The following is a 56,385-nucleotide window of genomic DNA, read 5'->3' as shown; positions in this document are numbered from 1 at the left end:
AAGGTGTACGAGGCCCTCAACGAATAGTTACGACCCTCACACTCTCGTAACTCCTGTTGCCAAGCGCCCCTGCCGGACCCTCCGGCAGGGGCGCTGCCGCGTCCGGGCGCGGCGGTCCACACCGTCATTGTTCCAGGAAATACCAGCGCTTGGGGCGCAGCCAGGCAAAGGAGCGCATGCCGTGGACCATCTCGGCCAGCCGGGTGGACCCGGAATTGACGAACAGGCCCAGAGAGCGCGGCCCGGCCAGCTTGACGGCTCGGAAGAGCATCCAGCGCAGCCTGTCGGACCAGCGCAGCTCGGGGTGGATGTCGCGGCGCAGCCTGTGGTTGTAGAGCGGTCCGGCAGCCTGGCCCGTGTCCATGGCCTTGGCCACCGCCTGTCCCGCATAGAGGCCGGTGCACAGGGCATAGAAGATGCCCTCGCCAAAGAGCGGCTCCACAAAACCGCCCGCGTCGCCAGCCAGCAGGGCGCGGCCCCAGGCCGGGTCGTCCAGGGCGTTGCCATAGGGCAAGGGATGCCCGCGCAGGGGCGGCACGGCCGCCGGATCGATCTCGAGATAGTCGATAAAATCTCTAAATACACTGGAAAAATTGACGTTTCCGCGCCGAAGGCCGCAGATGCCCACCTGCACGCGGTCTCCGGCGGGAAAGACCCAGCCGTATCCGGCCTCAAGCAACCCCACGTGCAACTGCGGGCAATCCACGGGCCCGGACAGGGCGGCCGGGTCCAGGGCCACCTCGATGGCCGGGGCCATGAACCGGTTGAAGCGGGCCTTGTCCAGCCCGGGGAAGCTGTTGCGGACCACGGAGTTGGCCCCGTCCGCGCCGATGAGCCGGTCCGCCTCAAGGGCGGTGCCGTCGGCCAGGGTGACACGGGCGGGTCGGCTCTGGCCCGCTCCCTCGGCGCCCGGGTCGCAGGCGGCCACGCGCATTCCGGTCCGTATCTCGGCCCCGGCCCGGGCGGCGTGCTCCAGCAGCCGGGCGTCGAAGCGGGCGCGGTCCGTGAAGTGGAAGGGATAGGGCAACCCGCCCTGGGCCAGCACGGCACGGGGCGAGCGGATGGCGTAGCGCTCGGACACGTGGGTGACGATTCCGGCATCGGTCAGGGCGGCCATGGTCTCGCCGAACACGGTTTCCAGCAGCCGGACCGCCTTCCAGGTCAGCAGTCCGCCGCACAGCTTGGGGCGCGGGAAGTGGGCCTTGTCGAGCATGAGCACCGAGCGCCCCTGCCGGGCCAGGGTCAGCCCGGCCGCCGCCCCGGCCGGACCGCAGCCGCAGATGATGATGTCGTGTCGCATGGTCGTGAATCTCCGGGATTTTGCCCTGTGTCGTACACCGGGCGGCGCGTGTCGCGCAAGGGGTGCCGGGCCGCTTTGCTAAACAACGAAATCATAGTATGGGTCTGGTTCCCCATTCGGGAAACACCGCCAACTGACCGGAGAAGTCATGCAAAGCAGCCACAGCAGGGAAAAGAGCAGGGAGAGGACGAGGAATTTCCTCCTCGTGCTTCTGGCCGGCATTGTTGTGGCCATCTTCTTCAACCTGGACATGCTGCCCGAGGGCGAGACCGTGTTCGAGCGCTCGGCCGACCGCAAGCTCACCTTTGCCGGTGATCTCGGCCGCAAGGATTTCACGCCCGAGGAGCGCGCGCAGATCATGGAGTTCATCAGGCGGCACGACTCCCGGCTGGCCAACGTGACCATCGAGATCACGCTTCAGGACCCGTACAGGGCGGTGACCGACACCACCGAGGTGATCTTTTCCGTGCGCATGGCCATGGCCGACGGCGGCTCTGTCTCGGCCCCCACCCGGCGGGCCCGGCGCAGCAACCTCGTCCCGGCCGTGCTGGACAAGCTCGACAAGGACATCAAGGCCTACGGCATCATCGACGATGGCGACGGCAAGGGCCGCTCGCTGATCAATACCATGTGACCTGCGCCACGCAGCGCACTCCCGCCCGTCTTCCTTCGTCCCGTTTTCCCTCGCCATTATCGCGGCCCGCCCGGCATGTGCCCGCCGGGCTTTTTCGCGCTTTTCCCAAGGATCGTTTTCTTGGTCGGTTCACTGGCCTCGGCCGGGCGGCCAGGGCGCGGCCAGGATGTCCTCGACGATCAGGGAGGTATCCCTGGGCAGCAGGCGCAGCAGGTAGTCCGCGCACTCGGCATAGCGGCGCGAGATCAGGGTCACGGGATGGTCGTGCAGGAACTGCGGCAGGGCTCCCGCCTTCAGGGTGGCGGTGCGGTTGGCATTGTTTTCCCAGGTGTGCAGGGTGCGCCAGTGCGCCTTTGGAAAGCGTTGGCTCAGGGCAGTCAGCAGCGCGTCGCGCTCGTCCGGGTGGCAGAGCAGGGGCAGGGTCTTGCCCCGGTCGGCCCAGTCGGCCAGCCGGAACCCTGTGATGCGCTGGCGCAGGATGTCGCGGTAGCGCCGGATGAGTTCAAGAGCAATGTGTACCCGGGTGGCGGTGTCGGCCACGGGATGCAGGTGGGTCAGCAGCTTGGTGGCCGAGAGCAGGGGGCTGTCGGCCAGGTCCTCGGGTCTGGCTTCCGCAACCAGGGCCTCGGCCTGACGGGTCAGGGTCTCGGCCATGCTCAGCCGCTCGTAGAGCATGCGCTTGGCCCCGGCCACCTTGGGCAGGCCCACTCGCGAGGCGCGCTCCATGCCCTTGCGGAACAAGGCCCGGTCAATGGTCGGGGCTGTCAGGAAAGCGTCCGGTGCCGCGTGTTCAAACACGTCTGGGTCGAGCAGGCCGGTGCGCGAGAGGTTGTAGCAGACAGTGCCGCCCTTGATCAGTAGCTCGGCGGCGATGGTCTCGGCCTCGTAGGCCGTGGCCATGAACTGCATGGTGGTGGTCCCTGTCCGGCCGTTGCCCAGGCGCGCGGCAAAGGTGCCCGGGCCCACCGCTGTCAGGTTCCGGGCGTTAGAGAGCGGCTGGTCTTCATCCGTGCACGGGCCGTCCGCCCGGCAGCCAAAGGCGAGGTCTGCCCCGGCCACCAGCTGGCTGGCCGGGCGCAGCAGTTCGGCGACGCCGAGCATGGGGATGAAGGAGCTGAGCCAGGAGTTGCGGATTTCATAGCCGTTGTCGAACAGGCAGGGGTCAAAGGTGTCGATCCAGAAGATTCCGGCAAAGCGGTGGAGATAGCGGCTGGCCGGGATGCAGGACAGGGCCAGGAGCCAGCTGTCCGAGAGGTCCATGTCATCGGGATAGAAGTTGGCCTGCTCGCCATGGGTGTCTAGCTGGACCACGATGTCCGGCGTGATGCCCGCGTCGCGGCAAAAGGCCAGGGTCTTGGACAGGCAGAGGACCAGGAATCGTTCTGCCAGGGCGGGAAGATGGGGCGCGAGATCGTTCAGCGAGTCGCCGGGCAGCAGCAGGAGCACGGGCATGGGCGGGAGCGATCCCGCGAGGCTCTTGGCGCGCGGCCACGACAGGAGATGGGGCAGGTTCTCCATGGCGTTGATCTGATAGAGCAGATCGGCCAGCGGTCCCTTGTCGCCGCCCAGGCCCAGGGGGTCCGGGGTGGCGGTATCCTGGCAGGGGAACCACACGTATTTGATCAGGCAGAAGACGAGGTGCTTCTGGATGCGGCGCACCGCCGGGTAGTCGGACTCGGCCAGGGATGACGAAACCACCAGGACCGCGCCATCGCGAAACTCGGCCAGGGGGATGCGGCCAATGGCCGACATGGAGTCCGGGCCTGCGTCCGGCAGGGGCAGCGCCCTGGCGGGCGAGACCCCTGCTTCCACTTGGCACGCGCCAAGCGTGATGACCAGGGGATTGCCCTGGATGTGGTCCTTGGTCAGCAGGTCGAGACAGGTGGTCAGCATGTGGTGTCCGTGTGTTTGGACCGCGATGGGCCGTGGGTCATATCTCGCGGCGGCAGGCCAGGGGCATGCGCCAGCCCGTGCCGAATGAGCGCGGGGTCAACTTGATGCCCGGCGCGGCCTGACGGCGCTTGAACTCGGCCGAGCGGACCAGCCGCAGCACGCGATCCACGGTGGTCGGGTCGAATCCGGCCTCCACTATCTGGCGCGCCGAGCGGTGGTGCTCGATGTGCAGGGCCAGGATGGCGTCGAGCACGTCGTAGGGCGGCAGGGAGTCCTGGTCCTTCTGGTCGGGCCGCAGTTCTGCCGAGGGGGGCTTGGTGATGGTGGCTTCCGGGATGGCCTCGCGCACATGGGCGTTGTGCCAGCGGGCCAGGGCAAAGACCCCGGTCTTGTCCACGTCCGAGATGACCGCGAAGCCGCCGGACATGTCGCCGTAGATGGTGCAGTAGCCCACGGCCAGCTCGCTCTTGTTGCCCGTGGTCAGGAGCATGGCCCCGCGCTTGTTGGACAGGGCCATGAGCAGGTTGCCCCGGATGCGCGACTGGATGTTCTCCTCGGTGGTGTCCTCGGGCAATCCGGCAAAGGGTACGGCCAGGGCCCGGGTGAAGGCGTCCATGATGGGCGCGATGGGCAGGGTCAGGGTGCTTATGCCCAGGTTGGCGGCCAGGGCCAGGGAATCGTCCACGCTGCCCTGGCTGGAATAGGGCGAGGGCATGAGCACGCCGGTGACGTTCTCCGGCCCCAGGGCCTCGGCGGCCACGGCCGCGGTCACGGCCGAGTCGATGCCCCCGGACAGGCCGATCAGGGCCGAGGAAAAGCCGCTCTTGCGCACATAGTCGCGGGTGCCCATGACCAGGGCGCGCCAGGTCTCGGCCTCGCGGCCGAAATCGTCGTCGGCGATGGCACCGGGCCGGGGCGCGTCAAGGTCGAACACGGCCACTGCGGGCGCAAAGCCCGGGGCGCGGCCCGTGAGCCTGCCGTCCGGGCCAAAGGCGCAGGAGCGGCCGTCAAAGATCAGGTCGTCGTTGCCGCCGGTCTGGTTGGCATAGACCAGGGGCACGCGGTACTTGTGGGCCACGGCCCCGAGCATGTCCTCGCGAAGCCGCTGCTTGCCCAGGAAGAGCGGCGAGGCCGAGAGGTTGACGATCAGGTCCGGCCCGTGGGCCGCAGCCTCTTCCAGCGGATCGCGCGGGTAGACGCGGGTCTCCCAGTAGTCCTTGTCGTTCCAGGCGTCTTCGCAGATGGTCACGGCGATGGTCCGGCCCTGGTGCTTGATGATGTTGGCCTGCTCGCCGCAGGCGTTGTGTTCGGCTGGCGCTGGCTCGAAGTAGCGGGCCTCGTCAAAGACATCATAGGTGGGCAGCAGGGTCTTGCGGAAGGTGCGGCGGATGGCCCCGCCCTCGCACCAGAAGGCGGCGTTGAAGACGGGCTTGCCCAGCGTGCAGGGATTCGGCTCCACCCCGCCCAGGAGCAGGGGCGGCCCGCCGGGCGCGTCGTCCTCAAGCTCGCGGGCCAGTGCATCGACTGCGGCCCTGGCCCTGGCCACAAACCTGTCGTAGAGCAGCAGGTCGCGCGGCGGGTAGCCGGTCACGGCCAGCTCCGGGGTCAGGCACAGGTCCGCGCCCATGGCTCGGGCCTCGGCCATGCCCTGCCTGATGGCCGCGCAGTTGCCGTCGATGTCGCCCACCATGGCATTGAGTTGCAGCACGCCGACTTTCATGGAATCTGGATACGCCAAAGGCCGGACAGGGGCAACCGCCAAGGCGGCCGACCCACGCCTATGGCCCCTCGACGATCTCCGCGCTGAGGTACACCCCCTCCTCCACCCACAGACCGTGGTAGGGCCGCCAGTCGGCCACCTGGTCCGCCGGGATGCGGTGGCGGATGTTCACGGTAAAGGGGAGGGGATGGGCTGCCCGCACCTCGCGGGCCAGGGCGTCGATGCCCGCTTTTTCGAGATGCTCCACCCCATGCACGAAGTCGAAGTGGTTGGTCTGCCGCATCAGCGGCGGCCGCGACCGGATGTCGCGGTTGTTGCGCATTTGTTCTTCGCGCCGCACCAGGAAGTTGCACCGGTCATGGACCCGGTAGTGATACAGGGGTTCGTCCACAAAGGCGATCTTCTCCGGCCCGGCCAGCTCGGCCATGGGCAGGAGCAGGGAGAGGTCTCCGGCCGAGCGGAAATAGTTGCCGTCGCGGTCGCGGAAGGTCTCGTCGGGCAGGAGGCCGAAGAGGTAGCCCTTGAAGGAGCGGGGATGGGAAAAGCACCACGCCTGCGCCCTGGGCGGGGCCGTGACCAGATAAGGACGGCCCACCGAATGGCCGCCGCCCTCGACCGCGTCGTCGGCGTAGACCAGGTCGTATCCTGCCCGGTGGCGCTCCCAGAGCCGCTCCAGGCAGGTCGGGGCCAGCCAGTCGTCGCCGTCCACCACGGCCGCCACGTCCGAGGGGCACAGATCAAGGGAGCGTAGCGCGGCCACCTTGTTGCCCACGAGCCAGGCGCGCTCGGCCCCGGTGCGCAGCCGGATTCGCGGATCGTCCAGATAGGGGCGCACCCGCTCGGCCGTGTCGTCGTCGGAGCAGTCGTCAGCCACCAGGGCGGTCCAGCCGGTGAAGGTCTGGGCCAGCAGGGAATCCAGGCACTGGCCGATGTACTCCCCGCAGTTGTGGCAGGGGATGACCACGAGGAATCGTTTTGGCGCGAGCAGGCTTGTCTGGGTCATGTCAATTCACCAACTCCTCGGGGATGGCGTAAAGTACTGTCTCATGCAGGCCGTGGCTATAGTGGCCGAGCCGGTACACGTACCCGTCAAGGCGGTCCCTGAGGATCAGGGGCAGCCGAAAGAAGTCTTCCTTGAGATGATAGATGCACACGGCCAGCTGGGGCCGGTGGGCCTCGATGGTGCGGCGCGCGCCGTCCAGGGCGGGCAGTTCCGCGCCCTCCACGTCCAGGCACAGGTAGTCCACCCGCCCGATGTTGTTTCGGGCCACGAACCCGTCCACGGAGACGGTGTCCACATTGCCTGCGGCCTCGTGCGGCGAAACAGCGGAGGTCAGGGTGGCGCAGCCGCCCGAGCCGGTCAGGGGCAGGGAGCAGGTGTCGCTCCACAGGCCCAGGGGGTGGATGCGCACCCGGCCCGATTCCCTGATGGCGGAGAGGGTGTCGGCCTTGATCCGCGCCGTGCCTTGCGGCTCGAACCCGTGGATCATGGCCACATCGGGAAACGCCTCCAGAAAGCGCAGGCAGTCCCTGCCGTCATAGGCCCCGGCGTGGAGCACGGTGTGGATGCGGTCGCGGACCACGAAATCGAGATACTGCCCGCCAAGGTGGGCGCACAGGGTGGCGCGGACCCCGGCGGCATCGGCCAGTCGCGGCGAAATGGCGTCCATGTCCACCAGGGGCGAGTTTTCGCGGCGGCACTCGGTCAGGAAGCGGTACAGCTCGCGGTCGCGGTCGGTGGCGAGCATGGCCTCCACCGCGTCGAGCATGGGTCTGGCCCGCAGCAGCTCCTCGTTCGAGAAGACGTACTTGTGCCAGAGCACGGGCGCGGCCACGCCCCAGGCCGTGACGCCTTCCCGCTCCAGAGCGGCGGCGATGTCACGCCACCAGGCCGAGGCGATGAGGATATGATCGAAACCGCCCGCGAGGCCGGGCAGGTCCGCCCGGGTGATCACCGGCAGACCAAAGGCCTCGCCCGCCTTGAACGAGTCCATCAGGCAGGGCACGGTCACGTCCGGCCGCCCGGCCCGGATGCGGGCGAGCACCGTCCCGGCCGCAGCCCCGCAGCCATAGATCAGGACACGCCCGTGGCGCGGCAGATCGGTCAGGGTCTGAAAGGGATGGTCAGGCATGGCGTGTTCCTTCTGGAGTGATCGGCGGGACGGGCGGCATGGGCGGCTTCCCGGTTTTCAGGCAGCGTTGCAGTTCAGCAAGGACCATGTCCACGGTCATGTCGGCCAGACAGGGATAGCCGAGGTCGCAGCGAGAGTCGCCCGGGGCCAGCCGCCCCGGGCCGCTGGTGGCCCCTTGGCAGGGCTGGCAGCCGAGGCCGAGGCTCAGGGTGCGCGCATTTGCCCCCAGGGGGCGGTTCTTGCCCAGGGAGGACGGGCCGAACAGGACCAGGGTCGGCGCGCCCGTGGCTGCGGCCATGTGCGCCAGGCCGCAGTCGTTGGCCACCACGGCGGCCGCGTGGCGCAGGATGGCGGCCGCCTCGGGCAGGCTCGCCTCCGTGACCAGCGTGGCCCCGTTGCCCCGGATGGGGGCGAGAAAATCAAGGGTGGCATAGGCTTTAAGATCTTGCTGCCGACACAGGACCACCGGATTCTCGAGCCGCCGGACAAGCGCCCCGAAGTGCGGCCAGCGCTTGGAATCCCAACCCGGCTTGCTGCCCGGGCACAGGACCACGCGACCCCTGAGGGCGGCCTCGGGCACCGCTTCGTGGCCGCCGACGGCTGATTCGTCCGGGCTGGCCGGAAGGCCGGTGACATTGGCGAAGAACTGGGCATAGGCCTCGGCCTCGTGCCGGGTCACGGGGTCGCGATACGGGGAATGGAAGAAATCGCCCGGCCGCAGCAGGGCGCGGCACTCGATGTTCAGGCGCAGGTCCGCCTCGAAGCCATGGGCCTGCTCCGGGGTGAGCACGGTCAGGCCCGGGAGCGCGGTGCGGAAAAGGGGCGCCAGGGAGCCGCCAGCGTCGGACACGGGGCAGAAGGCGGCATCAAGGCCATGGCGGCGGGCGGCCACCAGGAGGGACGTGGTCTGGACCACGTTGCCGATACCACTACAGGCCGTGAGCAACAGGGAGCGCACCGCGCCCATGTCGGGCCTGCGGGGCGGGGTCACGGCTGTTTCCCCGGACTGGCCGAGCAGCCGCAAGGCCTTGGCCCCCACGAGGCCCAGGGCGCAGACGTAGGCGTCCCATGCCCTGGGCAGGGTCTCGTCGCGGATCAGGACCACCTCGCCCGAGAGATCAAGCCGGACGACCAGGGCGCGGAGGTCCGGCCGCGACGGGGTCAGGGAGCCGCCCTCAAAGGTCACGATCCGGGAAGCACCCGGCAGGCGTTCCACATCCTGCCTGTCCTCGGCCGGACAGACCACGACCGCGTCCCCCATCGCGATCAGGGGGGCGGGCAGCCCGGTGCGCCACAGGCCCGGTTCGGGCAGGACGAGCACGGTCATGGCCGGACGGCTCCGGGGTTTGCGGCGTGGCGTTGCAACGAAATGACCGTCTCCTTTGGCTTGGCAGCACTCCCTCCCCCCGGGTTGACGCCGGGGCGGCGCGGACGCATTGACAGGGCCATACGCCCTTGCAAGTTGCGCGCCCGCGTGGCCCAAGGCTCTGGCGGTTTGCCCGGCAAGGCTGGCCTCCAACTTGCAATCAGGGCCGTGGTGGATGATAGTGCCAAAACAATGACGGAGCAAGCCTTGCCACAGGACAGCACGCAGCCGAAACCGCGCATCGTGTTTCACGTACCATTCAGGCTGGGATACGCCATCTCCGGCGGCGGCATACGGCCCGGCAAGATGATCGCCGCCTTCGAGGCGCTGGGGTATGCGGTGGACGTCATCTCCGGCGACAAGGCCAGCCGCGCCCAGGCCATGGCCGCCATCGCCAAACGGCTTGACCGGGGCGAGGAGTACGCCTTCTGCTACGCCGAAAGCTCGGTCCTGCCCACCATGCTCACCGAGAAGAACAACCGGCCCTTCTATCCCTTCGCAGACTTCGACTTCTTTGCCAGGCTCAAGGGGCACGGCATCAAGATCGGCCTGTTCTATCGCGACATCTACTGGAAATTCAAATATTTCATGCAGGACAAGCCATGGCACGCCCGGCTGTGGCGCAAGTTCTTCTATCACCTGGATTTCCACTACTACGCCAGGCTGCTGGACGTGCTCTTTTTGCCGAGCATGAAGCTGGCCTATCTGCTGCCCGACGGTCTCAAGGCCAAGGCCAGCCCGCTGCCCGCTGCCCACGACATGACCTCGGACGTGGACCGGCCCTTTCCCCGGACGCCCGGCGACCTGCGCTTCATCTACGTGGGCGGGGTGTCCAGCCCGGTGTACGACATCACACCGCTCATCAAACTCGGGGCGCAATATCCGGTCACGGTCTGCACCCGCCAGGAGGAATGGGCGCAATGGCAGGGGTTCTACGGAAGCCTGCCGGGCGGGGTGACGGTCTGCCATCTGCACGGCGACGCCCTGAAGGCGGCCTTTGCCGAGCACACCATCTCGGCCATTGTCCGCACCGACCATCCGTACCTGGGCTTTGCCATGCCAAACAAGCTCTACGAGGCCGTGGGCCAGAACATTCCGCTGCTGGTCAGCGGCGGCACCAGCGTGGCCGAGTTCGTGGCCGAAAACAACGTGGGCTGGGTGCTCGACGCCGACTTCGGCGATTTCGGCGACTTCGATCCCGAGGGGATGATCCGCGAGTACGGGACCAAGGTGGAGCGGATGAAGGCGATCAAGGCCGATCACCACTGGACCATGCGGGCCAGAAAGGTGGAATCCCTGCTCGCCTAGCGGGTAAAAGCCGCCGACAGCGTTTCGAGCACGATGCGCGAGGTGTCGCCCGCGCCGTAGGGCGTGGCCGACCAGTCGCACGCCTTTTCCAGCATCAGGGCCGCGCCGCGATCAATGGCCTCGGCCTCCACGCCGCAGATGCGGTTGCAGCCCAGTTCCACCAGCTCCACCCATTCGGTTTCCCGGCGCAGGGTCAGGCACGGCGTGCGCAGGAAGAACGCCTCCTTTTGCAGGCCGCCGCTGTCGGTCATGACCAGGGACGCGCCGTCGAGCAGGGCTATCATGTCCAGAAAGCCCACCGGGGGCAGCACCAGCACGCGCGGATCGTCCAGGTCCAGACCGTGCTCTTCCATCTTTTTACGGGTGCCCGGGTGCAGGGGGATGACCACGGGCAGCCGCCGGGCGACCCGCTTGAGGCCGAGCAGCAACTGGCCGAGGCGGTGGGCATCGGCCGTGGATTCGGCCCGGTGGATGGTGGCCAGGGCGTAGGATCCGCCCTTGGTCAGGGCGCGAACCTGCTCGCCGATTTCCGGCGCGAGGCGGCTCGCGGCCGCGTAGTGGCGCAGGGTCTCCAGTTGGATGTCGCCGCACAGGGAGACATGGACGCGCTCCGCGCCGGTCCCCTTGCCGTCGGTGATGCCCTCGGCGGCCAGATTGGTCACGGCCGTGGTCGTGGGGCAGAAGAGGAAGCGGGAGATGTGGTCCGTGAGCACCCGGTTGGTCTCCTCGGGCATGGTCCGGTTGTAGGAGCGCAGCCCGGCTTCCACATGGGCCACCGGAATGCCCAATTGCGACGCGGTGAGCGCCCCGGCCAGGGTGGTGTCCGTGTCGCCGAAGACCAGGACCACGTCGGGCCGCACCCGGCCCAGGAAATCCCCCAGGCCCGAGACCATGGCCGCAAAGCGCCCGGCCCTGTCGTCGCCCGCAGCGGCAAGCCGGAGTGTCGGCCTGGGAATGGCCAGCTCCGAGAAGAAGACATCGGACATTTCCTGGTCATAGTGCTGGCCGGTGTGGACGATGGTCTCCTCGATGGCCGCGCCTTCGGCATTGAGCCGGGCCACCCTGCGGGACAGGGCGGACGCCTTGACGAATTGCGGCCTCGCGCCGAGGATCGTGGTCAGTTTCAGGGACACGCGGCTTCTCCTAGAACACGGCCATGGTGGTTTCGCCCAGGGCGTCGCACGGGGCGCAGTTGCCGAAATCCGGGCACTCGGACACGGCGGCGGCCGGGCCGAGCGGCCCGGCTAGCATGTTTTCCATGGGCCGGTCGTTGCGCACCAGCCGGGACACGCACTGAAAGCGCGAGCCGTCCGGGGCGATGAGATACAGGGTCTTGGCGCAGGCCGCCGGGCGGCACAGCCCCTGCCCTGCGCCCGCAAAGCCGCGCTGGTCCGAGTCCATGGCGATGGCGAAGCCGTGCCTTGCGAAATGGGCGATGTCGTCGGCCAGGGCAGGCGCGGTCTCCACGGCGTCGATGGCGTGGATGTCAGCCGTGAACCGGCCCCTGTCGCGCATCAGCATGAGGTTGCGCAAAAAAACCTCCCTGTCCGCCCGCTGCTGGGGGTGCCAGCTGACGAAGAAATGCACGGGCCGGGCGATCCGGGCCAGCTGGTCCGAAAGATCGAGGCAGAAGTTGGAATAGACGCGCACCCGCAGTTCGGGCCGCAGGGCATTGATGACCTCCGCCAGGCCGGGATACAGGAAGGGCTCTCCCCCGGTGAAGACCACGTGCCGCCCCTCGCGGTTGATGGCCTCGGCCCACGCCTGCGGTCCGGCCAGGGGATGGCGGTGGGGATGGCGGTGGGGACGGCACCCCATGGCCTCGTTGACGCAATACGCGCAGCGCAGGTTGCAGGCCAGGGTCGGGTAGATGCGCAGATGGCCGTCAAACACGGCGGGGTTGCGATACTCCTCGCCCGGCTCCGTGCCGAGCCGGTCGGCCATGCGGGTTATGGTCTCTGTCAAGGTCATGGGTTTTTCAGTCATGTTTGGCACTGTCACGCATCGTTCATTTGTTGAATGAAATGGTCATGTCCTGACGCTCTTCGCAAGTTCTGCAAATTGCATTCCCCGGCACCTTGCCACATTCGGCCCCGTTCTTGCAAAAATCGTTTGACGCTGGCGGCGACCGTGCCACCAGTGCGGAAGTCGTCTACATTCAAGACAAAAGTGTTTTTCTGACAAGGGATGACCGTCCGCCAGATTATTGGCTGCATGGTGCTGGACCGGGTAGAAAGTTCCCCTCTCCCCCGGGCCAAGCAGGGGCAATTCAAATTGTCGGAGAGGAACGCGAGGGCATTCTGGGTGATTGCGGCGCGTCAATCCAGATGGTAGCCGGATATCAATGCCCCTCAAGCGCGAGCGATCTCTTTGATCCTGTGCCGTTGGGGCAAGGGCCGGAGCGTCGTTGTTTTGGTGGTTTAGAGGTTGATCTGACGGTGCTTTCGGCACGATGCGCAGCGAGGTCGGGCAGTGACGCCCGCCTCTGCCCCTCGGGAAGAAAACGTTCATAAAGTGAGTGAAAAAACGTCGGAAAACGATATGCACATTGCCATGATTCATCTCAGCAACAACGGATTTCCTCCAGACATTCGAATTGTTAAGGAGGCTCGTGCATTGGCGGCCGCCGGGCATCATATCACCATCTGCACGAAAAAAACCGCAGACCATCCTGAGGAGTCGGAGGCATTTGAGCCGGGCATCGACATCCTTCGCGCAGAGGTGACAGGGCCGCCGAGCTGGTTCCAGAAGCGGCGGGCCAACTTCACCCTGCGCGAGGCCTGGGTCAAGCCCGTCGTGGAACAGTTCCTGGATCGGTGTCGGCCCGACATCGTTCATGTGCATGATTTCCCCTATCTCCCGTTGGTGCTTGATTGCGCAGGGCCGCGCGGCCTGCCTGTGGTGGCTGATTTTCACGAGAACATGCCTGCCGCCAAGCGAGCCTGGCGTTCGAACCTGAGGCCCCTCATGCGTCTGAAGGCGTCCATCCTGTTCAATTATCCCATGTGGCAATGGCATGAGAAAAAAGCCCTGAAAAAATGCGAGCGCGTGATCGTGGTGGTGCCCGAAGCGGCCGAGCGGTTTGCCCGATACCAGATCCCGTCGGACATGGTCACGATTGTTTCCAACACTGAAGATGAAACCACCTTCAACTACCCTGCGGAGCAGGCATCCGAAGCAATCCTCAAGCGCTACGAGGAGAGATGGATGGTTTCCTTTATCGGGGGCATTGGTCCGCATCGGGGTTGGGATACTGCCCTTGAGTGCGCGGCTTTGGCTGTCCACACGATCCCGAATTTCCTTCTCACGTTTGTGGGGACCGACAATTCCAATGCGGCCATGATTCGGAACCGGGCAAAGGCTCTGGGGGTTTCCAACGCTGTTGAAACCATCAATTGGCAGCCCTTTGAGAGTGTCAATAGCTACATCCACGCCAGTCGCGTCTGTCTGGTTCCCCACAATGATTTCGAGCACACGCAGACAACGGTTCCGCACAAGCTTTTCCAGTACATGATCTGCGAGAAGCCAATTCTTGTTAGCGACTGCAGGCCGCTCAAGCGGATTGTCGAGGATGCGGACGCTGGCTTTGTCTTCAAGTGCAACGATGCAAGGGATATGTGCTCCCAGCTTGAGTTCATCCACGCCAACCCGGAATTGGCCCGGCTGCGGGCAAGAAATGGCCGCAAGGCGGCCCTGGGAAAATATGCCTGGTCCCACGATGCCGAACGTCTCGTGACCATGTATGCCGAACTGGGAAGACCCGGCGTGGCGTCCGCAATTCGCATGGATGCCGACGGCCGCGAAAGAACGAACCAAGCCGACGCGACGTAGTCGGCCAGGATGATCGCGTAATGCACTTGTTTCACTTGAGTAAGTTCGCACAACAGTGTGGGGCTGTCATCCACGTGAAGCGACAAGGCGTTCCAGAACAGGGCGCGGGGAAAAGCGAAAGAGGGTGAGGATATGAAGCGAATACACCTGATGGTGGCGACCCGGCCGAATTACATGAAGATAGCCCCTGTCTGGAGCGCCCTCTCGGCCAGCGGCTCTTACGAGCTTGAGCTGGTTCACACCGGTCAACACTACGACCACCTGCTTTCCAGTGCCTTCTGGGATGAGTTGAAGCTGCCCCGGCCGGTCGTCAACCTGAGGGCGGGGTCAGGGTCGCATGCCCGGCAAACGGCGGCGGTCCTGATCGGATATGAAGCGTTTTTGCAGGAAAGCAGGCCGGATCTGGTTATTGTCCCCGGGGATGTGAATTCGACTCTGGCCTGTGCCTTGGCCGCATCCAAGCTCCATGTCCCCGTTGCCCACCTGGAGGCTGGTCTGCGCAGCTTTGACGACACCATGCCCGAAGAGATCAACCGCAGGCTCACGGACAGCCTGGCATCCATTCACTGGACGCCTTCTCCGGACGCCACGGATAACCTTCTTCGCGAAGGAATCGCCCAAGAGAAAATCACGTGTGTCGGCAATTGCATGATCGATTCGCTCCTCTCATTCCTGCCGTCGTTTGAAGCGGCCAAACAGTGGGAAGCCTTCGGAGTCAAGCGGGGCGAATATGTCGTGGTGACACTGCATCGGCCCAGCAATACGGACATCCCCCAACGATTGGAGAGCATCGTCAACGCCCTTGTGAGCATGGGAAAAAGTGTTCCCGTCATTTGGCCCTGCCATCCGAGAACGCTGGCCGCGTTGGAGAAGGATGGCCATGACTCGCGCCTGCGCGCGGGCGGTGTCCGGCTTTGCGACCCCGCTCCCTACATCGGGTTCATGTCTTTGGTTGTCGGGGCAAGAGCCGTTGTCACCGATTCCGGGGGCATACAGGAGGAGACCACTGTCCTGGGTGTTCCCTGTTTGACTGTTCGGCCCAACACCGAGAGACCCATAACCTGCTCGGAGGGGACGAACCGACTGGTGGAACCCCAAGGGATCGAAGAGGCTTTCCTGGGCTTGAACGGGGCAGGGAGAGGGTCTGCCAGGCCAAAGCTGTGGGATGGACGGGCCGCCCTGCGCATCGTGGAGGATTTGGCTGAACGGGGGTGGGCGTCACATGCCTGAAGAAAACAATAAAAAAGCCTTGGCCATCATTTTGGCCAGAGCCAATTCCAAGGGCCTCAAGCACAAGAACATCCGCACGCTCCATGGCAAGCCGTTGTTGGCCTGGACCATTGAGGTGGCCCTGGCCGTGCCCGCCTTCGAACGAGTGATCGTCTCGACCGACAGCGAGAGAATCGCCCAGATCGCCCGGGACTACGGAGCGGAGGTTCCTTTTTTGAGGCCCGAGCATCTCGGCGGCGATTCCGTCAGGCCTGGCGAGGTGGAACAACAGCTCCATGAGTGGCTTCGGGAGGAAGAGGGATATGTGCCCGATTTTTCGGCCAGCCTGTATCCGACGCACCCCTTCCGGCAGTCTCGTGTCATCAACGAACTGGTGAACAAGGGATTGCAGGGATTCAGCCCGGTCTACACTGCCAGGAGAATCCAAACGCAACGCAACAGTTTTGTCCGGATGGGAGAAGGAGGCACGGTGACGGTCATTGAAGACAGTAACCGTCTCAACGAGCAGGGCATGGCCTGGGTCAGATCGTACGGAACCTTTTATGGCCATCGTCGAGGTCGGGTAGACAACCCTTACTGCCATGTCCTTGATCATCCGGCAGAGTTGATAGATATCGATTCACTGACGGATCTTGTTCTGGCAGAGCAAGTGCTTTCAAGAGAGCTGTACACAATAGCATAGGCCACAAAGAGATGAACAAGAAGCATACCGTAGTTCTCCGGTTTCCCGAACCCGAGGGAGACGTCTGGCTTGAAGAGTACCTGGATAGCGGCCTTGCCCGGTTGATCGGGAGTATCCGAGAGAGTGCCGGGGGTGGGCGAATAATGGCTGCTGTCGGCAGCGAAGCCATGGCCCGGCGGCTTGCGTCGCGAGGACTGGGGGTCTTCCGTGTTCCAGGCCGGGTTCTTTCTCTGTCTCTTCCCGAAAACAGCGAGCAGTTTTTTCGCGCCCTGGGAGCAGGCGGCATGGACAAGGAGGCTCCTGTGGCGGTCTTATCGGGGTATGCTCCGCTCCTTTCCGGCCGGATGTTGGCGAGCGCCTTGAAGATTCATGAGGCGGACCCGTCTCATGTGGTTGCCTCATGCCGCAAGGCGAGCGAGCATCCCTGTCAACTGCGTGCCCTGTACAAGATCCTTCATGTCAGCGAGATGTTTCCGCTTGTCTCCGGCGACGGTCCTCAAGGGGATGGCTGGCTGCGCAGTGCCCCCTTTGACTACGCCTGGGAGCAGGACCTGCTTCGCATAGCCGAGAGAGCGCAAGAGCCGCGCATCCCCTTGGAGTCGTCGTGTGACCGGGAGAACGCCGTCAGGTGGCTGCGTGAGGGAGGGCTGGCTTCATTTGTGTTCCGGGGTTCGTACGACCGGAACTTTTCTCCAAAGTATGTCGGATTGGATGGGCGCGGCCAGGTGCCGGTGGTCCTGCTTGGGACCGATGGCAGGAACCGGACCGTGTTGCACCTGTGTGATGATGCGTTTCCCGGCGCGGAAAGCCTGAGTGTGACCCTGTTTGGGGTGACGAAGCAGGGAATGGGCCGTGTGGTGAAGGCAATCGGCAGGAACAGACCCCCTGTGGAGGTTGATACTGCCGAATTGGCAGGACAAATTTTCTTTATGGTGCGGCAGGGCATTGAGCGTGGTCACTATGACGACTCTGACCGTTTTGAGCCTCGCGATGGCTATTGGAGCTTTGAAAAGCGGACCATGCGACCGGTCTTGCCATCTGGCGGCTACATCTGGGGGCGGCAAGCCTTCCCCCAGGTGTTTGAAATGACGGAACATGTGCTGGTGGGTACACTGGCCATGCTTGGCCAATACGAAAAACTGCTGCTTGGCGGGCGCGTCAAAGGGGTCAACGTTCAGGAAGAGGCGTCTCTGATCGTACGCAGTTCCTTCGATTTGTTGCGTTATTCCATTTTCAAGGATCAAGGGATGGGCCAGCGTGTCAGAGCAAAACAAGATACCATCAATGCGGCTTGACCATCTCGCCTTTGTCACGGACAGGCTTGCCGACAGTGTCGTGGCCAACGGCCAGGATGCGGCCTTTGTCTGGGGCAACGAGTGGTCTTGCCTTGGCAGCAGGCAATTCGTGCTCTCTGGCGACGAGATCGAGCGCCATGCCCAACTCCACGACGGGCCTGTGCCGGGAACGGTGTTGAGTGGCAGCATTATCAATGCGGGCTTCCATTTGGGATATTGGGCAGGCAGGAATACGCTGGTGGTGACTGAGCATTCACAGCCTACCATCCACTGCTTCCGCAACGGTAAGCATACCCGCTCACTTGAGCACCCCGCCTTTGAGCGGGCAGTCTGTTGCGGGAGTGGCGACACCCTCTGGGTGGCTGGCAGCATCAGCCGCCGGTTCGCCCGCCTGGATGGGGCCGGGCGGCTGGAAATGGAATTCACCCTGGAATCCCTGGGGGTTGGATCGGAAAGCGTGTCCCGGATTGTTGCCTGTAAAGTCTGGAACGGGCGATTGTACATCATTGGCGACTATTCCGTGAAGAACCATCCACGGTTGGTGTTTTCCGTTGATGCGGAGACCCTTGGTGACCTTCGACATCACGTTGCAGGGCCACTGTTTCTGCCACGCGAGTTCGTCGAAACGGAGCAGGGGTTGGCGCTTGGTGATTCCTGGTTTCCCAGCCTTGCCACCATGGGACTTGAAACCCGTGCGCCCAAGACAGTGTTCCGCACCAGTCTGCCACAGTCTCCAAAGGGCTATCTGTGCTGCGGGGGCTTGGTCGTGGTTGCCACCAACCACGAGATATCCATTTGCGACAGACGCGGTGTTGTTGTCGGTGTTTGCCGTCTTTCCGGCCCAGAGAGGGTTGTCCAGATGATCGCGATCCCTGGCGGTGTTTGCGTGCTCCGGGCGGATGGCGCGCCGGTGACGCTGATCCCGTTGGAGTTTTTGCTCTCGATTCCTTCAGCGGACCTGGGCAGAGGAGAGACGTCTCCATGCGCATAGCCATTCTCACGAACTCCTCTGATCCACGTGTTTCGGCACAGATCACGGCGTACACCCAAATGGGGCATGATTGTTTGTGCCACCACTTCGGCGGCGGGGAGACGCCGCCCGGGGCCATGTGGGGGCCGTCGAACGCGGCAGGGGAGGCGTGCAGGGAGGCCGATATCATTCTTGCCGTCGTTGACTCCCTGTGCCCTGGCCCCAGGTTTGTCCAATTCGTGGACATGCCCGCTGGAATCCCCCTGGTCATGGACATAGGCCGCACGTCGCTCAAGGTGCGCAATGAAGACGAGTACGCGATAAAGCAGTTTGTGCTGCGCCATCGTCCTGCCGTTGTCTGCCGCAGCGTCCGGCAGTTGGAGGACCTGGAAAAGGTGTGCTTCCCGGTGCAAGCCATGGTTTGCCGTGACATGCTGGAATTCGGGAAAATGCCGGAGCGCGTCCTTGTCGATACCGCGTGGTTCCTGTTGCGCGTTGCCGGGAAGACGGCATTGGCCGCCCCGCCATCATCCTTTCTCCGGCAGTTGCTGGGCAAGGCGTGGGGAGACCCGGTGATGACGGAAACCGCCCGGTCCATCGCGAGGGAATTCCCGCTGTTCGCGCCAGCCAGGATTTATCTGGAAGGGGAAGCGGTGGCCAGGCGCGGGCAGATGGATGAGGGCCTGGACCGGCTGCTTGAAAGGGACCACGAAGGGTGGATGAGCCGATTGTCCCTTGCCAGGGGCGCGGTTGCCGAACCGATGGCGACAGAACTGGCGCAGCTGCGATGCCACCTCTTCTCTGCCACACCGCCCCGGGAGCCCGGGAAAAAACGCATCCTGCTCTGCGTCGGACGCAAGCAGCGCGACCTTTTCATCGTCCTGCTCCTTCGCCTGTGGCTTGAAAGAATGGGCTACGAAACCTATGTGCGCCCGTCACTGAACCGACTGAAGGAGAGCCTGGTGGAGCTCTTGCCACACGCCGTGGTCTGGGGCGAACGGACCACGCCATTCAAGTTCGAGTTGGCCCAGTTTGCCCGTGCCCGCAATGTCGTCTCCATTGTCCGCCGGGAGGAAGCGGGGCATACCTATTCGAGTTGGGAATATGCGGATGAGGGCAGAAGAAGTTGGTGGATCGGGAAAAACGATTATTCCGATCTCGTGGATCTGGAGGTCATGTCCGGCCCCGAGCCGGCGGATGTCACATCAACCTTCGGGTACATGCCCCAGGAGGCGACCATTTCGGTCGGGGCCATGCTTTTCGATATCTACAGGATGGGCTCGCTGGGTCCGTACCTTCCTTCAAAAGAAGCCTACCTCAAGCAGTACGGGCTGGACCCCGAAAAGCCGGTAATGATTTTTTGCGCGCGCTGGGCGCATGCTGACCGCGATCCCGCCACGGCTATCCCGGAATCGGCCCGCAAAAAGGGCCGGGCCGAGCAATTGGACCCCATGGTGGAGGCCTATGTCGGCATGTGCAAAAAGGGCCGGGCCACCTGGCTGGATGCCCTTCATCGTCTGTACCGGGAGATGGGGGACAGGTGGAATTTTATCATGCGCCCCCACCCGGGTGAGCGCGTGGAGGCATATGAGTCCTTCTTCAAGAAGCGGCAGATGAAAGTCCCTGTTATCATGGATGAATACATGCCGGTTCTGCTCTCTTGCGTTGACCTGATCATCCATGCGGGATCGACGACCGCCCTTGAAGGGCATTTCCTGTCAATTCCGGCCTTGAGCTTTGCTGATCCGACACCGGAGTATTTGCCCATTTCCAGGCTGTCGCCTTCCTGCCAACAATGCGAAGAGCTCAGGGAGCTCATCAACGGGGTTGAACTGGGCAGGTCCAATGCGGACGAAGCCGTGGTTGGTGAAATCACGCGAGCCCATTACGGCGACATTGACGGTTTGGCCTGCAAGAGGGCGGCCCAAGCCATCCATGAGGAGGTTCTGAAGTCGAGGCGAGTCCCCTTCCGTTTGCCGTCCGACACCGTGGTCCCATACGAGGAGGGCAAGGACCAGGATTGGATTTTTGGCAATGTGCGCCTGTGGGAAGTCGAGAGGTATTCAAGTATCGTGAGCCAGTTGGTCCAGCAGTACGAGCAGAAACTATCCGGAGCAGAACAATGAAAAATACATGGCGATTCGGGGAGGCCGAGATGAGGTACCTGAAAGAGGTGCTGGACTCGGAATTCATGTCTTCCACTTGTGGCAACATGAACCAGCGGTTTGAGCAGGCATTTTGCGCCAAGGTGGACGCCAGATACGGGATCACGATGAACTCGGGCACCTCGACCATGCACGCCTGCCTGGCGGCGGCAGGTGTCGGCCCCGGCGACGAGGTCATTGTGCCAGCCCTGACAGTCATCAGCACGGCCAGCGTGGTCCTGCACCAGAATGCGGTACCCGTCATCGCCGACATAGACCCGCAGACCTTCAATATTGATGTGGACGACGTGGCCAGCAAGATTACGGAGCGAACAAAGGCGATAATTCCGGTGTCCCTTTATGGACTGCCAGCGGACCTTGATCCCCTCATGGAGATGGCCGACCAGCACGGTCTGGTGGTCATCGAGGACGCTGCCCAGGCGCACCTGGCAGAATACAAGGGGAGAAAATCCGGGTCCATATGCCACATGACAAGTTTCAGCTTCGAGAACTCCAAGCACATCACGACAGGCGACGGCGGCATCGTGACCACCAACGACGAGGTGTTGGCCGTGGCCGTTCGCAAGTTCGCCACTCTGGGCTATGCGGGTCTGAGCGCTTCCGACGGGCGGGTGCGCAAGGTGCTCAAGGAGGAGTTGCAGTCACCCGAATACAAGCGCCACGACGGCTTTGGCTGGAACTACCGCATGCCGGAAGTGGCGGCGGCAGTGGGATTGGCCCAGACCGAGCGCATCGAGGAGTTCGTGGCCATGCGCCGAAAAATCGCGGGCATGTATCTGGCGGTCATTGAAGAGGAAGGTTGCGAGTTTCTTGCTCCGCAGGTCAACCCGGCAGGCACGAACAACGCCTATTTTTCCTTTGCCGCCAAGTATGATGCGGCCAGGACAGGCAGGAGCTGGAAGGAGTTTCGCAATCGGTATGTCGCGTTTGGCGGTGACGGAATCTATGCGGCCTGGGCTCCGCTTCATCTGGAGCCGGTCATGGCGAACGAAGCGTTTTATGGAAAGGGATGCCCTGTGCGCTGCCCCCTCTACAAGGGGAAGGTCGAATACAGGCCGGGCCTGTGCCCCGTCGCCGAGGCGGTCCAGCCTCAGCTGATGCAGTTTGTGAACAACTACCGCGATGAAGAGGAGGCACGGCCCAAGGTCGAGGCCCTGCGTCAGACCATTCGCTGGGCGCGGGGATAGCCATGCGCAGCACAGTCGAGATCGAAGGCAAGACCATCGGGCATGGCGCACCAGTGTACATTGTCGTAGAGCTTGGCGTCACCCATGAACAGAGCGTGGAGGTGGCGGAGAGCTTTGTCAACGCATCGGCCGCCGCCGGTGCCGACTGCGTCAAGGTGGAATCGTTCCAGGCGGACGAGCTTGTGGTGGATCGAACCGTGAATCACACGTACGGCACAGCCCGGGGTGAGGTGACAGAGAACTACTATCAGCTCCTCAAGCGGCTGGAGCTTTCCTACAGCGAGTTTGCGCAGATCAAGGCGGCGGCGGACAAGAGGAGCATCACCTTTTTTCCGACAGTGGCCACCAAGTCCAGCATCGAGTTCTTTGAATCCATCGGCGCCGTTGCGTACAAGCTTGCCTCCCCGGATCTCAACAATTTTCCGCTTCAGGAGTGGGTGGCGGCAACGGGCAAGCCGATATTCCTGGATACCGGCGGCGCGTATATCCACGAGGTTGAGCAGGCGCTCATGCACCTTGAGCGGCACGGCGCGCAGCAGGTGGTCATCATGCACAACCCGTCGGGTTATCCCGCGCCGCCGGATAAAACGGACCTGCGCATGATCAGGACCATGAAGGATCTATTCGGCATTCCTGTCGGCCTGTCCTGCCATACCCCGGGACTTGATTGTGTCATGGCGGCCATTGCCTTGGGGGCTGACGTCATCGAGAAACCCATTACCCGGGACACGGCTATTGCCAGCCCGGAACACGTTTTTTCCTTTCCGGTGGAGCAGGCCGGGGAGCTTGTCGCCCGGATTCGCACCATGGAAATGGCGCTCGGTTCCGGACGCCGCATGAGCGTGGACGAGCAGAGTCTGCCCCGCCGCATAGGCCGGCGTGGCCTGTATGCCGCCCGTCCGCTGAAGGAAGGTCAGACACTGGCGGCAGAGGATATTTTGGCCGCCAAGCCGGAAAAGGGGATCTCCGTGGTCCACATTGAGCAGGTGCTGGGCCGGAGGCTTCGGCGAGATCTGGACAGGCACACCCCCATCACCTGGGAAGACTTCTAGGCGGATGCGATGAACAGGGACATCGGTTTCATCCTCCAGGTCCGGCTCGGATCGACGCGGTTGCCCAACAAGGCGTTGGCAAACATGCACGGTGTGCCCCTTCTGGAGCATCTGGTGCGCCGCGTGGAATGCTCCGGTTTGCTCGAAGACATGCCCCTGATCGTTGCCACGACCGCAACAAGCCGAGAGATAGAGAGGTATTGCGCGCAGCGGGGGCTGGACTGCTTTATTGGCGAAGAGGAAGACGTGACCGGGCGAGTGCTGGATGCGGCACGCCATTTCGGGCTTGCGAACCTTGTTCGTCTTCAGGGCGACGATCCTCTGGTCTGCCCTTACGGGCTGCGGGAGATCGTGGCCGCACACCGGACAGGCAGTGCGGAGTTCACCACCACCGCCCATGCGAGCGGATGGCCCGTGGGCATGGCGGCCATGGCCTTCAGGACCGATGCCCTGGAGCGCGAGTACGTCCGCTACGGCGCGAGAAATCCTGACCGATTGAAAAAAGGGTTCCTGCCCCTTGACGAAGTCGTGTTTTCGAGCCGCTTCCTGAGGATGGCGGACCGGGCTGCAACCGGCTTTTTCGTCACCGTGGACTACCCGGAGGACGAGCGTCTCGTTACGGAGATCCTGACGCGAATCGATCCGGCCCGGAGCGGGTACGGTTTTACCGTGGAGCAGGTGGCTGAAACACTGGCTGGCATGGGCGACACCTCGAATCATCATTTGCATGAACCATTCAGCTCTGCGAGGGGATCATGAACCTCAGAAATTATCTTGAAACATTTCCACGAGTGGTTTTGAATGCACGTCTAAGTTGTATGGATGCGGTGAAAATGCTGGACGCATCCAATGCCCTGGTTCTGGCTGTGGACGATGAAGGCCGGTTGCAGGGCGTCGTGGCCGACTCCGATATCCGCAAGGCGCTGTTGCGCGGAGTGGAATTGACCCTGCCCATCTCGGAAATCATGACCACCACCCCGGCGTGCGTCACGAGCAAGGACCCGATACAGGAACTCATGGACTTGCAGCAGTCCAAGCATCACATATGGGTGCCGGTCGTGGATTCGGAACACAGGCCCGTGGCCCTGGTGAACACGCGCGAGCTGTTTGGTCGCTCCGTGCTCCATTCCAACAACGTCGTCATCCTGGCCGGGGGCAGGGGCATGCGGCTGCGCCCCCTGACCGAGGAGACGCCCAAGCCCATGCTGCCCGTGGGCGGGCGACCGCTGCTTGAGATCATCATCGAGCGGTTGAGGGAGAGTGGTTTCCTGAATATATCCTTATCAGTAAACTACTTGGCCGAGCGGATCACCGAGCATTTCGGTGACGGCGGCAAGTTCGGCGTTTCCATTTCCTACCTCAGGGAGAATGAACCGCTGGGCACTGCTGGCTGCCTCGGCCTGCTGAAGTCCAAGCCGGTGGAGCCGGTGATTGTGATCAATGGCGATGTCCTCACCGGCTTGGATTTTGAAAGACTATTGGAATACCACCACAATGAAGGGCGGATCATCACTACCGCCGTGTGGAAACACCATGTGACCATCCCGTATGGGGTGGTCAAGCTGGAGGATACCATCGTCCGGGAGATAGAAGAGAAGCCGGAGTTCGAGTACTACGTCAACGCGGGTGTTTACGTGATCTCCCCCGAAGCCCTGGACCTGGTGCCACGCGGCTGCCCCTATGACATGCCCGAACTTATTCGGGCCGTCATCGAGAGGCAGGGCATGGGAGTCGGGTGTTTTCCCGTTCGGGAATACTGGCTCGATATCGGGTGCCCCAAGGACTATCTTCAGGCGAACAACGACGCCACCCGCAGGAAGGATTTCTAGAACCCTTGGCGTGCGGAGCAGCCCCGGCAGTGGTTGACCCGGGAGAAAAGCAAGGAAAATCAGGCGCCAGGCCCGGAGCCGGAAAGACGATTGATGCGAGGGAAAAGGGCGATGCCAGGCAGGTGGCGCGCCAAGAGATCGAGCCCGGCCCGACCTGTCAGGCTGTCCTTCGCAGCATGGACATCGTTGATGACCAGTGTTTTGGTTCTCTTGAGGTTGGACATCCGGCCCTCGACCAAATGGGCGAAACGGTCATGAGGTCGCGGCCGGGTGATAATGTAAGCAAACACAGGGCTATGATCCAGCGTTGATGTTGTGTCAGGTTGGGGAATCGCTCAAGTTAGGCAGGTGTTATTATGCATGATTACTCAGAAAAGACACGACAAGTTTATCATAAGCAGCATGAACGCATCTCGCAAGATGAAGTCGCAATGGAGCGGTTTATCAATATGTTCTCGATGGAATATTTCCAACTTGAGGACGATTATTTTCTGGGGAAAAAGGTTCTCGATGCAGGGTGTGGAGACACGGCAAAGCTCATGATAGCGCTTCACCGGCTAGGGTCGAAGGAAATATGCGCTTTCGATCTTGGAGATGAGTTTATACCTGTGGCAAAATCCAGCCTTGAGCAATATGGAGTGCCTTTGGAATGCGTGAACTTGAAAAGCGGTAATATCCTCTCCATACCTTATGAAGACGAATCATTCGACTTTGTGGCCTGCCACGGTGTCATGGTCCATCTGAACAACTATGCGGAAGTCGAGCAGGCGTTCAAGGAGTTGGCGAGAGTCACCAAGCCGGGTGGAATGCTTTATACTGTCTTGGGTGAAGAGGGAGGCATCTGGCGCGACTGCCTGTATCCAGCCCTTCGAAACTATTATTTGAACAATGAGGACTTCAAGGACTTTGTTGACCACACTACGCCTCAGGACGTTGCCGAAATTGTTGATTTTGTTCAGAATGAAATGGTTACCCGTGAAGAAGAGAGCGTCGATCTGGGCTTTCTGAAATCGTTGCTTGATTTGGACTTGCTTGTCACTCTTCAGAATATCTGTCAGGCGCCTGTCCGTATTCCCGTTTCCGAAGAGCAGCATATTGAAATGTACACGAGAAACGGGTTTTGCTCTCCCCGAAGACTGCGGCGCTACATCAAGCGTAAAAATATACGGCGGTATTTTAGCCCGCTGCACTATAATTATGACCACTATTTGAGTCGCTTGATGTATGGTGGCGGGTGCTTGGAGTTCATAGCCAGGAAAGATGATGATTTGTAAAGATGCGGCTGATGTTGATGAGCATGTGAACAGAAACAAGGCGATGTGCCAGCATGGATGCAGCTCCAGGCTGGAAAGTCCCTCAGGTTAGGCAGCAGGAGCGCTGCATCATGAATCCCAACACTCTGCAGACCGTCTTTCTTTCCGGGATGTTTCGTTCAGGAACCACCCTGACCGGCAGGCTGTTGCACGCCCATCCGCGGATCGCCCTGGCGTCCGACGGGTTGTTTCCCTTCTTCAAGTTTCTGCGTAACGCAATTGCCTCCCGGCATGGTGCGGACATCCCCGAGGGGTTTGAGTCTCCGCTGGCTGACTATGCCTTCGGGCGGCAGGCTGACGTGTTCCGGGCCGTGCAGCAAGCAGACCTCCATCTGCCCCTCAAGGAAGCGGATAGGGCCGAGCTGCTGGCCCGCATTGCGACCTGGTGCGCGGAGCATCCGCAGTACTCTCCCTTGTTGGCCCCGAGGGCGGGGTCGGCGGGCGGAGCCACCTATGCAGAACTCCTGGAGGAACTGCTGACGCTCATCAGGGAGGAGTACGGGGACCGGGCCACCGGTATTGTTGGTTTCAAGGAGGTATGGGCCACTGAGTTTGTGCCCGCCCTGGCCAGAACCTTTCCTGAAATGCGTTTTGTCTGCCTTGTGCGCGATCCGCGTGCGGTTTTTGCCTCAAAGAAATTTCGCATGGCCCAGTATCCTCCGGTTTTCATGGCCCGCCAGTGGCGCAAGATCGCAGCGCTGGCATATTGGTATGGCCACGATCCGGCGTTGTCCGGCCGTGTCCTGACGCTTCGTTTTGAAGACGTGATCACTGAGCCCGCGGCGGTCTCTCGGAAAATGTGCGATTTTCTCGACATCGAATGGCACCCCGCCATGACGGATCTCTCTTCCTTCGTCAACGGTCTGAACCTTCCATGGTTTCAGAACAGTGCCTTTGGCCGTGGCGGGACAGCATTCGACACGAGCACCCTTGGTCGATGGCAGAGCAGCCTGTCCGAAGGAGAGATCGCCTTGGTGGACTACCTGTGCGCACCGGAGATGGGCTTGTTCGGCTATGAGCCGGTGCATGGACCCGATGCCGATGCAACACGACGAATGCTGGATGATCCTCCGGTGGTGCCACGGGAGAGTCTTGCCATGTGGATCCGCCGGTTTGAGCCGTACACGCTGGAGGACACCCGCCTTGAGCTGTCCATGGAGGGGAATCGGCATGGCGCGCTGCGAGCCGGGCTCAATGCGCGCGACGCCCGTCACTTTTTCTTGCACGACGACATTCATGCCTTCCTGTTGGTGCAGAAGACGTCGGGCAGGGAGGAAGCGCATGCCACTGATTGCGCATGATGAGACAAGCGAAACAGGGGAGCGTTGTTGGCTGGACAACAGTGCGAGCCCGCGCAAACCCGGTCGGAACGGATATTGCTGGATCGACCAACAAGACAAGGATCGCCCATGACCACAAAACGACTCTATCTCGTCCACGCCATCGACACAGAAGGCCCGTTGACGCAGTCGCTCAAGGCAACCGTATTGCGTGTGAATGAATTGTTTGGCACCGACTTCGACACCGAGATGGACCACGGGGCAATGTGCGAACTGGTGGGCAGGCTGGAGCGAGGCGAAGAAGAGGTGTCCGACAAGGAAGAGGTGAAGCGGCTCCTGGCCACGGTCAACTTCCTGAGTTCACGAGCCGCCTATGCCGAAGCCTTGCGCGCGGCGGGCGACGAGGTCTTCCGCAGGAAGCTGGCCGACCCCGAGGGCAATCCCTACCGGTATAGCTGGTTTGTGCTGGACAATACGGCCACGTTCATCAATCCGCGCCGCCGCCTGGTTGGCTACGGACAGGTCTACCACTGCCTGCGCGAGAGCCTGCCGACGCCCGCGAGTTTCGACCTGGATGGGTTTTACTGGCACTATCACCAGATGCGTCGCGACCAGCACCCGTTCGTCAAGGAGGCATCGTTTTTTTCCAGCGACGAATACGAGCAGATCCTGTGTCATCGCATCATCGAGAGTCGCGACTTTCCGGCAGCGTATCGGGCGGGCTACTGCCTGGAGCGATGGGATGCCAATCTCTGGCTGGAGAACTGGATTCCCTTTGACTACAGCCTGCATTCCATCAACTTCGAATTTTCCATGCACAAGCGCATCGCGCGCGAGAACGACTTCTGGCTCCGCGCCCCGGCGGACTGGTCGCACTATCACCCGGATTCCCACGATGTTGAACGTCCTGGCAATTTGAAGCGGACCCTGTTCAGAAGTCTCTGCGTCAACACCCGTCTCTACAGCCTGGATGAGTCCGAGGTCCGGCGGGCCTTTGAGCGTGCGGACAGGGGGGAGCCAACGGTTGTTTCCGGGTTCAGCCACGACTTTCGCGCCATTGCGCCAGAGGCGGAGAAACTGTTCGAGTTGGTAAGTCGCGTGTCCAGGGATTTCCCGGAAGTGCAGTGGCGAAACGCCACTGCCGTGGAGGCGGCGGCGGGCGCCCTGGGGCGCGATGATGACGAGCCGTTGCAATTTTCCATGCGCGTGGAAGACGATGTCCTGTATGTGACCAGCAACCAGCCGGTGTTCGGCAGCGAGCCGTTTTTGGCGGTAAAGACCGTGGACCATCGCTTTTACCAGCAGAATTTCGTTCGGGTGGGCGACACTGCCTGGGGAACCCCGCTGCGCCACCCGGAAATCATCCACTACCTGGGTGTTGGGGCCTGCACTGCTGCCGGAAGCACTGCCACGGCTCTTCTGGAAAGGACAAACGGGACATTCGTGAATGTGGAAGGCAAGGGCTACTGGTCGGGGTCTCCCGAATAAGGCCAGGCAGGATGATGTGATGAAGATAGGTGTCATTGACTACAGGGCCGGAAACCTTCGCTCGGTCATCAACGCCCTCAAGGCGGTTGGTTGCGATGGCGGGATGGTCGTGAAAAGCCCTGGGGAACTTGAACGGTGCGACAAGATCATTCTGCCGGGAGTGGGGGCGTTCCCCAAGGCCATGGCCTACCTGAACGAGACCGGTTTTGTTCAGGCTCTGAACGAGCAGGTCGTGGGCAGGGGCAAATTGTTCCTGGGGGTTTGCCTGGGCATGCAGCTCATCATGGAGATGGGACACGAGGGAGAGAAGACCCCCGGTCTGGGCTGGCTGCGCGGGGCTGTCACGCGGTTTGCGGACACCCCCGGGTTGTCGGTGCCGCATGTGGGATGGAACGACACGAGGCCGGTCAACAGCAAGGCGATCATGGCAGGCGTACCCGAGGGAGCGGACTTCTACTACGTCCACAGCTTCAAGGTGGCTTGCTGCGATTCGTCTGATGTTGCCGCCACCTGTGAGTATGGGGAGCCATTCGTGGCTGCCGTGGAGCGCGGCAACGTGTTTGGCACCCAGTTTCATCCAGAGAAGAGCCAGCACTTTGGACTGCGTGTCCTCAAGAATTTCGTGGAGTTGCCATGTTGAAGAAGCGCCTCGTCGCCGTGCTGGTCGTTTGCGATGGCAAAATCGTCCAAAGCGAGCAGTTCAGGCACCCGCACAAGATTCACGACAATCCGGTCTTTGCCATGGACTGCTTCAACAAGTGGGCTGTCGATGAGATCATGACGCTCAATGTCAGCCGCTCGTCAAAAAGCCGTGGACAATTTCTTGACGTTGTTGCCGAGCTTTCCGACGCCTGCTTCCTGCCTCATGTCGTGGGCGGTTGGATCGAGACCGAGCAGCACGCTGTTGACCTGCTTCATTGCGGTGCGGACAAGGTGGTGCTCAACACGCGGGCTTTCGAGGATCGCACCCTGGTCCCGCTGCTTGCCGACCGCCTCGGGCGGCAATGCGTGGTTGTTTCCATTGACGCAAGAAAAGACGCTGACGGGGTAGAGCGCGTCTGCATTGATCGCGGCGCGAGGCTCACAGCCACAGCGGTCGTGGATTGGGCTCGGGAGGCCGAGCAACTCGGTGCCGGGGAACTGTTCGTGAATTCCATCGAACATGACGGAATGTGCCGGGGGTATAACCTGGATTGCCTGGCCAAGGTGAAGCGTGCCGTCTCGATTCCTGTCATCGGCTTTGGCGGGGTGTCCGAGTGGGGGCATCTCAAGGAAGGCGTGGAGCAGGCTGGCCTGGACGCCGTGGCTGCCGCCAATGTTTTTCATTACTCGGAAAATAGCTGCAAGAAAGCCAAACGATATCTGCTGGATCAGAACCTACCATTTCGAAGCGCGAACGGAGTTAAGGCATGAGATACTGCAAACGTTGTTGCTACCCGGAAAATGCAAAACCAACCATCATCTTCGATGCAGAGGGCGTATGCAGCGGCTGTCGGTACCACGAGAGCCGGGAAGATGCCGACATCAACTGGGAAGAGCGGGAGCGGATGCTTGCCCGCCTGCTGGAAGAGGCCCAGGCCGACGCGCGTCGCAGGGGGAATATCTATGATTGCATAATCCCGATAAGTGGCGGGAAAGACTCACATTTTCAGACCTGGCTCATGAAGGAAAAGTATGGCATGAACCCGCTTCTGGTGGCGTTCAACCACACATTCAACACCCAGGCTGGAGGGCGCAACCTGGAAAATCTGGTGGAGAAATCCGGGTGTGACCTGATACGGATCACGCCCAGTCCCCACTCGGTGCGCAAGCTTTCCCGGTTCATGCTGAAGCGTGTCGGCGACCTGACCTGGCACTATCACGCCGGGATCTACACTGTGCCCTTCCAGGTTTCGGCGCAGATGAACATCCCGCTCGTCATCTGGGGCGAACACGGGTACGCGGAACTGACCGGCATGTTCTCGCTCAAGAACTTCGTGGAGTTTACCCGCTGGACACGCAAGCAGTACGACATGCGCGGCCTGGACGTGGCCGATGTTGTCAAAGACCCGGACAACGACATTAAGATGACCGACATGGCCCCCTACCTTTTCCCTTCTTCCGAAGAGGTGGAAAGGGTGGACATGCGCGGAATCTACTTGAGCAATTTCATTAACTGGGAAGCCAAGGCCCAGACGGAATTGATGATGAAGACATGGGATTTTGCCCCGGTCACCTTCCATCGCGACCGGACCTTCAACCTCTACTCGCACATTGAAGACCATGCCAACGAAGTGCATGATTACATGAAATTCCTCAAATTCGGCTACGGGCGGGGCACAGACGCGGCCAGCCGCGAGATTCGCCTGGGGCGCCTGACCCGGGCCGAGGGCGTGGAATTGGTCAGGGAGTATGACCCGGTGGAGCCAAAATCCTTGGCAACCTACCTCGACTACTTTGAGTTGAGCCGCCAGGAGTTCATGGCTCTTTTCGACAGCCAGCGCGAGGCGGGCATCTGGGAGCGCGGCAAGGATGGGCAATGGGTTCTGACCGATGCCATCCACCGGCAGGAGACGGACGAGACCCACGAGGCCCTCAAGGCCCCGTTGGATGAGGCGGATCATGTCTTTGCCCACCACAACAGGGCTCTTTATTACAACCCGGACAACCCGCCGGAGAAGAGCGGCGATCCGAGGCTGGATGAAGAAGCGGCAACCTTCAGCGTGCTCTGATTCGAGGAGTATTGATGCCTGATCGTCCAGAGACCTTGCCCCACGATTGCTGTCCGGTTTGCCGCACCGCCGGGGCTCCTGTTTACCATGAGCGGTCCACGGGCGAGGTGTTTCATCGGTGCCGTGAATGCGGGCTGCTGTTCATCGACAATTCGACCCCGGACAACCCCTATCCCGTGGAAGCCCTGTCCGTTGAGAGCCAGGAGACCGGGTTCGCCTCGGATTATCGCAGCAACAAGCTTTGGAATTACGCCCGCAGCCATGTGCGGTGGATCATCTCTTACCTTGAGCGCCTGGGCGTCCCGGCTTCGCCAAGGGCGCTCAGCGTGGGCTGCGCCTTTGGCCACGATCTGCGAGAATTGGGTGATCTCGGGTGGCAGGTCTTGGGCGTGGACCACGACAAGGGTTTCGCGGTCCGGGCCAAAAACCAGCACGGGGTGGAGGTGCGTACCGGGTTTTTCGAGTCTGTCGAGGTCCACGGGCAGTGGGATCTGGTCGTGTTGGCCAGTGTGCTGCCGTATCTGAGCGGCCTCGACAAGGTCATGAGAAAGGTAAAATCCCTCGTCAAGCCGGGGGGGTACATGTTCATCACGGTACGCGAAATTGACTGGTGCGAGCCTGCGCAGGTGCTGGAGTATAGCATGAACAGGCATGCCCGGCAGTACTTTCCCTCCTCATCCCTTGAGCGCCTTTGCAAGGAGTATGGGTTCGATCCCGTGGTGCTGGATCGGTTTGCAATGAGACTGCCATGGAGCACCAGGCTGGCCAATGCCAACAAACTCCCGATACTGGCAAAACCCCTTCAGGCCATTGCCAATGTCCATTTCAGGATCTGGAACGCACTGGGGGGTGACGCTTTCAGACCCGCACAGGCCAACAGGGCGCAGCAGCTTCGCCTCCTGGCGCGACGCACGGGTTAGGTGAAGGCGAGGAGGTTGGCGTGAAAACGGTCGTCATGGGCACAGTGTTCAAGGGCGTGGAGCCCTACCTTGAGGCGTACTTCCGCTCCTTGTTGGAGCAGCGCGACAGGGAGTTCGGCGTGCTCATCGTCAACGATGGCTTGGATCAGGCCGAGGTCACACGATGGACCGGGGACTTGGATGTCTCTTTTGTGTCCAACTCCGGCACGCCCGGAGTAAACCGCATGGCGGGAATCCGCCGCTGCCTGGAGAGCCGGGTGGAGGTGATCGTTTTTGCCGATTGCGACGACGTGCAGGGCATGGGCCGGGTCGCGGAAAGCAGGAAACTGATCGGTGCGGGGGCTGCCATCGTTTGCAACGACGTGATTCCCATGACCGCTGACGGCGTTGTGGGAAATCCCTGGTTCTCCCATGTCTTTGATCACGGGCAGGCGGTGACAAAAGAGGACATCCGGTGCGGCAATTGCCTTGGTCTTGGCAACACCGCTGTCGCGGCCGCCATTTTGGCGGTGGAGTTGACCATTCCTGCCGACATACCGGCCTTTGACTGGGCGCTCTATGGCGCATTGCTGGAGTCTGGCCGCGAGGCCGTGTTCACAGCGGAAGCGGCCACGTTTTATCGGCAGCACGAGATGAGTTTCGCAGGCCATGGCCTGTTGGGCGCGGATTACCTGTTGCGCTGTCTGGCGGTGAAGGAGGCGCACTACCGATTCATGAATAACCATTTTACCGGCTATGCCGCCTTGGCGCAGGCATATGGCAACCTTCATGCGCGATGCACTGAGGACAGAAGGCATTTGATGCAACTGGCTGATGCGCTGGATGCAAAAAAAAGCAGGAAGATGCTGTGGTGGGAGTGTTGTTAGGCTGGGTGGTTGAATCACATGGGACAAGGCGAGAGGATGGCCGATGTGGTGCCTGCGAAATGACGAGAATTCCGTCAGGCGGTGAAGCAATGTGTTCCCTGGCTATCTTTCAGGAGGGGGAAGTATGAGCATATCCTTTGGGAGCAGGGTGGTCAGTGATTTTGGTGTCCCGTACATTATCGCCGAGATCGGGGCAAACCATAATGGAGACATGGAACTTGCCAGGAAACTGGTTGTTGCCGCAAAGGAAAGCGGATGCGATTGTGTCAAGTTTCAATCATGGAGCAAAAAGACGATTTTCTCTGCGGTCAACTATCGCGAAAACAAGTTTCTTTCCGACGACTACCGCCAGCGGAAGGACTTTACCCTGGAGAAGATCGTTGAGGCGTTTTCTCTTGACGAAGGCCAACTGAGGGAGTTGAAGGAATTCTGCGACAATGCAGGCATCCACTTTTCCAGCTCTGTCTTTTCGCGTGCAGAAGCGGATTTTCTGGTGGAGGAGCTCAAGGCCCCATTCGTGAAAATTGCCTCGATGGACATCACCACGCCGCCGTTGCTTGAATACGTGGCCGGGATAGGAACCCCGGTGGTCCTCTCCACCGGCCTGTCAGACCCCGGCGAGGTAGACCGGGCCGTGCTGGTCATGGAGGCGGCGGGCGTCAAGGAACTGGCCTTGCTCCACTGCGTTTCCAATTACCCACCTCGCGAGGAGTGCGTCAATCTCAGGAACATGGAGTGGTTGCGTACGGCCTATCCCGGATGCCCGGTGGGCTATTCGGACCACACCATGGGGGCTGCCGCCGCAGTGGGAGCCGTTGCCTTGGGGGCAAGCATCATCGAGAAACATTTTACCCTGGACAAGGGCATGTTCGGCTGGGACCACGCCATTTCCACCGATCCGGCGGAGATGGCCGAGTTGGTGCGCATGTGCCGGAGCGTTCGCGCCTGCCTGGGCTCGACCAGGCGCACCCTGACGAGCGAGGATGCCGAGCGCCGCCCGGCTTTCAGGAGAAGCATCGTTGCCGCCCGCGACATCAAGGCAGGCACACGGCTTGCGGTCGCAGATCTCGATTTCAAGCGGCCCGGCATTGGCATAAGCCCGGTGGATCTTGACCATGTGGTCGGGCGGGTCGTGAAGAAGCACATTTCTGCGGACGAGATCATTGTTTGGCAGGACTTTGACGGGGAGGCGTGATGCAGATGTTCCGCCTTGAGGGAAGAAGAATAGTCATTGCTGGCGGTTTGGGGCGAGTCGGGCGCGGCGCGCTTGCGTGCCTTCTTGAGGCCGGGGCCGAGGTTCTTGTTTTGGACATGGTGACGGATGGCGAAACCGTCCTCGAATCCTTTCTGGATTCACGGTGTATGGAGCAGGTGGCCTATGAGCGCCTCAGCGTGACGGAGTTCCCTGGTCTGAATGGGCGCATTGCCGATTTGTGGGCGCGTTATCCTTTTGACGGGTGGGTGAACTGCGCGTATCCAGCGGCCAGTGAAGACGAGAGCGGCTGCCCGGAAACATCCTGGCTGGAAGCGGTGCAGCGTCATGTTGGTGCTTCGTGCCTGTGCAGCGAGGCAGCGGCAGAAGCCATGGCCCCGGGCGGGTCAATCGTCAGTCTGGGCTCGGTGTACGGCGTCATCGGGCCGGACTTCAGTATATATAATGGAACCGACAAGTTTACGCCGTCCGCATACAGCGCGGCCAAGGGGGCGATATTGTCCCATGCGCGATGGCTGGCTAGCCGCTATGGCAGCAAGGGCATCCGGGTCAATGTGGTATGCCCGGGCGGCGTCCAGAACAACCAGACCGAACCGTTTTTGGGCCAATATAATGCCAAGACCCTGCTGGGACGGATGGCGACCGCCCGCGAGGTGGGCGCTGCGGTGGTCTTCTTTCTTTCGGATGCGGCTGGTTGCACCACGGGTGAATTTCTCATGATTGATGGTGGCATGAGCTGCGTGTAGCGGGAGGTTAGCATGATGAGCGACAACAAGGCTGAGAGAAACAACAACGAGTCCAACAAGTTGAAACTTTCTCCGCTCAGGCGGTGTCAAGTGCATGTGACAACGCCTCTTTCCGAACTCGTCTCAAGCACAACGGGGATTTTCGCGTGTGGCAAGGAAGAGGAAGGGGTCATGCCGCCTGGCACCGGAGCTGATGCGCAATGAAGCTTGCCAACAAGAAAATTCTGGTAACCGGAGCTGACGGATTCATCGGTTCGCATCTTGTGGAACGTCTCGTGACCGCCGGGCATTCGGTTCGGGCGTTGGCCCACTATAATCACTGCAATGCCTGGGGATGGCTCGACACCCTGCGGCCCGACATCCTGTCGGCCACGGAAGTCGTCACAGGGGATATTCGCGATTGCGGAAGTGTCCGCGAGATGATGAAGGGCATTGACGTGGTTTTTCATTTGGCCGCGCTTATCGCCATACCCTATTCCTACTCATCGCCGGAATCGTATGTGCAGACGAACATCATGGGCACCCTGAACCTGTTACAGGCGGCGCGGCACCAAGGTGTGGACCGCTTTGTCCATACCTCCACCAGCGAAGTCTATGGCTCGGCGCAGTTTGTTCCCATTACCGAGGAGCATCCACTGCAAGGTCAGTCGCCCTATTCCGCCACCAAGATCGGGGCGGATCAGATGGCGCTTTCATATTATCGCTCCTTCGAGGTTCCGGTTGCGGTGTTGCGCCCGTTCAACACCTACGGCCCGAGGCAGTCGGCAAGGGCTGTCATACCCACGATAATCACCCAATTGGCCAACGGTGCGAAATCCATCAAGCTTGGCTCGCTGCACCCCACGCGGGATTTCAGCTATGTCACCGACACGGCGGAAGCCTTCGTCAGTGTGGCTCAATCCGACACAGCGGTCGGCGAAGTGTTGAACGCGGGGAGCGGATTTGAGATCTCCATCGGCGAAGTCGCGCTGCGCATTGCGGAGGTCATGGACAAGGAAGTGGCTTTCGAAGAGGATGCCCAGCGGGTTCGCCCCAAGGGCAGCGAAGTGGAGCGACTCTTTGCAGACAACACCCGTCTGCGGGAGCTGACGGGCTGGGAGCCCGAGTATGCCGGTATTGAGGGTTTTATCAGAGGGTTGAAAGAGACAGCGGATTGGTTTTCCTTGCGGGACAACCTTTCCCTGTACAAGGCGGATATCTACAACGTGTAACGAGAGTGGATGTGACCCGGTGCAGTGCTGGCCGGGTGGATGATGGCATCCGTGAAACCTCACAACCGAGTGTCTTTTTGGAATAAAGAACGTCAGCCCATGACCAAGACCATTCTCGTTACCGGCGGGGCCGGATATATCGGCTCCCACACCTGCAAGGCGCTGGCCGTGCGCGGGTACACGCCCGTGTCCCTCGACGACCTGTCAAACGGCCATGCGCGGGCCGTCAAGTGGGGGCCGCTGGTGCGCGGCGACATTGCGGACCGCGCCCTGCTCGATACGGTGTTCGCCACCTATCGGCCCGAGGGGGTCATCCATTTCGCGGCCTTCATCGAGGTGGGCGAGTCGGTGCGCAACCCCGGGGCCTTCTACCGCAACAACGCGGCCGGGGCCCTGGCCGTGCTCGAAGCCATGCGCGACCACGGCTGCGGGCGCATCGTGTTTTCGTCCACGGCCGCGGTCTACGGCGAGCCCCGGCAGGTGCCCATCACCGAGGACCATCCCCAGTGGCCGGTCAGCCCCTATGGCTGGTCCAAGTTCATGGTCGAGCGGATGCTTGAGGACTTTGGCCGCGCCCACGGCACGCGCCACTGCGCCCTGCGCTATTTCAATGCCGCCGGGGCCGACCCGGACGGCGAGACCGGCGAGAGCCACGATCCCGAATCCCACCTCATCCCCCTGGTGCTGCGGGCCGCAAGGCAGCCGGACCGGCCCGTGACCGTGTTCGGCACCGACTACGACACGCCCGACGGCACCTGCATCCGCGACTACATCCATGTCTGCGACCTGGCCGAGGCCCACATCCTCGCCCTGGACCACCTGGCCGGGAACCCGTCCCTGGCCGTGAACCTGGGCACCGGCACGGGCAACTCGGTGCGCGAGATCATCGAGGCCGCCCGCGCCGTGACCGGCCTGCCCATCGAGCCGAAGATCGGCCAGCGGCGGCCCGGCGACCCGCCCCGGCTGGTGGCCGACCGCGCCCTGGCGGGCAAGGCCCTCGGCTGGGAACCGAAATTTACGGACATCCGCGAAACCATCGGCCATGCCTGGAACTGGATGAACAGGTAGGGCGGACGTGGCCCGGCAGATCGAGTTCTTCCACCCCGAGCCACCGCCCCGGGCACATCGCGTCTGGCCCGTGTTCCTGCCCTTTGCCGGGTGCCCGCACCGCTGCCTGTTCTGCGCCCAGGACAGGCAGACCGGCCGCGACGCCACCACCCTGCGTGGCGCCCGCGACAGTCTGGCCCGCGACCTTGAATCCGCCCTGGCCGCCGGGCGCGGTCCCTATGAGCTGGCCTTTTATGGCGGCACCTTCACCGCCCTGCCCGAGCCGTGGCCCGAAACCTTCCTGGCCCTGGCCGCGCGCTTTCGGAGTGCGGGGCTGATCAGCCGCGTGCGCTGCTCCACCCGGCCCGACTGCACGGACTCGGCCGGTCTGGCCAGGCTGCGCACCCTTGGGCTGGACATGGTGGAGTTGGGCGTTCAGTCCTTTGACGACCGTGCCCTGGCCGTTTCGGGCCGTGGGTACTCCGGCGAAACCGCCCGGCAAGGATGTGCTGCCGTGCGCGAGGCCGGACTGGCGCTGGGCATTCAGCTGCTGCCCGGCCTGCCCGGCGATCGGCCCGGGGTATTCCGGCGCGATGCGGCGCTGGCGGCCGACCTTGCCCCGGAAATAGCCCGGCTCTATCCCTGCCTCGTGGTGCGCGGCACCGGGCTGGCCCGGGAGTGGGAGCGCGGCCGCTACACGCCCTGGACCCTGGAGCGGACCCGGGAGGAACTGGCCGCTGCCCTGCCAGTCTTCTGGGGGCGCGGGGTGCGGGTCATCCGGCTGGGGCTGGCCCCGGAGGGAACGCTGGAACGGGATATTCTGGCCGGGCCGTGGCATCCGGCCCTGGGGCAGTCGGTGCGCGGGCGGGCCCTGCTGGAGGTGGTCCGGGAGGCGGCCGGTGAGTTGGGCCGTGCGCCCACGCGGCTGGACGTGCCCCGGCGGTACCAGGGTGAGCTGTTGGGCCATGGCGGCGAACTGCGGGGTGAGTATCAAGCCCTGGGGCTGTCCCAAGGGACGATCCGTTATGTGGACGCCGCGGGATTCGTGCTGATCTGAGTTGGCCAGTGGGGGCCGGGATCAGCGCTCGGCGTAGCGCTCGATCTTGCCCTTGTAGGCGAGCACGCCGTCCACCACGCCGCGCGCCAGATATTCCAGGTAGGCGTCGGTATTGAGCCGCTTGGCCTCGGCGGGGTTGGTGATGTAGCCAAGCTCCACGAGGACCGAGGGCATCTTGGCACCCATGAGCACATAGAAGGGAGCCTCGCGCACCCCGTTGTTCTGGATCTGCCACTTGCGCCGGACATGGGCCAGGGTGTTGTTTTGCACGTCTGCGGCCAGATCGCGGCTCTCCTTGATCTTGGAGTTGACCATCAGGTCGGTCAGGATGAACTGGAGGTCCGAGATGGCGCGTGGGTCCACGGCGTTTTCCCGGGCCGCGATGCGCACCGCGTCGTTGGTCTTGGCCAGGTTGAGGCTGTAGGTCTCAAGGCCGCTGACCCGGGTGTTGCGGTTGGCGTTGCAGTGGATGGAGAGGAAGAGATCGGCCTTCTTGACATTAGCCATGGCCGTGCGCTGCTCAAGGGGGATGAAGACGTCCGTGGTGCGCGTGTAGTGTACGTTGAAGCCCTTTTCGGCCAGCATCTTGCCCAGGATGGTGGAGAAGCGCAGGTTGATGTCCTTCTCCCGCAATCCGTTGGCCACCGCGCCCGGGTCCTTGCCGCCGTGGCCGGGGTCGATCATGATGGTCTTGACCGTCAGGCCCAGCTGCTCAAGCAGATCGCCCACGGTCTGCTTGCCGCCGCCGGGCGCGCGGTAGGTGATCTTCTTGGACGGGGTCTCGGCCTGCTCGGCCTTCTGGGCGGCGCGCGTGGCGCGGGCCTCGGCCTGGGCCTCGGCCACTTCCTGATCCGGCGAATAAACGTCGATGACGATGCGAAACGGGTTGTCCAGCGGGAAAACCTTGTATTCCTGCATGGACAGGAAATCGAGCACTACCCGGGTGGTGTCCTTGTTGTACTGGCCGGTGCGGATGGAGCGCAGGATGCCGTCGGAAACCGTGGTGGACGCGGTCACGTCGTGCCCCAGGCGGGAGTTGACGAGGTCCACGTAGAGGCGGTGGGGCCGCCCCACCTCGTCGTTGGGTTCGAGCACCTGATAGCGGTAGGTGACGCGGCTGTCCATCTCCAGCACCACGCGGGTGTACTCGTCGCTGGAGCGGTAGCGGACCATGTCGAGGTGCGCGAGGCCGGACGGGTCCCTGGGCACCACGCGCTGGTCGCCGGACTCGTCGGTCACGGTCTCCTGGGGGGCTGGCTTCGGGCTCTCGGCCACGCGCTTGGCCACCTCGGCCAGGGACTGCTTGACCGCCTTGCCAGAGACCTTGGCCACGGCCGCGTCATAGCCGCCGAGCCTGCGCAGGGCGGCATCGGCCTTGGAATACATGTCGGCCCGGGGGTATTCCACCAAGATGCGGGCCAGATCAAGGCGCGCCGCCTCGGTCTCGCCCAGTCGCCGGGCCTGGATCTCGGCCCTGCGGTAGAGGCAGTCGTCGGCCCAGCCGTGGCGGGGATAGCGGGCCACGACCCGCCCGAAATAGTCGATGGCCTTGCGAAAATCCGACTGGCGGCCGCTTTGCACTCCCAGTTCCTCGTGGACGCGGCCGATGTAGTAGAGGGCCTTGGGCGCGTTGGGCCCGTCGGGGTCGGCCCGCAGGCAGTTGCTGAAGTGGCGCTCCACGGTTTCCCAGTTGGCCCGGAACTTGACCCGCTTCGGGTCCTTGATCAGGGAATGGAATTCGGCATGGCCCTTGTTGAAATGCGTCGCGGCCGTGGAGGCTGCGCCGTGGCCCGGCCACGCGAGCAGCACCGCCAGCGCCAGCAGCGCGGGCAGGCAGAGGCTAAGATTTTTTTTTACGTGCAAGTTCATAGCCTTGGGCCGTAGGGTGCTTCGGAAAATCCCGCATGATAGGGATAGTCCACGCCGCCGGAAAGCACTCCGGGGCTTCAGGGTGCCACAGCGTTTCCGTAGTTTTCAGAAAAATCTAAAAAAAGTCCAGAGAATAATGCGGTTTCCTTGGCAAAATTCAGGCCCAGAAGGTCGGAGCCGGGACTGTGGCGACCGCGTCCGGCACGCGATGCGTTGCCCTTGGTCGCGAGATTGGCTTTGAAATTGATATGAAAACAGACGGTTGAGATAAAAAATCCATTCTCGTGATCAGGCCAGTCCAGTGGCCAGCCAGCGCGCCCAGTCCGGGCGGCCGTTGGCCTCGGCCAGTCGGGCGGCCCGCTCCCAGTCGTAGGTTACGGCCACCAGTTCTGCTGTCCAGGAGGTGGACACGGGTGTGTTTGCGGCCCCGGGCGGGGTGAGCAGGGCGTATCTGGCGTGGGGCGAGCCCGTGGCCATGGCATGGGGCGGGGTGTCGTCGTCATAGGCGGGCAGACCCACGCTGCCCGGGTTGATCACCGTGAACCGGCCGCAGGCAGTCACTCCGGGGTAGTGGCTGTGCCCGGCCAGGACCACGGTGCAGCCGCCGGGCACCCCGGCCAGATCCGCCTCGATGGCCGGGCAGGGGCGTGGCACAGGGCGGCCCGAGGTCACGTCCTCAAGCAGGTAGGCCGTGTCGCTCTTGGGTGTGCCGTGGCACAGGAAGAGTGAAGCGTCCACCACGCGGGTGGCCGGGAGCCCGGCCAGCCAGGCCAGCCCCTCTTGCCCCAGCGCCTCGTGCGCCGCCCGGAAGGCGGGCAGCCCGGCCATGGGCGAGGCCGGGTCGAGCAGGATGCGGTCCTGATTGCCGAGCACGGCGGGCATGGGCCTGTCGCGCAGCAGCCGCCATGTGGCGGCCGGGTCCAGGGGGCCGTAGAACGTGTCGCCCAGGTTGACGAACCGGGTCACGCCGCGCCGGGCCGCATCGGCCAGCACGGCCTCAAGGGCGTCTGCATTGCCGTGGATGTCGGCCAGCACGGCCACTCGTTCCGTGGCCCGGTCCTGGCGCGTCGAGGGAGGGGAGCCTGGGGTTTCCATGGCCCCAGCATGGCCGGGAACCAGACCCGGGGCAAGCCCTTTCAGGCCCCGCCCGGGCTTTACTCGCAGGCGTCAACCATATACAGAGGGCGTGACGGCGCGTCGCTCGGGAGTGCCGCCGCAACCGTGACGAGGAGACGCCTTGGCCCGTTCCAACGACCTGCACTATCTTGGCAACATCCATCTGCTCAAGCGCAGCATCAGCTACTTCGCGCCCTACAAGGGGCGGGTGATCCTGGCTGTGGCGGCCATGCTTCTTTACGCGCCCATTGCCCCGGCCCTGGCCTGGCTGACCAAGTACATCACCGACGACGTGCTGGTGGCCAAGGACCTTTCGGTCCTCAAGCTGTGCATCGTCGGTCTGGTGGTGCTCATCGTGTTCAAGGGCGTGTTCCAGTTTGTCCAGACCTACATCATGAACGCCACCGGCATCCTGGTGCTCAGGGACATGCGCCGCGACCTCTACGCCAAGATCGTGCGCCTGCCCATGCCCTTCTTCGCCGAGAGCGAGGTGGGCATGCTCATGAGCCGGATCATCAACGACGTGGTGGCCGTGCGCCAGAGCCTGCCGAGCATCATCATGTTCGTGCGCCAGATATTCACGCTCCTCGGCCTTGTCGGCACGGTCATCTACCTCGACCCCTCCCTCGCCTTCTGGAGCCTGGTGGTCATGCCAGCCGCCCTGTACCCCATTGTCTTCTTTGGCAAAAAAGTCCGCAAATACGGCCGCAAGATCCAGGCCGAGCTTTCCGGGGTCAACGTCACCCTCGAAGAGGGCTTCTCGGGCATCAAGGTGATCAAGGCCTTTGCCAGCGAGGTGCGCGAGGGGCTGCGCTTCAACAGGGAGAACGAGAAGCTGAGCCGGATCATCATCCGCCAGATATTCTACAACGAGAGTTCCTCGCGGGTCATGGACTTCGTGGCCGCCGGTGCTGCGGCTGCGGTGCTGTGGATCGGCGGCACCCGGGTCATTGACGGCGTCATCACCCCGGGCGACCTGACCGCCTTCCTGGTCTGCCTGGTCCAGCTGTACGAGCCGGTCAAGAAGATCAACATGTCCAATCACCAGATCCAGGCGGGTCTGGCTGGCGCGGAGCGCGTCTTTGACATCTTCGACTCCCCGGAGATCACGGTGGAGGACGAGGGAGGCGTCGTCTTTGACGGCAAATTCGACGAGTTGCGTCTTGAGGATGTCCGCTTCACCTACCCCGGCTCGTCGCATCCCGCCCTTGACGGCGTGTCGCTGACCATCAAGTCCGGGCAGCGGGTGGCCATCGTCGGCCCCAGTGGTTCGGGCAAGACCACGCTGGTCAATCTCATTCCCCGCTTCTACGACCCGCAGCAGGGGCGCATCCTGCTCAACGGCGTGCCCGTGACCGAATACACCCTGAGCAGCCTGCGCATGGGCCTTGGGCTGGTCTCCCAGGACACCTTCCTTTTCAACCTGCCCGTGCGCGAGAACATCGCCTACGCCCGAGAGGAGTACGACCAGCAGGAAGTGGAGCGGGCCGCCCGCAGCGCCTACGCCCACGACTTCATCATGGGCCTGCCCCAGGGCTACGACACCGTGGTGGGCGAGGGCGGCGTCAAGATATCCGGCGGCCAGAAGCAGCGGCTGACCATTGCCCGGGCCATCATGAAGGACCCCTCCCTGCTCATTCTGGACGAGGCCACCAGCGCCCTGGACACCGAGTCCGAGCGCGTGGTGCAGGACGCCCTGGAAAACCTCATGCGCGGCCGCACCTCGCTGGTCATCGCCCACCGCCTCTCCACCATCTTCACGGCCGACATCATCGTGGTCATGGAACACGGCAAGGTCATCGCAACAGGCTCCCACAGGGAGCTGCTCGCCTCCTGCCCCCTTTACAACCGCCTCTACCAGATGCAGTTCGACGACTCCATCCGGTAGTCAACCGGTGCGCACGGCGCGCACGGATCATGCCCATGGCCCTGCACATAGTCACCATATCCGACATGAAGCTCTCCGCAGCGAGGGAGGATGTCGTCGTCACCTACTCCCTGGGCTCCTGCCTAGGGGTCACTGCCCATGACCCCAAGGCGGGCGTGGGCGGCATGGTCCACTGTCTGTTGCCCCACGCCGGGGCGGCCAGGGAAAAGGCCCGGGCCAACCCCTTCATGTTCGTCAACACCGGGGTGGCCATGATGGTCAGAAGGCTCATGGACCGTGGGGCCGAGAAGCGCCGCCTGGTCTTCAAGGCCGCGGGCGGGGCCAACATGCGCGGCGACAATCTCTTCAACACCGGCGCGCGCAATTTCGAGGCCCTGGGCAAGCTGCTTGAGCGCAACTCCGTGACCCTGTCGGCCTCGGACGTGGGCGGCACTGTCCCGCGAACCATGTTCCTGCACCTCGACACCGGCCGCGTGGTGGTCCGTTCACTGGGAGAGGAGAAAGACCTATGACCAGACGCCAAGAGATTCTCGACACCGTGTCCCGGGTAGTGGCCATCCCGTGCTGCGCCAACAAGGCGGCGGCCCTGCTGGGCGACCCGGAAGCGGAACTGGCGGAACTGGCCCGGATCATTGAGCACGATCCCGGCCTGACCGCCAACCTGCTCAAGATCGTCAACGCCTCCTTTTTCGGCGGCGGCAAGCCCATGCGCACCGCAGGCGAGGCCATCCGCCTCCTGGGCACCCTCCAGGTGCTCCAGTTCATCCTCTCAACCGGCGTGGCCCCCTCCTTTGTCCGCCGCATCGGCGGGTACGACCTGGCCCCGAGCATGCACCTGCAACACTCGGTGGCCGTGGCCATGGCCGCCCGGGAGCTGGGCCGGGTGCTCGGTCTCGACGCGCCGGATTACACCTTCACCGCCGGGCTGCTCGCGGGCGTGGGCAAGCTCCTGTTGGGTGCCTACGTCCAGGTCGATGTCAAGGCCATCCTGGATCTGGCCATGGAGCAGGGCCTGAGCTTCGACCGGGCCGAGGACGCGGTGCTGGGCATCAACCACGCCGAAGTGGGCGGCATCCTGCTCCAGTCCTGGGGGCTGCCCTCGGAGATCACCGAGGTCGTCTGCCACCACCTGCGGCCAGACGAGGCCCCGGAGACGGACACGGTCCTTGATCTGGTTCACATCGGCAACGCCCTGGCCAAGATGATCGGGGTGGGGCTTGGCGTGGACGGCCTCAACTACATTCCGTCCGCCACGGTCATCCAGCGCCTCGGCCTGACGGCCGGGATCGTGGACAGGGTCTGCGCCAACGTGGTGGACGAGCTGCGCTCAGTGCGGCACCTGTTCATGGAGTGCGCGGAAGACGCCTGTCCGGTGTAGCAGCAAGAAGGCCGGAAACGCCTTGGAGCGTTCCCGGCCCGAAATCCAGCCGTCGGAATTGATCTGAAAGCATGGCCCGATGGCCCGGGCTGCCGCCTATTGCGGCCGGTAGGCCCGGGTGATGATCACCGGCTTGACCGGCACGTTCTCGTGCTGCCCCAGCTTGGCCGTCTCCACCTGGCTGATGGCCTCCACCACTTCCCAGCCCCGGATCACCTTGCCAAAGGCGGTGTACCCCTCGTGGGTGATAAACTTGGTTTCGTCCTGCCTGTCCTTGACCACTCTTTGATTGAAAGAAGGGTTGTCCTTGACGTTGATGAAGAACTGGGCCGTGGCCGAGTCCGGGTCGGCCCCGCGCGCCATGGCGATGGTGCCCTGCTGGTTGGACATGGCCCGGGCAGACTCGTTGCGGACGGGCGGATGGGTCCGCTTCATGCGCATGCCCATCTCGTAGCCGCCGCCCTGAATGATGTTGTAGGGAATGGGGTTGCGTCCGGCCAGATCGGGTTTTCGGAAATCCCTGTCCGTGACCACCCGGTGGAACAGGGTGCCGTCATAAAACCCCTCGTCCACATAGCGCATGAAATTCTCCACCGTCTCCGGCGCTTCGCCCGGGTAGAGCATGACGATGAACCGGCCCAGGGTCGTCTCGAAGACCACCACCGGGTTGGGGCCGCCGCCCTGGGCCTGGACAGCGCCGGGCAGGGCCAGCAGACCGACCAGAAGCAGGGTGCTGAAAAGAAGCGTGAGTTTTCGCATGGTTCTTTACCTCGATCTTGATGTCGTGAACGCCGAACCTACCGGAAAAGGCGCGGCGAATCAATGCGGGGACTCGGCGAGCCGCTCAAGGAGCAGCGCTCTGGCCCCGGCCTCCTCCAGGTCGCGGCCGGTCCACAGCCGGAACTGGGCCAGCCCCTGGTGCAGAAACATCTCGAGCCCCGACACCGTGATGCACCCGGCGGCCTCTGCCTCGCGCAGGAAGCGGGTGCGCAGGGGGTTGTAGACGATGTCATAGGCGATCATGCCCGGCGTGAAGCGCAGAGCGTCCCACGGGGTGGCATCGATCATGTCGCCGGTCATGCCCAGGGGCGTGGTGTTGCAGACAAGGCCCGCGCCCTGGTCCATGCGCGCCTCCCAGGCCACGGCCCGGGCCGACAGCTGGCGGGCGAGGTCTCTGGCCTTGTCCGGGGTGCGGTTGGCCACCAGGATTTCCGGCACGCCCAGCTCGCGCAGGGCCGCCACCGCGGCCCGGGCCGCGCCGCCCGCGCCCAGGACCAGGGCCGTGCCGGGCAGCGCATCCATCGTCCTGAGGGGGGCCGCCACTCCGGTCACGTCCGTGTTCTCGCCGCAGAGCAGACCGTCCTCCCAGTACAGGGTGTTGACCGCGCCCACGGCCCGGGCCCGCTCGGTCAGCCGGTCAAGCAGCGGCATGACCGCCCGCTTGTGCGGGATGGTCACGCTCACGCCCCGGATGGACTGGGCGCGCACGCGCGCGACAAAGTCGGCCAGGCCGTCGGGCTTGGTGGGCCACGCCTCGTAGGTGGCGTCCAGGCCGAGGCTGGTAAAACCCCAGTTGTGCAGGGCCGGGCTCAGGGTATGGCCCAGGGGCCAGCCGATGATGCCGTGGCGGGCGGTCATGGACGCGTCTCCCTGGCTCACAGGGCTTGAGCCTGCTCCAGGCTGCCCGCGTTGGCCGAGGTCCATGCTTCTTCCCCGGCCAGTTCTGTCAGATTGGGCGCGAGCAGCTTGGTCAGGACGTTCCTGGGTCCGATCTCCACGAAATGGCGCACCCCGGCCAGCCACAGGGCCTGGAGGGTTTGGACCCAGAGCACCGACGAGGTCATCTGGCGCTGCATGACCGGCAGGATGCCGGAGGGGTCCGGCTCGGGCAGGGCCGTGGCGTTGTGAAAGACGGGAAAGACCGGGACCTTCCAGGCCAGCCCGGCCAGGAAGGCGGCGAACTCGTCGGCCGCCTCGCCGATGAGCGGGCTGTGGAACGCGCCGGACACGGCCAGGGTGATGGCCCGGCCCTTGGCCTCCTTGACCAGCATGGCGGCGGCGGCAAGAGGTTCGCCCTCGCCGCTGATGACGAATTGGGCCGGGGAATTGTAGTTGGCGATGCGCAGCTGGCGGCCGGTGTCGCGCGCGGCCTGCTCCACGATGCCCTCCACTGTGGCCTGGTCGAGCTTGACCACTGCGGCCATGCCGTGGCCCTCGCCGCCCGCCTCGGCCATGAGCCTGCCGCGCAGGCACACGGCCCGGATGGCGTCGCGGCCGTCCAGTGCGCCGCTGGCGGCCAGGGCCGCAAACTCGCCCAGGCTGTGCCCGGCCGCGGCCGCCGGGGTAAGCCGGTCGCGCGCGGCCAGCCACAGGGAGAGGTTGGTCACGGTCAGGGCGGGCTGCAGGGCGCGGGTGTCGGCCATGTCGCCGCTGGCGCCATCCCAGTAGATGTCGCGCAGGGGCAGGCCGGATTCCTTTTCGGCAAGAATCCACAGGTCCATGGCCTCGCCCAGACCCTCGGCCACGTCGCGGCCCATGCCCTGCTCTTGGGAGCCCTGTCCCGGGAACAGTATCGCTGTCTTGGTCATTGTGGTCTCCTTGGAGTTGCTGCGCGGCCGGGCCGGTGCGACCAGAAGCCGCGCTGGCAAAGGGGATAGCCCGCCCGGGCGAGGCGCGTCAAGGCGCGCCTGTCCGGCCGCATCGGGCGAGCATTGGGTTGACAGTAAAAATCACAAAGGGGTAGATGACGCAAATGGGTACCCCGTTGATAATCAAGAATATCCGCCAGCGCGCCCTTTCCCGCGTCCCGGGGGGACGTCCGTGAGGGTGGTCATCGTGGGCAGCGGCGGCCACGCTCTGGTGGTGGCCGACATCCTGGCCGCGTCGCCCGATGCGGTTCCCCTGGGTTTCATCGACCGCGAGCCCCGGCCCGGCGCGGCAGAAGACCTGGGGTTGCCCCTGCTTGGCAGCGAGGAGGACCTCCCCGCCATCCCGCACGATGCGGTGGTGGTGGCCATCGGCGACAACCGGGTGCGCATGGCCGTGGCCGACAGGCTGGTAGCCGGGGGTGAGACCTTGGCCTCGGCCATACATCCCTCGGCCGTGATCTCGCCGACCGCGAGCATCGGGCCGGGCTGCGTGGTCTGCGCGGGCGTTGTGGTCGGCCCCGGGGCGACAGTGGGCCGAAACTCCATCCTCAACACCGGCTGCACCGTGGACCACCACTGCGCGCTGGGCGAGCACGTGCACATCGCGCCGGGCGTGAACCTGGCCGGGGGCGTGACCGTGGGCCACGGTGCCTTTGTCGGCATCGGCGCGAGCGTGATCCCGGGCGTGACCATCGGCGAATGGGCCGTGGTGGGCGCGGGCGCGGCGGTCATCCGCGACGTGGGCGCTGGCCGGTCCGTGGTCGGCGTTCCGGCCCGCGAGAGAACCTAGTAGGAAACCATGGTGAACAGCGACCGCATCTATCTTTCCCCGCCCCACATGGGCGGTGCGGAACTCGATTACGTCCACCGGGCCTTCGAGTCCAACTTCATCGCGCCCCTGGGGCCGCAACTGGCCGAGTTCGAGGCCGGGTTCTCGCGGCTGACCGGGTTTGCCCACTGTCTTGCGCTGTCCAGCGGCACGGCGGCCATCCACCTGGGGCTGCGCCTGCTCGGGGTCGGCCCGGGCGACGTGGTCATTGCCTCCACCCTGACCTTCATCGGTTCGGTCACTCCGGCCACCTTCCTGGGCGCTGACCTGCACTTCGTGGACAGCGACGCGGCCATCTGGACCATGGACCCGGCCCTGCTGGCCCGGGCCGTGGCCGAGATCGAGGCCCGTGGCCGCCGCGTGGCCGCCGTGATTCCCACCGACATCTACGGCCAGTGTTCGGACTACGACAGCCTGCTGGCCGTGTGCCAGCCTCGGGGCATCCCCCTGCTCATCGACGCGGCCGAGGCCGTGGGTGCCACCTACAAGGACCGCCACGCCGGACTCGGCGGGGACGCGGCCGTATACTCCTTCAACGGCAACAAGATCATCACCACCGGCGGGGGCGGGCTGCTGGCCAGCCACGACAAGGCCCTCATCGACGAGGCGCGGCGGCTCTCCCAGCAGGCGCGCGACCCGGCCCCGCACTACGAGCACTCCACCATCGGCTACAACTACCGCATGAGCAACGTGGCTGCTGCCATCGGCCTGGGCCAGCTCGACATGCTCGCCACCTTCGTGGCCCGGCGAAGGGGTATCTTCGACTGGTATGTCGAGGCCCTGGGCCATCTGCCCGGCGTCTCCTTCATGCCCGAGGCCGCCTCTGGCCGGGCCAACCGCTGGCTGACCGTGATGCTCCTGGACGAGGCCGCCTTCGGGGCAGCGCCCGAGGACGTGCGCCTGGCCCTGGAGGCGGAGAACATCGAGTCGCGCCCGGTCTGGAAGCCCATGCACATGCAGCCCGTGTTCAGGGACGTGCCCTGCACCGGCGGCGCGGTGAGCGAGGACCTGTTCCGTCGCGGCCTGTGCCTGCCCTCGGGCACGGCCATGACCAAGGCGGACCTGGCGCGCATTGCCCGCATTGTCGCCGGGGTGGCGGCCACGGCCCACAAGGGCGGGAGGCGAACCCCGTGAGGCTCGGCCTGCCAAACTTCCGCAATCTCAATTTCTACGCCATGCTCCTGGCGGACGTGGCCATCTTTGCCCTGGCCCTGTACGCGGCCTATCTTTTCCGCTTCGACTTCGACGTGCCCGAGAGGTTCTCCTCCCAGTACCAGGGGCTGCTCAAATACGTGCTGGTCTTCAAGGGGGCGCTTTTCCTCCTCTTCGGCCTGTACCGGGGCATGTGGCGCTACACCAGCCTTGATGATTTCTGGCGGCTTCTGCGGGTCACGGCCCTGCAAAGCCTCATCCTTGTCTCCTTCGTGGGCTTCCGTTTCTCGCTCATCGGGGTGCCGCGCTCCATCTTCGTCATCGATTGGGTGCTGACCCTGGTCCTGTGCAGCGGGCTTCGGCTCACCATCCGCGCCTTCTACACCCGCACCTTTTCCCTGGCCCGGCAGGCACCGGGCCGCAAGGACGTGCTCGTGGTCGGGGCCAAGGACGCGGCAGAGAAGATCGGGCGCGAGCTGATGGCCAACCCGGCACACTACAACCTCGTCGGATTCCTGGACGACGACCCTGACCTCAAGGGGCGGACCATCCACGGCAGGCCGGTGCTCGGCCCGGTGGGCACCCTGGGCGCGGTGGCCGAGCGGTTCGGGGTGGACGAGATATTCCTGGCCGTGTCCGAGGCCTCGGCCGAGGAGATGCGGCGCATGGTGGAGACATGCAAGGGCACGGGCCTGCCCTACAAGATCCTGCCTGCCATGACCGAGATCATTGACGGCAAGGTGGACATCAAGACCCTGCGCGACATCGATTATCTTGATCTGCTGGGCCGCTCGCCCGTGAACCTCGACACCGGGCGCATCAGGCAGTACCTCTGCGGCCAGACCGTGCTGGTCACCGGCTGCGGCGGCTCCATCGGCTCGGAGCTGTGCCGCCAGAGCGTTCGCTACCGGCCGGACCGCCTCGTGCTGGTGGATGCGGGCGAGTACAACCTCTACCAGATCGAGATGGAACTGCGCCACACCCTGGGCTTTGACCGCTGCGTCACCGTGCTCGGCTCGGTGGCCGATGCGCCCCTCATGGAGCGCACCTTTCGGGAGCACCGGCCCTCCGCCGTCTTTCACGCCGCAGCCTACAAGCATGTGCCCATGCTGGAGCGCAACCCCTGGCAGGCGGTGCGCAACAACATCGAGGGCTCGCGCACGGTCATGCGGGCGGCCGTGGAGGCCGGGGTGGAGCGGTTCGTGGTCGTGTCCACGGACAAGGCGGTGCGGCCCACCAACGTCATGGGCGCGAGCAAGCGCGTGACCGAACTGCTGATGCAGTCCTTAAGCGGCGGCCCCACCCGGTTCATGGCCGTGCGCTTTGGCAACGTGGTCGGCTCCAGCGGCTCGGTGGTGCCCCTGTTCCGGCGGCAGATCGCGGCGGGCGGGCCGGTCACCGTGACCCATCCGGACGTGACCCGCTACTTCATGAGCATCTCCGAGGCCACCCAGCTCATCCTCCAGGCGGGCAGCATGGGGGATGCGGGCACCGGCGGCGAGGTCTTTGTCCTGGACATGGGCGTGCCCGTGCGCATCGCAGACATGGCCCGCGATCTCATCCGCCTCTCGGGCAAGGAGCCGGGCGTGGATGTGGAGATCGTGTTCACCGGCCTGCGCGAGGGGGAGAAGCTCTTCGAGGAGCTGATCACCGAGGGTGAGGGCATCGTGCGCACCGAGCACGACAAGATTCTGGTGGTGGGCTCGGCCGCCACGGTCCGATCGCAGGACCTGGACAGCGAGCTGGCAGCCCTGTCGCGGGCGGCCGCAGCCCACGACGGCGAGGCCATCAGGGCCATCCTCGGGCGGCTCGTCCCCGAGTACTCACCGAACTCCAACTAGCTGGTATTGTTTGTCTTGAAAGAAGTATTGGCGACCCGGGCAAAGCCATTTTCGGACAACCGACCGATTTTCAAGAAGATATCTAGACTCTGTCCGCGATGGCCTTTGTGTATTATTCGAGAAAATCAGGTCAACCGACTTGATTTAAATGAGTTTCGCGGTTAGTAATATTGCTAGGCATGTTCACGTCCTCGGCGGTGCCCGGTCTGAAGACCGCTCGGCAACCCAGGAGCAAAGCCCTTTTTGGGCGGATCGGGTCATTTTTCGAGAGGGAAGCGATGCGGCCAAAGGACAGGGATTGCATTTTCTGCAAGATCGTGGAGGGGGCCATTCCCTGCGCCAGGGTCCTGGAGACGGAGCACGTCCTCGTCTTTCTGGACATCGCGCCCGTGCATCCGGGCCACGCCCTGGTGGTGCCCAAGGGACACTACCCCACGCTCATGGACCTTCCGGCCGAGCTGGGCGCGGACCTGACCGATGCCCTGTCCCGGGTGGGCCGGGCGGTGATGGAGGCCACGGCCGCCGACGGGCTCAACCTGATGCAGAACAACTTTGAGGCGGCGGGCCAGCTGGTCCACCACGCGCATTTCCATCTCATCCCGAGGCATTCCGGCGACGGCCTGACCCTGTGGCCCCAGTCGGGATACAAGTCTCCCGACGAGATGAGCGGCCTGGCGAAGACCATCGCGGGCCTGCTGAAATAAGCTTTGAAACCCTTTTTTCGGAGGCGACCCAATGAGCACCCTCACCAAAGCCGGTATCGTGGACTACATCTATGAGCGTACCGAGAGCAACCGCGCCGAGATCAAGGATCTGGTCGAGACCATCCTTGATATCATGAAAAGCTCGGTCAAGAAGGACCACGCGCTGCTCATCAGCGGATTCGGCAAGTTCGAGGCCTACGACAAGCGGGCGCGCAAGGGGCGCAACCCCCAGACCAGCCAGACCATCACCCTGCCGCCGCGCAAGGTGGTCGTGTTCCGGCTGTCCCGCAAGTTCCGCTCCGAACTCAATCCGTCTTAAGCACGAACCCCTTGGGGTACTGCGCCCGGAGCCGGTCCAGGGCCGCCTCGGCCGAGCCGTGGTCGCCAAAGGACCCGGCCTGGACGCGGAACAGACCGTCTCCGGCCGTGTCCAGTCTGGAGCCCTTGTACCCGTCGGCAATGAGGCGTGCGAGGGCTCTGTTCGCGTTTTCGAGGTCTGAGAACGCGCCCACCTGCACGAAATAGCTCCCGCCCTCGACCACTTCGGGCATGGCCGTGGCCGTGGCACCGGGATGCGTCTCATGGGTGAGGGAGGTGTGGTCGGCCACTGTGGTGTCGGCGTGGGCAACCGTGGCGGCCGGAGCGCTCGCCGCCTCGGCGGGCAGGGGCTCCTCACCCAGCTCCCTTTCGGCCACGCGCCGGGTCGGCTCCTCGGTCGGCGCATCCACCACATAGACCCCGTCGCTGGTGCGCCTTTCGTCATCTGTGGCCATGGCGTCCGCGTCAGTGGCGGCCTCGGATGAGGACTCTGCGGGCAGGGGAATCGTCCGCTCACTGGGCCGCTGGGCCGGAGGCGACGAGACGATATGCTGCCGCGCGCAGCCTCCCACGATCAGGGCCGCCATCAGGCAGGCGGCGACCATCATCCCGGATTTTCTGACATTCATCATTTGATTCGCCCTCTTGCGTTAGTCCTTCCGTGCTTGTGCCAGTAGCACATGGCGTGGCAAAGCGTCTAGAATAAATCTAAATCCAAAAGAGTCCGGGTCCGGCTTCCGGGGCCAACTTCCGGGACGTGACGCCCTGGCGCGGGAGACGTGATGGCCGTGCAGGCTCACGCCCCGGGCGCGGGTTTGCCCTGGAGCAGGGCCTTCCAGCGGGCGGCCTCGTCCCAGTCGAAGCCGCCGGGCACGCAGGGCCAGATGGAATTGTTCTGGAACATTGGTTCCTCGGCGATGGGATAGGGGCTGGCCCGGCGCGCTGCCTCGAACATGGGGCTGCCCGGGATGGGCGTGTAGTGGGCCAGATGGGGCCGGAAGCCGAAGTCGCGCACATGGCCCACGGCCTGTTCCACGCGGCCGAGGTCCTGGCCGGGCAGGCCGAAGAGGATGTACACGCCGATGTCGGCCAGGTCAAAGCCCGCGTCCACGAGGTTGGCGGCCCCGGCCTCCCACTCGCGCCGGGTCAGCTTGACATCGTGGCGGTGGTCAAAGTCCGTGGTTTCGAGGCCCAGGCGCACGGTGGTCAGCCCTCCGGCCTTGAGGCGGTGGCAGGTGTCGGCCGTGAGGTTGCGCACATGCATGGCGTTTGGCGTGTGCAGGCGCACCTCGGGCATGCTGGCTGCCACGGCGTCGAGCACGGGCCACAGCCAGCGCTCCGGGGCCACCAGCAGGGCGTCGTCGTAAAAGGCGAAGTCGCGCACCCCGCGCGCCTGCTCGGCCTCCATGGAAGCCAGCACCGGGCCGGGAGCGGACTGGACGAAGTCCGGGTGCAGCGCCCGGCTGGCGCAATAGTCGCAGGCAAAGGGACAGCCGCGCGAGCCGAGCACTGGCGCGTAATCCGGCTCGGGGTAGAGGTCCAGGGCCAGGCGCAGCCCGGTCTCCTCGGGCAGGGGTGGCGCCTGGCGGCCCAGGGCGGCCCACAGCCGCGCCCAGTTGTCCGGCCGCTCCAGCGGGCCGCGCACCAGCAGGTTTGCCCGGGCGTGCCGCGCGGCGTGGTCTGTACACAGGGAGGGGTAGGTGCCACCCAGGACGCGCACCGCATCGGGCCACAGCTCGGCGGCCATGGCCAGGGCGTCGAGGGCGGCCGGATACCAGTAGGTCATGATGGACGAGACCAGGACCGCGTCCGGCGGCGGATCGAGCCGGGCCAATCCCTGGCGCACCAGATCGCGGTCCAGGCCGTAGCGGCTGTAGCGGCGGCCGGTAAAGGCCAGCGCCGGGGGCGGCTCGATCTCGGTCTTGGGATAGTGGCCGGTGCCGTGTCGGCCGGGCCGGGGCCAGGGCACCCCGTCCCAGGTGGGGTCAAGGCAGTCCATCAGGGCCACTGCCGCGCCCGCCTCGCGGAGCATGGACAGGCAGGCCAGCAGCCCCACCGGCCGGGACCACAGGTTGAAGGCCGCGAAATCCGTGATCCATGGGTTGATGCCGAGGACCCGGGCAGGCTTTGCCCCCTGGCCACCGGACCAGGGAATATGGGGATGGGTCGGCCGGGTCATGGCTGGTTGGCGCTAGCGGTTGAGGAATCCCATGATGGTGGAGATGGCGAGCATGGCAATGAGCACCACCAGCAGGATGTTGGTGGTCCGGTTGCGCCGTTGCGCCCGCTCCGCCTTACCCTTGGTGAACAGCCCGGCGATCAGGAAGATGAGCCCAAGGATGACGATGATCTTGAAAAGCATGCCCATGCGAGGGGTGTACCGGATTTGGAGGGGAATGTCTTCCCGGGGGTGGGTGGAGAGCCTTATTCTTGCTTGTTGTTGCAGAGGGCAAGGATTCCAGAAACAAGCACTTTGAAGCTGCTGGATAGATTGGTTTCGGGGTCCAAATAGGGGGCAATTGCTCGTGAGCCAGACATTTTAGCGTAACGGTTGTCAGTTAATCTGTCCAACTCTTCCGAGGGATGTTGAAGTTTGTCAGGGTTCCGAAATTTTGCTTGCCGCTGGCGTTTTCCGATCCCCTTGAGCCCAAGACCCTTCTCCACTGCATGCAGGTCGCCAAGGTAGAAGCTTTCAAGTTCCCTGCAAGCAATACGTATCAACACGTCATTACGGCCCGCATCCAAACAAAGCCGAGCAAGTTTAGACTTGATGGCTTTGCAATCTCCTAAATCCTGGTCACGCATCACAACGAAAACACAGTTGGGACGTAGCCAGCCACGAAGCTTTGGGGTCAAATTTTTGTCCAAGTCCTGTTTGCCATTAAAAACACGAAACTCTAAAGAGACGCCCTCAGGAAGAATGCGGGGCAACAACGAAGAGAGCATTTCTTTTGCTGACGGCTCCTCAAGAAAGAAAACAAGCGTAATCATTGAGGGTCTGCTCCATCAAAGAAGCCTTGTTCCCAAAGATAGCCCATTTGATCTCCTTCGGCCATGTACTGAGCGAGTTGCGGATCGTTTTTTGCCCGCTTCACTTGAGTGTATCCATTTTTCTTGACGAGCCAAAAAACCTCTTCAAGCCTTGTGGCATTCAAGAAGTCAGGAGAGTGGGTGGAAACAAAAACTTGCCCACCCCGGTTTGCATAGGCTCTGAATTCTTCTGCAAGCTCCCACAACAATTTGGGGTACAACTGGTTCTCCGGCTCTTCAATGCACAACAAAGGATGTGGTGTCGGATCATACAACAATGTGAGGTAGGCAAGCATTTTGATTGTGCCATCAGAAACGTAGCGTGCCAAAAACGGGTCTTCAAAGTCACCATCCTGAAACTTTAAAAGGACCCTTCCTTCTTCTGTTGTTTTTGATTCGACATTTGTTATCCCTGGCACACGCATTTTAAGGAGAGAAAGTATTTTGTTGAAAATCTCTTTCTTGTTGTTATACAAGTACTCAATGACAAGAGAAAGGTTCTCGCCTTCGCGAGAAAGATGCTCGGCGTAACCAGCCTCTTGTTCCGGCCTTGCCTTGCTGACATGGAAATCCGACACATGCCAGTTTTCAATGAGGTTTCCGAGTGCTAGGACGGCAGGAAACCGTTCGAATTGGGCGAGGCCTTTAATGGCAAGAATATCGGGAGATTTGAGATTCTGATCTTCCCGGTCCAGTTGTCTGACATCCGTGACTGAATCCAACTCATTCCTGACGGCGTTGCCCTTGCCGCGAGAAAAATCCAGAAAATGCCATGGCTGGCCGCTGCTTCCTCGGCGATATTTCAACACTTCCCGCTCTACCAGAGCTTTTCCTTTCTCTTCTCCAATCTGGAGAAAATATGTAGTCAGCGGGCTATCTTTGCCTGCTCGGAATTTGAGTTCAATTTCAATTGATCCTTGGGCGTTTCTGCTTTGAACTTCCTTGAAGCCGCGACTGCCGCCAAGCTTGGCCAAGGCCACGTTCACATTGCTCGACATTGCGTCACGCAGGAAACCAAAGACTTGGAAAATAGTGGATTTCCCAGTCCCGTTTGCTCCAACAATCACGCAAAAACTGGGCAAGTCGGACAACTCCGCTTCCTTGAAAGACTTAAAGTTTTTCAAGCGGATTGATTCTATTTTCATGGCTCACCTCGTTGATCCATC

General features: G+C 63.2%; 54 protein-coding genes (1 of these 54 only partly in view). 35 read left to right on the top strand and 19 right to left on the bottom strand.

Features of this window, described 5'->3' with window-relative positions:
• Positions 1-27: the 3' portion of a peroxiredoxin gene (locus QQS14_RS06275; RefSeq protein WP_285906112.1), read on the top strand. Its footprint begins 618 nt before the window's first position; the window shows 27 of its 645 coding nt (coding positions 619-645); the start codon falls outside the window, past its left edge; the stop codon is at positions 25-27.
• Positions 28-124: 97 nt separating this feature from the next.
• Here QQS14_RS06275 and QQS14_RS06270 read toward each other — a convergent pair whose 3' ends face one another.
• A complete protein-coding gene (locus tag QQS14_RS06270) occupies positions 125-1,300 on the bottom strand; it encodes an NAD(P)/FAD-dependent oxidoreductase (RefSeq protein ID WP_285906111.1) in 1,176 nt (391 codons plus the stop codon).
• Positions 1,301-1,448: 148 nt separating this feature from the next.
• Here QQS14_RS06270 and QQS14_RS06265 point away from each other — a divergent pair, with 148 nt between their 5' ends.
• A complete protein-coding gene (locus QQS14_RS06265) occupies positions 1,449-1,934 on the top strand; it encodes a hypothetical protein (RefSeq protein WP_285906110.1) in 486 nt (161 codons plus the stop codon).
• Positions 1,935-2,063: 129 nt separating this feature from the next.
• Here QQS14_RS06265 and QQS14_RS06260 read toward each other — a convergent pair whose 3' ends face one another.
• Genes QQS14_RS06260 through QQS14_RS06240 form a run of 5 tightly spaced genes read right to left on the bottom strand, consistent with a single transcriptional unit; the run spans position 2,064 to position 9,006 of the window.
• Positions 2,064-3,827, bottom strand: coding sequence for a 6-hydroxymethylpterin diphosphokinase MptE-like protein (locus tag QQS14_RS06260; protein ID WP_285906109.1), 1,764 nt, complete (start codon positions 3,825-3,827; stop codon positions 2,064-2,066).
• A gap of 37 nt (positions 3,828-3,864) precedes the next feature.
• On the bottom strand, positions 3,865-5,547 hold the full coding sequence (locus QQS14_RS06255; protein ID WP_285906108.1) for an NAD+ synthase: 1,683 nt from the start codon (positions 5,545-5,547) through the stop codon (positions 3,865-3,867).
• Positions 5,548-5,605: 58 nt separating this feature from the next.
• Entirely contained in the window at positions 5,606-6,550 is a 945-nt protein-coding gene (locus QQS14_RS06250; RefSeq protein ID WP_285906107.1) for a glycosyltransferase family 2 protein, read from the bottom strand.
• 1 nt (position 6,551) lies between these two features.
• Positions 6,552-7,679, bottom strand: a complete 1,128-nt coding sequence (locus tag QQS14_RS06245; RefSeq protein WP_285906106.1) for an FkbM family methyltransferase — start codon at positions 7,677-7,679, stop codon at positions 6,552-6,554.
• Positions 7,672-9,006, bottom strand: a complete 1,335-nt coding sequence (locus QQS14_RS06240; RefSeq protein ID WP_285906105.1) for a glycosyltransferase family 9 protein — start codon at positions 9,004-9,006, stop codon at positions 7,672-7,674. The genes QQS14_RS06245 and QQS14_RS06240 overlap by 8 nt, the downstream gene beginning before the upstream one ends.
• Before the next feature lie 282 nt (positions 9,007-9,288).
• Between QQS14_RS06240 and QQS14_RS06235 the strand changes: the two genes are divergently transcribed.
• Positions 9,289-10,353 carry a glycosyltransferase family protein gene (locus tag QQS14_RS06235; protein WP_285906104.1) on the top strand — a complete coding sequence of 355 codons (1,065 nt, stop codon included), beginning with the start codon at positions 9,289-9,291 and terminating at the stop codon, positions 10,351-10,353.
• Here QQS14_RS06235 and wecB (QQS14_RS06230) read toward each other — a convergent pair.
• Both wecB (QQS14_RS06230) and QQS14_RS06225 read right to left on the bottom strand, forming a co-directional pair.
• Complete coding sequence (wecB, locus tag QQS14_RS06230; RefSeq protein ID WP_285906103.1) at positions 10,350-11,486, bottom strand: non-hydrolyzing UDP-N-acetylglucosamine 2-epimerase; 1,137 nt, start codon at positions 11,484-11,486, stop codon at positions 10,350-10,352. The genes QQS14_RS06235 and wecB (QQS14_RS06230) overlap by 4 nt on opposite strands.
• Positions 11,487-11,496: 10 nt before the next feature.
• The gene (locus QQS14_RS06225; protein ID WP_285906101.1) at positions 11,497-12,324 is read right to left on the bottom strand and encodes a radical SAM family protein; all 828 of its coding nucleotides are present in this window, start codon (positions 12,322-12,324) and stop codon (positions 11,497-11,499) included.
• Positions 12,325-12,894: 570 nt separating this feature from the next.
• Here QQS14_RS06225 and QQS14_RS06220 point away from each other — a divergent pair.
• From QQS14_RS06220 to QQS14_RS06175, 10 genes are all read left to right on the top strand, one after another.
• The gene (locus QQS14_RS06220; RefSeq protein ID WP_285906099.1) at positions 12,895-14,184 is read left to right on the top strand and encodes a glycosyltransferase family 4 protein; all 1,290 of its coding nucleotides are present in this window, start codon (positions 12,895-12,897) and stop codon (positions 14,182-14,184) included.
• 132 nt (positions 14,185-14,316) lie between these two features.
• Positions 14,317-15,414, top strand: coding sequence for a non-hydrolyzing UDP-N-acetylglucosamine 2-epimerase (gene wecB / locus QQS14_RS06215; RefSeq protein WP_285906098.1), 1,098 nt, complete (start codon positions 14,317-14,319; stop codon positions 15,412-15,414).
• A complete protein-coding gene (locus tag QQS14_RS06210) occupies positions 15,407-16,096 on the top strand; it encodes an acylneuraminate cytidylyltransferase family protein (RefSeq protein WP_285906097.1) in 690 nt (229 codons plus the stop codon). Before wecB (QQS14_RS06215) ends, QQS14_RS06210 begins: the two co-directional genes overlap by 8 nt.
• A 143-nt stretch (positions 16,097-16,239) precedes the next feature.
• Positions 16,240-17,391, top strand: a complete 1,152-nt coding sequence (locus QQS14_RS06205; protein WP_285906096.1) for a hypothetical protein — start codon at positions 16,240-16,242, stop codon at positions 17,389-17,391.
• A complete protein-coding gene (locus tag QQS14_RS06200; RefSeq protein ID WP_285906095.1) occupies positions 17,381-18,382 on the top strand; it encodes a hypothetical protein in 1,002 nt (333 codons plus the stop codon). Before QQS14_RS06205 ends, QQS14_RS06200 begins: the two co-directional genes overlap by 11 nt.
• Entirely contained in the window at positions 18,373-20,487 is a 2,115-nt protein-coding gene (locus QQS14_RS06195; protein WP_285906094.1) for a glycosyltransferase family protein, read from the top strand. The genes QQS14_RS06200 and QQS14_RS06195 overlap by 10 nt, the downstream gene beginning before the upstream one ends.
• 29 nt (positions 20,488-20,516) lie before the next feature.
• A complete protein-coding gene (locus QQS14_RS06190; protein WP_285906093.1) occupies positions 20,517-21,713 on the top strand; it encodes a DegT/DnrJ/EryC1/StrS family aminotransferase in 1,197 nt (398 codons plus the stop codon).
• Between the two features lie 2 nt (positions 21,714-21,715).
• On the top strand, positions 21,716-22,765 hold the full coding sequence (locus tag QQS14_RS06185; protein WP_285906092.1) for an N-acetylneuraminate synthase family protein: 1,050 nt from the start codon (positions 21,716-21,718) through the stop codon (positions 22,763-22,765).
• Between the two features lie 9 nt (positions 22,766-22,774).
• The gene (locus QQS14_RS06180) at positions 22,775-23,524 is read left to right on the top strand and encodes a cytidylyltransferase domain-containing protein (RefSeq protein ID WP_285906091.1); all 750 of its coding nucleotides are present in this window, start codon (positions 22,775-22,777) and stop codon (positions 23,522-23,524) included.
• Complete coding sequence (locus QQS14_RS06175; protein WP_285906090.1) at positions 23,521-24,594, top strand: nucleotidyltransferase family protein; 1,074 nt, start codon at positions 23,521-23,523, stop codon at positions 24,592-24,594. Before QQS14_RS06180 ends, QQS14_RS06175 begins: the two co-directional genes overlap by 4 nt.
• A gap of 59 nt (positions 24,595-24,653) precedes the next feature.
• Here QQS14_RS06175 and QQS14_RS06170 read toward each other — a convergent pair whose 3' ends face one another.
• Positions 24,654-24,818, bottom strand: a complete 165-nt coding sequence (locus tag QQS14_RS06170) for a hypothetical protein (RefSeq protein ID WP_285906089.1) — start codon at positions 24,816-24,818, stop codon at positions 24,654-24,656.
• Between the two features lie 132 nt (positions 24,819-24,950).
• Between QQS14_RS06170 and QQS14_RS06165 the strand changes: the two genes are divergently transcribed.
• From QQS14_RS06165 to QQS14_RS06100, 14 genes are all read left to right on the top strand, one after another.
• Positions 24,951-25,868 (top strand): class I SAM-dependent methyltransferase, encoded by a 918-nt coding sequence (locus QQS14_RS06165; RefSeq protein WP_285906088.1) that lies wholly within the window; start codon positions 24,951-24,953, stop codon positions 25,866-25,868.
• A 110-nt stretch (positions 25,869-25,978) separates the two neighbouring features.
• Complete coding sequence (locus tag QQS14_RS06160; RefSeq protein ID WP_285906087.1) at positions 25,979-27,208, top strand: sulfotransferase family protein; 1,230 nt, start codon at positions 25,979-25,981, stop codon at positions 27,206-27,208.
• A 108-nt stretch (positions 27,209-27,316) separates the two neighbouring features.
• Complete coding sequence (locus QQS14_RS06155) at positions 27,317-28,675, top strand: hypothetical protein (RefSeq protein WP_285906086.1); 1,359 nt, start codon at positions 27,317-27,319, stop codon at positions 28,673-28,675.
• Positions 28,676-28,694: 19 nt separating this feature from the next.
• Positions 28,695-29,315, top strand: coding sequence for an imidazole glycerol phosphate synthase subunit HisH (gene hisH / locus QQS14_RS06150; RefSeq protein WP_285906085.1), 621 nt, complete (start codon positions 28,695-28,697; stop codon positions 29,313-29,315).
• Positions 29,309-30,088: an imidazole glycerol phosphate synthase subunit HisF gene (gene hisF, locus QQS14_RS06145; protein ID WP_285906084.1), complete on the top strand. Its 780-nt coding sequence runs from the start codon at positions 29,309-29,311 to the stop codon at positions 30,086-30,088. The genes hisH and hisF overlap by 7 nt, the downstream gene beginning before the upstream one ends.
• On the top strand, positions 30,085-31,386 hold the full coding sequence (locus tag QQS14_RS06140; protein ID WP_285906083.1) for an N-acetyl sugar amidotransferase: 1,302 nt from the start codon (positions 30,085-30,087) through the stop codon (positions 31,384-31,386). Before hisF ends, QQS14_RS06140 begins: the two co-directional genes overlap by 4 nt.
• A gap of 14 nt (positions 31,387-31,400) precedes the next feature.
• The gene (locus QQS14_RS06135) at positions 31,401-32,306 is read left to right on the top strand and encodes a methyltransferase domain-containing protein (protein ID WP_285906082.1); all 906 of its coding nucleotides are present in this window, start codon (positions 31,401-31,403) and stop codon (positions 32,304-32,306) included.
• A 20-nt stretch (positions 32,307-32,326) separates the two neighbouring features.
• Positions 32,327-33,172 (top strand): glycosyltransferase family A protein, encoded by an 846-nt coding sequence (locus QQS14_RS06130; RefSeq protein WP_285906081.1) that lies wholly within the window; start codon positions 32,327-32,329, stop codon positions 33,170-33,172.
• A 91-nt stretch (positions 33,173-33,263) separates the two neighbouring features.
• Entirely contained in the window at positions 33,264-34,367 is a 1,104-nt protein-coding gene (locus tag QQS14_RS06125) for an N-acetylneuraminate synthase family protein (protein ID WP_285906080.1), read from the top strand.
• Positions 34,367-35,131, top strand: coding sequence for an SDR family oxidoreductase (locus QQS14_RS06120; RefSeq protein WP_285906079.1), 765 nt, complete (start codon positions 34,367-34,369; stop codon positions 35,129-35,131). Before QQS14_RS06125 ends, QQS14_RS06120 begins: the two co-directional genes overlap by 1 nt.
• A 12-nt stretch (positions 35,132-35,143) precedes the next feature.
• Positions 35,144-35,335 carry a hypothetical protein gene (locus QQS14_RS06115; protein ID WP_285906078.1) on the top strand — a complete coding sequence of 64 codons (192 nt, stop codon included), beginning with the start codon at positions 35,144-35,146 and terminating at the stop codon, positions 35,333-35,335.
• Positions 35,332-36,342, top strand: a complete 1,011-nt coding sequence (locus tag QQS14_RS06110) for an NAD-dependent 4,6-dehydratase LegB (RefSeq protein WP_285906077.1) — start codon at positions 35,332-35,334, stop codon at positions 36,340-36,342. Before QQS14_RS06115 ends, QQS14_RS06110 begins: the two co-directional genes overlap by 4 nt.
• A gap of 99 nt (positions 36,343-36,441) precedes the next feature.
• Positions 36,442-37,410, top strand: coding sequence for a UDP-glucose 4-epimerase GalE (gene galE / locus QQS14_RS06105; RefSeq protein WP_285906076.1), 969 nt, complete (start codon positions 36,442-36,444; stop codon positions 37,408-37,410).
• A 7-nt stretch (positions 37,411-37,417) separates the two neighbouring features.
• On the top strand, positions 37,418-38,446 hold the full coding sequence (locus tag QQS14_RS06100) for an elongator complex protein 3 (protein ID WP_285906075.1): 1,029 nt from the start codon (positions 37,418-37,420) through the stop codon (positions 38,444-38,446).
• A 21-nt stretch (positions 38,447-38,467) separates the two neighbouring features.
• Here QQS14_RS06100 and QQS14_RS06095 read toward each other — a convergent pair whose 3' ends face one another.
• Both QQS14_RS06095 and QQS14_RS06090 read right to left on the bottom strand, forming a co-directional pair.
• Positions 38,468-40,315 carry an N-acetylmuramoyl-L-alanine amidase gene (locus QQS14_RS06095; RefSeq protein ID WP_285906073.1) on the bottom strand — a complete coding sequence of 616 codons (1,848 nt, stop codon included), beginning with the start codon at positions 40,313-40,315 and terminating at the stop codon, positions 38,468-38,470.
• 288 nt (positions 40,316-40,603) lie between these two features.
• A complete protein-coding gene (locus tag QQS14_RS06090; protein WP_285906072.1) occupies positions 40,604-41,410 on the bottom strand; it encodes a metallophosphoesterase family protein in 807 nt (268 codons plus the stop codon).
• 142 nt (positions 41,411-41,552) lie between these two features.
• Here QQS14_RS06090 and QQS14_RS06085 point away from each other — a divergent pair, with 142 nt between their 5' ends.
• The 3 genes from QQS14_RS06085 to QQS14_RS06075 are packed head-to-tail and all read left to right on the top strand — an operon-like array spanning position 41,553 to position 44,697.
• Entirely contained in the window at positions 41,553-43,319 is a 1,767-nt protein-coding gene (locus QQS14_RS06085) for an ABC transporter ATP-binding protein (protein ID WP_285906071.1), read from the top strand.
• Between the two features lie 35 nt (positions 43,320-43,354).
• A complete protein-coding gene (locus QQS14_RS06080) occupies positions 43,355-43,831 on the top strand; it encodes a chemotaxis protein CheD (protein ID WP_285906069.1) in 477 nt (158 codons plus the stop codon).
• Complete coding sequence (locus QQS14_RS06075; protein ID WP_285906068.1) at positions 43,828-44,697, top strand: HDOD domain-containing protein; 870 nt, start codon at positions 43,828-43,830, stop codon at positions 44,695-44,697. The genes QQS14_RS06080 and QQS14_RS06075 overlap by 4 nt, the downstream gene beginning before the upstream one ends.
• A 96-nt stretch (positions 44,698-44,793) precedes the next feature.
• Here QQS14_RS06075 and QQS14_RS06070 read toward each other — a convergent pair whose 3' ends face one another.
• The 3 genes from QQS14_RS06070 to QQS14_RS06060 are packed head-to-tail and all read right to left on the bottom strand — an operon-like array spanning position 44,794 to position 47,285.
• A complete protein-coding gene (locus tag QQS14_RS06070) occupies positions 44,794-45,456 on the bottom strand; it encodes a peptidylprolyl isomerase (RefSeq protein ID WP_285906067.1) in 663 nt (220 codons plus the stop codon).
• 60 nt (positions 45,457-45,516) lie between these two features.
• Positions 45,517-46,335, bottom strand: a complete 819-nt coding sequence (gene aroE, locus QQS14_RS06065; protein WP_285906066.1) for a shikimate dehydrogenase — start codon at positions 46,333-46,335, stop codon at positions 45,517-45,519.
• Between the two features lie 17 nt (positions 46,336-46,352).
• The gene (locus QQS14_RS06060) at positions 46,353-47,285 is read right to left on the bottom strand and encodes an ACP S-malonyltransferase (protein ID WP_285906065.1); all 933 of its coding nucleotides are present in this window, start codon (positions 47,283-47,285) and stop codon (positions 46,353-46,355) included.
• A 232-nt stretch (positions 47,286-47,517) separates the two neighbouring features.
• On the opposite strand from QQS14_RS06060, the gene QQS14_RS06055 reads away from it, so the two are divergent.
• From QQS14_RS06055 to QQS14_RS06035, 5 genes are all read left to right on the top strand, one after another.
• Positions 47,518-48,135: an acetyltransferase gene (locus tag QQS14_RS06055; protein WP_285906064.1), complete on the top strand. Its 618-nt coding sequence runs from the start codon at positions 47,518-47,520 to the stop codon at positions 48,133-48,135.
• Between the two features lie 9 nt (positions 48,136-48,144).
• On the top strand, positions 48,145-49,308 hold the full coding sequence (locus tag QQS14_RS06050; RefSeq protein WP_285906062.1) for a DegT/DnrJ/EryC1/StrS family aminotransferase: 1,164 nt from the start codon (positions 48,145-48,147) through the stop codon (positions 49,306-49,308).
• Positions 49,309-49,349: 41 nt separating this feature from the next.
• Positions 49,350-51,167: a polysaccharide biosynthesis protein gene (locus QQS14_RS06045; RefSeq protein ID WP_285906134.1), complete on the top strand. Its 1,818-nt coding sequence runs from the start codon at positions 49,350-49,352 to the stop codon at positions 51,165-51,167.
• Positions 51,168-51,445: 278 nt separating this feature from the next.
• Positions 51,446-51,871, top strand: a complete 426-nt coding sequence (locus QQS14_RS06040; protein WP_285906061.1) for an HIT family protein — start codon at positions 51,446-51,448, stop codon at positions 51,869-51,871.
• A 31-nt stretch (positions 51,872-51,902) separates the two neighbouring features.
• Positions 51,903-52,190 (top strand): integration host factor subunit alpha, encoded by a 288-nt coding sequence (locus QQS14_RS06035; RefSeq protein WP_285906060.1) that lies wholly within the window; start codon positions 51,903-51,905, stop codon positions 52,188-52,190.
• Here the strand turns inward: QQS14_RS06035 and QQS14_RS06030 are convergent.
• From QQS14_RS06030 to QQS14_RS06010, 5 genes are all read right to left on the bottom strand, one after another.
• Positions 52,177-52,821: an SPOR domain-containing protein gene (locus QQS14_RS06030; protein WP_285906059.1), complete on the bottom strand. Its 645-nt coding sequence runs from the start codon at positions 52,819-52,821 to the stop codon at positions 52,177-52,179. The two genes, QQS14_RS06035 and QQS14_RS06030, sit on opposite strands and share 14 nt — an antisense overlap.
• A 164-nt stretch (positions 52,822-52,985) precedes the next feature.
• The gene (locus QQS14_RS06025) at positions 52,986-54,368 is read right to left on the bottom strand and encodes a B12-binding domain-containing radical SAM protein (RefSeq protein WP_285906058.1); all 1,383 of its coding nucleotides are present in this window, start codon (positions 54,366-54,368) and stop codon (positions 52,986-52,988) included.
• A gap of 12 nt (positions 54,369-54,380) precedes the next feature.
• Positions 54,381-54,557, bottom strand: coding sequence for a hypothetical protein (locus QQS14_RS06020; RefSeq protein WP_285906057.1), 177 nt, complete (start codon positions 54,555-54,557; stop codon positions 54,381-54,383).
• Between the two features lie 56 nt (positions 54,558-54,613).
• On the bottom strand, positions 54,614-55,180 hold the full coding sequence (locus QQS14_RS06015; RefSeq protein ID WP_285906056.1) for a DUF4276 family protein: 567 nt from the start codon (positions 55,178-55,180) through the stop codon (positions 54,614-54,616).
• The gene (locus QQS14_RS06010) at positions 55,177-56,364 is read right to left on the bottom strand and encodes an AAA family ATPase (RefSeq protein ID WP_285906055.1); all 1,188 of its coding nucleotides are present in this window, start codon (positions 56,362-56,364) and stop codon (positions 55,177-55,179) included. Before QQS14_RS06010 ends, QQS14_RS06015 begins: the two co-directional genes overlap by 4 nt.
• Positions 56,365-56,385 lie beyond the last annotated feature (21 nt).

The sequence above is a fragment of the Pseudodesulfovibrio pelocollis genome (assembly GCF_030282845.1).
In the GTDB taxonomy this organism is placed as follows: domain Bacteria; phylum Desulfobacterota; class Desulfovibrionia; order Desulfovibrionales; family Desulfovibrionaceae; genus Pseudodesulfovibrio; species Pseudodesulfovibrio pelocollis.
Note: the sequence above shows the minus strand (reverse complement) of the source record. Positions and strands in the feature narration are given on the sequence as shown.

Bases quoted from the DNA above. Each gene is read 5' to 3' on its own strand.
- QQS14_RS06270 (WP_285906111.1), bottom strand. From the start codon at position 1,300: ATGCGACACGACATCATCATCTGCGGCTGCGGTCCGGCCGGGGCGGCG.
- QQS14_RS06265 (WP_285906110.1), top strand. From the start codon at position 1,449: ATGCAAAGCAGCCACAGCAGGGAAAAGAGCAGGGAGAGGACGAGGAAT.
- QQS14_RS06260 (WP_285906109.1), bottom strand. From the start codon at position 3,827: ATGCTGACCACCTGTCTCGACCTGCTGACCAAGGACCACATCCAGGGC.
- QQS14_RS06255 (WP_285906108.1), bottom strand. From the start codon at position 5,547: ATGAAAGTCGGCGTGCTGCAACTCAATGCCATGGTGGGCGACATCGAC.
- QQS14_RS06250 (WP_285906107.1), bottom strand. From the start codon at position 6,550: ATGACCCAGACAAGCCTGCTCGCGCCAAAACGATTCCTCGTGGTCATC.
- QQS14_RS06245 (WP_285906106.1), bottom strand. From the start codon at position 7,679: ATGCCTGACCATCCCTTTCAGACCCTGACCGATCTGCCGCGCCACGGG.
- QQS14_RS06240 (WP_285906105.1), bottom strand. From the start codon at position 9,006: ATGACCGTGCTCGTCCTGCCCGAACCGGGCCTGTGGCGCACCGGGCTG.
- QQS14_RS06225 (WP_285906101.1), bottom strand. From the start codon at position 12,324: ATGACCTTGACAGAGACCATAACCCGCATGGCCGACCGGCTCGGCACG.
- QQS14_RS06220 (WP_285906099.1), top strand. From the start codon at position 12,895: ATGCACATTGCCATGATTCATCTCAGCAACAACGGATTTCCTCCAGAC.
- wecB (WP_285906098.1), top strand. From the start codon at position 14,317: ATGAAGCGAATACACCTGATGGTGGCGACCCGGCCGAATTACATGAAG.
- QQS14_RS06210 (WP_285906097.1), top strand. From the start codon at position 15,407: ATGCCTGAAGAAAACAATAAAAAAGCCTTGGCCATCATTTTGGCCAGA.
- QQS14_RS06205 (WP_285906096.1), top strand. From the start codon at position 16,240: ATGGCTGCTGTCGGCAGCGAAGCCATGGCCCGGCGGCTTGCGTCGCGA.
- QQS14_RS06200 (WP_285906095.1), top strand. From the start codon at position 17,381: ATGCGGCTTGACCATCTCGCCTTTGTCACGGACAGGCTTGCCGACAGT.
- QQS14_RS06195 (WP_285906094.1), top strand. From the start codon at position 18,373: ATGCGCATAGCCATTCTCACGAACTCCTCTGATCCACGTGTTTCGGCA.
- QQS14_RS06190 (WP_285906093.1), top strand. From the start codon at position 20,517: ATGAGGTACCTGAAAGAGGTGCTGGACTCGGAATTCATGTCTTCCACT.
- QQS14_RS06185 (WP_285906092.1), top strand. From the start codon at position 21,716: ATGCGCAGCACAGTCGAGATCGAAGGCAAGACCATCGGGCATGGCGCA.
- QQS14_RS06180 (WP_285906091.1), top strand. From the start codon at position 22,775: ATGAACAGGGACATCGGTTTCATCCTCCAGGTCCGGCTCGGATCGACG.
- QQS14_RS06175 (WP_285906090.1), top strand. From the start codon at position 23,521: ATGAACCTCAGAAATTATCTTGAAACATTTCCACGAGTGGTTTTGAAT.
- QQS14_RS06170 (WP_285906089.1), bottom strand. From the start codon at position 24,818: ATGTCCAACCTCAAGAGAACCAAAACACTGGTCATCAACGATGTCCAT.
- QQS14_RS06165 (WP_285906088.1), top strand. From the start codon at position 24,951: ATGCATGATTACTCAGAAAAGACACGACAAGTTTATCATAAGCAGCAT.
- QQS14_RS06160 (WP_285906087.1), top strand. From the start codon at position 25,979: ATGAATCCCAACACTCTGCAGACCGTCTTTCTTTCCGGGATGTTTCGT.
- QQS14_RS06155 (WP_285906086.1), top strand. From the start codon at position 27,317: ATGACCACAAAACGACTCTATCTCGTCCACGCCATCGACACAGAAGGC.
- hisH (WP_285906085.1), top strand. From the start codon at position 28,695: ATGAAGATAGGTGTCATTGACTACAGGGCCGGAAACCTTCGCTCGGTC.
- hisF (WP_285906084.1), top strand. From the start codon at position 29,309: ATGTTGAAGAAGCGCCTCGTCGCCGTGCTGGTCGTTTGCGATGGCAAA.
- QQS14_RS06140 (WP_285906083.1), top strand. From the start codon at position 30,085: ATGAGATACTGCAAACGTTGTTGCTACCCGGAAAATGCAAAACCAACC.
- QQS14_RS06135 (WP_285906082.1), top strand. From the start codon at position 31,401: ATGCCTGATCGTCCAGAGACCTTGCCCCACGATTGCTGTCCGGTTTGC.
- QQS14_RS06120 (WP_285906079.1), top strand. From the start codon at position 34,367: ATGCAGATGTTCCGCCTTGAGGGAAGAAGAATAGTCATTGCTGGCGGT.
- QQS14_RS06115 (WP_285906078.1), top strand. From the start codon at position 35,144: ATGATGAGCGACAACAAGGCTGAGAGAAACAACAACGAGTCCAACAAG.
- QQS14_RS06110 (WP_285906077.1), top strand. From the start codon at position 35,332: ATGAAGCTTGCCAACAAGAAAATTCTGGTAACCGGAGCTGACGGATTC.
- galE (WP_285906076.1), top strand. From the start codon at position 36,442: ATGACCAAGACCATTCTCGTTACCGGCGGGGCCGGATATATCGGCTCC.
- QQS14_RS06095 (WP_285906073.1), bottom strand. From the start codon at position 40,315: ATGAACTTGCACGTAAAAAAAAATCTTAGCCTCTGCCTGCCCGCGCTG.
- QQS14_RS06090 (WP_285906072.1), bottom strand. From the start codon at position 41,410: ATGGAAACCCCAGGCTCCCCTCCCTCGACGCGCCAGGACCGGGCCACG.
- QQS14_RS06080 (WP_285906069.1), top strand. From the start codon at position 43,355: ATGGCCCTGCACATAGTCACCATATCCGACATGAAGCTCTCCGCAGCG.
- QQS14_RS06075 (WP_285906068.1), top strand. From the start codon at position 43,828: ATGACCAGACGCCAAGAGATTCTCGACACCGTGTCCCGGGTAGTGGCC.
- QQS14_RS06070 (WP_285906067.1), bottom strand. From the start codon at position 45,456: ATGCGAAAACTCACGCTTCTTTTCAGCACCCTGCTTCTGGTCGGTCTG.
- aroE (WP_285906066.1), bottom strand. From the start codon at position 46,335: ATGACCGCCCGCCACGGCATCATCGGCTGGCCCCTGGGCCATACCCTG.
- QQS14_RS06060 (WP_285906065.1), bottom strand. From the start codon at position 47,285: ATGACCAAGACAGCGATACTGTTCCCGGGACAGGGCTCCCAAGAGCAG.
- QQS14_RS06050 (WP_285906062.1), top strand. From the start codon at position 48,145: ATGGTGAACAGCGACCGCATCTATCTTTCCCCGCCCCACATGGGCGGT.
- QQS14_RS06045 (WP_285906134.1), top strand. From the start codon at position 49,350: ATGCTCCTGGCGGACGTGGCCATCTTTGCCCTGGCCCTGTACGCGGCC.
- QQS14_RS06040 (WP_285906061.1), top strand. From the start codon at position 51,446: ATGCGGCCAAAGGACAGGGATTGCATTTTCTGCAAGATCGTGGAGGGG.
- QQS14_RS06035 (WP_285906060.1), top strand. From the start codon at position 51,903: ATGAGCACCCTCACCAAAGCCGGTATCGTGGACTACATCTATGAGCGT.
- QQS14_RS06030 (WP_285906059.1), bottom strand. From the start codon at position 52,821: ATGATGAATGTCAGAAAATCCGGGATGATGGTCGCCGCCTGCCTGATG.
- QQS14_RS06025 (WP_285906058.1), bottom strand. From the start codon at position 54,368: ATGACCCGGCCGACCCATCCCCATATTCCCTGGTCCGGTGGCCAGGGG.
- QQS14_RS06020 (WP_285906057.1), bottom strand. From the start codon at position 54,557: ATGGGCATGCTTTTCAAGATCATCGTCATCCTTGGGCTCATCTTCCTG.
- QQS14_RS06015 (WP_285906056.1), bottom strand. From the start codon at position 55,180: ATGATTACGCTTGTTTTCTTTCTTGAGGAGCCGTCAGCAAAAGAAATG.
- QQS14_RS06010 (WP_285906055.1), bottom strand. From the start codon at position 56,364: ATGAAAATAGAATCAATCCGCTTGAAAAACTTTAAGTCTTTCAAGGAA.